Below are 57671 nucleotides of genomic sequence, written 5' to 3'. Positions count from 1 at the left end.
AACTCGGGCAAGTCGCGTCGGTGATCGGTTCACCATGCGCGTCACCGGTCCGCGAGAGTTCGAAGGTGCGATCATTGAGGGTCATGTGTCACAGGTTGAACGCAGCGGAAGGCTGACGGGAAGGTCGGTCCTGACGTTGGACTTTGACAACATTCGACTGCGCGACGGTCGCAACTATCAGTTCGGAGGGATTGTTGAAGAAGTGCGTGAAACTGACGGCGATATCGTGCGCGTCGACACTGAAGGAACAGTCCGCGATGACAACCAGACGTCGCGAACCACCACCCGTACGGCGATCGGCACGGCGGTTGGTGCCATCATCGGCGCCATTGCCGGTGGTGGTAAGGGCGCGGCGATCGGCGCCATCATCGGCGCCGGCGGCGGAGCCGGTTCCGTTTACGTCGAAGGCCGAAACGATCTCGAGCTTCACCCTGGAACCGAGATTACGCTGCGAGCTGGAGCACCAAACACACCACCTCGGTAACTAACTACTGATTGTTTTAAGAAGGCGAGATCGAGCGATCGGTCTCGCCTCTTTTTTTATGGGGCTAGTTCTTTTCGGAGCTCGCGCTGCGTGTCTTCACGAAGCTGCTGTCTCGCGCGTTCATTCTCGAGACCAAGCGGGATATTTTTGCGGCCCTCGTCCAAACGCTGAAGCATGAAATTCGTTTCGTCCCAACTGGCACCGCGACTCGCCGCCGCTTCAATCATCTGCAAACGCGCTTCGGCTTCCGCGCGTCGTGCCGAACCTTCCTGCTTTAGTTGTTCCAGCCGGGCGCGATCGCGATTCAACTCTTCCATCAGCACTTTCGTGTCAGGCGAATTGAGATAGCGTGCGCGACTAAGGCGCCGCTCAACCAGTAACAACTCACGACGCGCATTTGACGCCAGACGGGTGGCGTTAAGTCGCAACGCAATCGTCTCGCGATACGCGTCGGCCAGAAGTGGCTGTTGCTCCTCCATCGATTTCAACGCGCGCTTTTCGTTCTTCGTCAGCTCAGAACGGAACCAGTCAACCTCATCCGCCGTGATGCCGTTCGACGCTAATCTTTCGCGAACGGTGTTGGCCCAATTGCGACGAAAGAAGAGCAGCGTGACCGCGACCACTACGGCGATAAGAAACGAGACGGGTAGCGAGGCGATGGCCAGCAACCATAGTGGTGCGCCGCCAAACAGCAGCGCAATGACTGAGAGTACGACGGGCGGCACCAGCGTAATCGACATCAGCGCCAGCCACGGTGCCGCATTCCACCTACGCTGGGCGCGGCGGTCGGCTTGGGTTAGTTTCCCTGTTTGTTCTATAAGTTCCATCGGCCAGTAGTTGTAAAATCATACCCTGCCTGACATTTCAGGCCAACGAACCGCGTTTTGGTTGAATCAGACCCTTGTAATATGATTCCTGCCCGTTAACATACGATTCAAACGCATGCCCCGGTTTCCAAAAGTGTTCGCCCCACTGCTGCTGGTTCTGCTGCTGGCAGCGCAGCTGTCCGTCGGGCAGGGCGGTTCGCGCCGGTCCCGTGGCGCTCCACGTCCGGTCACGATTCCGGTAACCATTAAAGTTAATAAGCCGGAAACCGAAATCCGTGTCGTAGATCTGATGGTCCGCGAAGACGGCGAGGTGCAGAGCCTGCTTTCCATCCGCCGGCCGGCCGACAATCCGGTGACGATAGCGGTGTTATTACAGGACGATTTGGTGTCGTCGATTGCCAACGAAGCGCGGGGCGTCGCTAATTTTATCCGCGACCTACCCGCCGGATCACGCGTCATGGTTGGCTACATTCGCAGCGGCAGCTTGCAAGTGCGACGCAGGTTCACCACCGATCTGGATCGGGCGGCGGCAAGTGTGCGACCGCCTCTTAGCAGTGCGAGTGCCAGCCCTTTCAATCCCTACGTTGAGATTATCGAGGCCCTGCGCCGGTTTGATTCACAGCCGCTCGGGCGCCGGGCAATACTGGTAGTCTCCGACGGCCTGGATGTTTCGCGTGGGCTCGACAGCTCTTCTCCCTCCCAGAGCATCGATCTGGCCCGCGCGATCCGCGAAGCCCAACGCCGCAGCGTCGCTATTTACTCAATCTTTGCTCCGCCCGCGGTGTCGGGTAACCGGCTCCTCGTCGGCAATGGACAGAGCTCCTTACAAAAACTCTCTGATGAGACAGGCGGTCGGGCTTTTTTTCAGGGCACAGCAGCCCCCGTCAGCTTTCAACCATTCTTGAGAGAGATTTCTTCAACGCTCGACCGCCAGATTGCGTTGACGTATCTGTCAACGCATCCGAATAAAGGATTTCATCGCCTGGAAGTGAAGCCACTCGACCGTGACGTAGAGGTTCGTCATCCCGCCGGCTATGCGCGTTGAGGGTTACTGAGTTGTGGCAGGCAGTAGAGAGCCGCGACGATCCGTAGCGATCGCCGTCCCGTCCCCAATCTTCCCAATCATTCCGTGGAAATGAATGTCGGTGCCGGATAACACCAGAACTACGTCACCCGCGTGGTAGCGAGGATCATCCAGATTGAATCGAATCACGGTGGCCTGTCCATTTTCCTGTTCGACGGTTTCGAATTCGAAAGTCTCGGCGTCTGCGACAAATGTTTGCGAATGAGTAGCTGTTCTTTGAGGTTCTGACATTTAATCTCCTGTGGGATTTTCGTGGTGGGGCGGCTAGTGGGACTTGAACCCACGACCTCCTGATCCACAATCAGGCGTTCTAACCAACTGAACTATAGCCGCCACAAATAATCGGGCTTAAAATTGAATCAACTCTTGTTTACAACACTCGAGTGGTTTCGACAAGCGAGCGTCGATATCTTTACAAATGGTGCTCCCGGCAGGACTCGAACCTGCGGCCCTCTGCTTAGAAGGCAGATGCTCTATCCGCTGAGCTACGGGAGCCCAGGTTGCGTCGAGATGTTAGCACGCACCGTTATTCGCGAAAACTGACTGAACAAAACAAGAGGCCGCCCACCTGGGGCAGCCTCGGTTCGAATTGATTTGCGGGATTTCGGTTAAGCTGCGCGCGTAATCTCCGCCGCCTCAGCGTACACACGTCGTCCGTTGAGCGCGTCGTCGATAATCTCTCGCACCGCAGAAATATCCGGATTCACATCCATCCGATCGCAGGCGGCGAGATGTCGCAGGATACCCTCAGTTGCAATCTCCAACACCGTGCCGGCAAGCTTTGAAAAGCGCCGTGCCTGAATGTGATCGAGTCTCTGAAGCCGCTCAGCCAGCGGCAGGCCCTTGTCAAGATTCACGATTGAATATTCTCTCTTTCTAAACAGCCAAATATCAGCGTGTTGATTTGTATAACTATAGATGCCGTCGAAACTTCGCAGGATGCAAAGTCCTTGCGGTTTCGCTTAGTTTGCACAGTAAGAACCCAGTCGAACCCAAAAAGAGGGGCCACAGAACGCCTAAAACTGTGACTTTGAAACCCGAAACTATAGCATGGGTGGTCGTCTACGAAAAGATCTTTCTACGCGGGAATTGTAAATTCTTTGTCACGGACCGAGGAAGGCCGAATTAAGCAAAAACGGGGGATTCTGAGGCCGCGCTAAAGAAAACACCGGCGAAGCGCCCGCTCGGGACACTTACGCCGGTGCAACTATTGCTCGCCGTGGAACTGAAAATCGGCGAAACGCGCTTATTTCTTCGGAAGGACTGAATCCTTCATCGCCTTGCCAACGCGGAATTTCAGCGTGGTTTTTGCGGGAATCTGAATCGTCTCGCCGGTGGCCGGGTTGCGGCCTTCACGGGCTTTTCGCTCTGAGCGAACGAGCTTTCCGAACCCGGGGAGAACGAACTCGCCGTTCGACTTAACTTCACTCGTTGCAAGATTTGAGATTTCTTCGAACAATTCCTTCACCTGAGCCCGCTTCATACCAAACCGCTCAGCAAAGTGATTGATCACATCGGACTGGGTCATGCGTTTCTTGCCAGTTGCCGTGGTCGCCATTTGTGGTTTCCCACCTCCAAAACTTCAGCAAAATTGAAAAACTGCCTGCAAGATATACCACAGACCGTCGATAAAGTCTGCAAAAAAGCGGAAATTTCCGGCCTTTTTTGCAGGGCAAGTTGTGGAAAAGAGGGGCCGGTGCAGCGGGCCCGAAACCGTACGAGGGTTCTCTAATGTGTTGGTCGGGGCGAGAGGATTCGAACCTCCGACCTCTCGGTCCCAAACCGAGCGCACTACCAGGCTGTGCTACGCCCCGTCTTACTCGGCAAACGCTTGTCCAGAATTGTGTAACGGACCCGTCATTCTAGCCAGCGGCAGAAGTAGCGGTCAAGGAAGCGAGGAAATGATGGGCTTTCGCTAACGCGCGGCCGCGATGGCTGATTCCGTTCTTGATGACGGCCGGCAACTCGCCAAATGTTTGCGCGAAACTCTCAGGGACGAAAACCGGATCGTAGCCGAAGCCCCCGGATCCGCGCGGCGCTTCAGCGATGCGCCCCTCGCACGTTCCTTCAGTTGTATAGAGCATCTCCAGTTTGTCCGACGCAATCGCAAGCGCGCAAACAAATCGTGCGGTTCGGGCATCGCCGTTTGCGGTTTTCAGCGCAGTCAACAAAGCGTTCATACGCTCTGCGTAAGAAGCCTGGTCACCAAGATAGCGCGCGGAGTGAACTCCAGGCGCGCCACCAAGCGCATCAACCACTAAGCCTGAATCGTCCGCGAGCGAAAGCATTCCAGCTTGTCGAGCGTAGCCGAAAGCTTTGAGCGCGGCATTTTCAGCGAAAGTGGATCCGGTTTCAGCGACTTCTTCAATGTTTGGAAAATCCGTGAGGCTAAGCAGCGTTATCGGTAAGTCGGCAAGTAACGCACGAATCTCTCGCAGCTTGCCGGCGTTCCCCGTAGCCACCAAAAGTTCTGTAGGCTTCAACGAAGACTCTCCGGCGCGAACGCTGTAAAAAGCGACCCTAACAATCCGAACGACGATCGCGACGACCACTCAATCGCATCACCTTTCATCATGGTTACGCTGACGGAGTATGGCAACGATGCGGCGCCTTGCTGAATGACAGCTGCGTTTGTCGAAAATGCCGAACGCTCCCGGGATGAGAACAGTTCGACGAATGAAATGGAGAGCGGTCCGTCCGGACTGAAGGTAAGCGAAACGACAGGGAGTGACACATCAATTCTCGAACGCGCGCGCGTAAAAGAGCCCATGGTCAGAATCGATTGCCCGCGCCCTTTTGCCTCGAGACAACGTCGCACGGCATCTGCGGGACCCGTCAGAAAGTACTCGCCGGCAAATGCGAAACTCCAGCCGTCGGAACCGACCAATAACTCTACGTCATCGAAGTTATCGGTTTTCAGCTGACGCCCTAAACGCTGTTCCGCGAGCTTGCGCAGCGCCAGCTTGTCGAAGGTTTGCGCAATTAACACGGCAGGCATGCCGGCATCGAGCCGAACTAGCTGGAGACGCGGGCCGATCGCGGGGAAGAAACTATCCGGCTCGCTGATGCCATACGGCTCAAGCAGCGCTTTCAGTAGCGGTCGTGAAGCGACCGCCGTCAGGACATCCGAACGCGACGATACGACCGCATTCAATTCCCGCCAGAAACTGGCTGGGTTGCGTAGCTGATATGACGTCACGGAAGTCGCCTCGGCGGGAATAAAGGAAAAGTTCAGCTTGTCACCGGGCGGTTCCGGTGTCAGATCTGGAGAGAGTCGCTGACTGACACCTTGTGCAAGCACGACTCGGCATTGATCTTCAGCGCCGGATTGATCGAGGTGTGACCGCCACGCGAACCCTTCCACCAGGTTACCGAAAGCATTCGAGACTAGCGGCGCGATCGCCGCGGCATCCGCCGCATTTCCGGCACGGGCGAACGCCCACGCTTGGAGCACCGCCTTGATCCCTGCCTTCGGCACGAAGCCAAACAACTGCGCGTCCGAGCTACGCAGTTGCTCTTTCATTGTTTGAAGCTGCTGGTTGGTCGCCAGTGATGGCCGACTGCCGCGGCGAACCTCAATGCACCGCAACACGACCGACTCGTCGTTGCCCACAATTGCAACGGTATCGACAACCGCGAGGATAAGTTGCCGAGTGTTGTCCGGCGACTTCCACTCTATCAGCTCAACGCCGTCAATCTGTTTGCGCGTGACGCTGGTTTCTCCAAACGAACGTTGCGCAAACTGACCAACGTGTTTCTCCACCACCGCCTTCATCCGGCCCGGGGATGTGTGCGTTTCAATGACTAAGGCCGCGAGCGGTTTAATTGTGAGCGTGTTGGCACTTTCAGTCGCCTGTGCCTGAGTGAAAAAAAGCCCGAACTGCGACCTGGCAAGCAGCACCGCCTCTGCCGATCCAATTCCCGTCCAGCGCGCGACTTTGATCGACCAACCGTAAGGAATTAGTTGTGACGGCGCTCCTAAAGGCGGCGCTAATACTCGCCAAGCCTCGGTTCCCGCGATCCCGTTCGCCACGCCAACGAGATCGTTGACCTCGATGAAAGCGAGCGATTCGGCGGGAACATAAGCGCTCATGTCGGCTCTTGGCGTGCGGTTCCAAACGAGCCAAGCCAAGCCCAACGCTACTAAAACCAACAGCAATATCAGCGCTTTTCGGTATCGTTTTAGCAAGCGCGCATCGTAACCTCTCCACCCCGCGCCGACAACCGACGCGCCCCCATTCACCCTGCCCGGAGCCCCGTTATATTATGAATGGTTAAACATGGCAAAATGCTGTTGACAATGTTTCGACCCGTATTGTAGTCTCCCTATGGCGGTTGAGCGCCGAGTCTTTCGACTGTGTTGCTCTGATCTTTCACCTCCGCCAACTCTCGCGGGAACACCCGCCAAACCGAGCGCCCCGCCTTCGCACAGCGAAGCCTCAAAAAAACAAAGTATTTGCCGAAACAACCAATGAAGAAAGCAAGCTATTCCTGCCGAATCCGATTAGTGCGCGCACGCTTGTCGCGCGCCCGTCGCGCACGCCTCCGCTTGCGGCGTCAACGCCTTTTGACAGTCAAACTCGTAAGGAGTCACGCATGATGTTCAAACGTGGAAAGAAAAGCATGGTGGGCGTTGACATCGGCTCAAGCTCGGTGAAAGCCGTTGAGCTGCAAGGTAGAGGAAACGACCTCCAACTGTTGAGCCTGGGTTTCGAGGCGCTGGAGTCCGACTCAGTCGTCGACGGACAAATCATGGAGTTGAACGCCGTCTCGAACGCCATCAGCAGCATCTTCAACGAGCACAAGATCAAGACCACGCAGGTTGCGGCGGGCGTCAACGGTCACTCAGTCATCGTGAAGAATATTGTGCTGCCGCAGATGAGCGATGGCGAACTTCAGGAATCGTTCGCGTGGCATGCCGAAGAACATATTCCCTTCGATATTTCGGACGTCAATCTTGACTATCACGTCATGGATCGATCAGGCGATGCGATTCACGTGCTGATGGCCGCGTGCAAACGCGACAAGGTGGCGAACTTGAAGCAAACGATTCAACTCGCCGGCAAGCAGCCGACGGTTATCGATGTCGATGCGTTCGCGCTTCAGAATTGCTACGAACTAAATTACGACCCGCAGCCGGGACAGGTAGTAGCGTTGCTGAACATTGGCGCTTCGACGACCAATATCAACATTCTGAGTGGCGCTCGCTCGGTATTTACCCGTGACGCGACGTTCGGGGGTAATCAGTACACTTCCCTGCTCCAGAAAGAATTGGGCCTCACGTTCGATCAAGCTGAAAGCGTGAAGCGGGGTATGCCTTTACCTGAAGGCTCTGAAGTCCGCGACGTTGGCCCAATCATGGACACGGTCTCGGACATTCTGGCCCTCGAAATTCAGAAGACAATGGACTTTTATCGCGCGACGGTCGAAGACGGCGAGTCGGCGGTTCAGAAGATTCTTGTTTCGGGCGGCGGTTCGAAGCTGACCGGCCTGGCGGAGTTTCTCGCGCGACGGTTTGAAGTCTCCGTCGAGATGTTCGACCCGTTCCGCAAAATTAAAGTTGATGCTCGCGGTTTCGATCCCGACTACATGCGCGAGATTGTTCCGGAAATGGCCATTGCAGTCGGCCTGGCGCTGAGAGGAGTTGACGCGCGGTGATCAAAGTTAACCTTTTAGATTCGATTACAGATCGTTCCGTGGGCGTAGCCTTTGTCGAAGACAAGGTATCGAACGCGCGCACACAGACGTTTCTGGTGGCATTAACCGTGATGGCGTTGCTGATACTAGGTGTCGGCTATGACTATGTGAGCACGAACCGCAAGCATCAGGACGCGGTGCAGGAGCTCGATCGTCAGACTCGCATCAACAACCAGATGAACGCGGTGAAGAAAGAGCAAGGCGAACTCGAAAAGAAAATCGCCGACATCAATCTTCGCGTGCAGGCGATTCAGACACTGCGCGCCTCGCAGCAAGGTCCCAGCACCGTGCTCGAAGAAATCAAACTCCGCTTTGACGGCGTTCCCGGGCTCTATCTAAAGAGCGTCGAACAAAAAGAGAACGAGATCGTCATCAAGGGTTTGTCTCCGAACGAAGCCGCGGTGACGCGCTTTGGTCAAAGCATGGAATTCTCGTCCGGCCTGTTCAGCAACCTGAACATTGAAACAGTCCGGGAGGCCCTGACCGTGAAGAATGAAGGTAGCAGTTCTTCCACCACATCGGCGGCAGCGGCCGATGCCACGTTGCCGGCGCCCGAAGTCGTGGCTTTCACGATTAAGGCCACCTACGGCAGCAACAATAAGAAAGAGCAGAGTTCTACCCCTGCGCCCAACGCCAACGGCCAAGTCGCCAAGAAGTAACGCACTGCCGAGGAACCAAACATGAAAATCGGAAGCATAAACAACATTCCCTGGTACGCCAGACTCGGCATTTTCGTCGCGCTTGCGATCGGTCTCTACGCCGGATTCTGGTACTTCATGACCCGCGGCAAGCGCCAGGAAACGAAAGAACTGACCGGAAAAATTGAAGTGCTGAAGAAGCAGAACGTCGAAGCGCAGATTGCTTCGCAGCGCTTGAGCGAGTTCCGCACTCAGTACAAGAACAAGCAGCAGGAGCTGGATGAGTTGCGGGCGTTATTGCCGGAACAGCGCGAGCTAACGAACGTGCTGCAGGGCATTCAGGACCGCGCGAAATCCTCGAGCCTGCAAGTTCGCAAGTTCACGCCGAAAGAAGATGTGCAGCAGGATTTCTACAGCGGCAAGAAGATCGACGTGGCCGTGCAGAGCTCGTTCTCTGGCTTGCGCCAGTTCTTTGATCAGATGGCGAAGTATCAACGCATCGTCTCGATCACCAATTTCGAAATTAAGCAGGTAGACAAGCAGATGGCTAACAAGACAGTTGAAGCCCGCTTTGATCTGACTGCCTACTATGTCTCGAGCGAGAAACTTCAAAAGCAGGCGCCGCCGCCACCGCCGAAAGGCACGCAGCCCGCGCCGCCGGCCCCCGGAAAATAACCACAGTTCAACTGATTAGGAACAACAGAAATGAACTACGAACGCATAATCAGACTGAGTGTAGCCCTCGTCATCGCGGCCACGACAATCACTGCTTCGGCCGTGCTGGTCAGCGCACAGGAAGCTGCTAAACCTGAAGCGCCTGTGAAACAGGCAAGGAAGGGCGGCCGCGATCCCTTTAAGCGATACGAGCCCCCGGTGAAGCTGGTTAAGGCCGCGACGAAACTCGAGGCGCCGCCGATTCAAGTTCGCATCGAGCGTTATCGCGCGCAGAAATTGGCTGCCGCGACCGCGCATGTGCCGCCGCCAAAGCCGACGACGGCGCTGCTTATCAGCGAGATGCAAGTTACCGGAATCTTTCGCACGCCGCGCGGTTGGGCGGCGATGATCGAAGCCACTCCCATCAAACTCTCCTACGTAATCTATCCCGGCGAGGCCTTCTTTGACGGCCAGCTGGTCGCGATTGAAGAAGGCAGCCTCACCTTTCGACGAGAAGTCGTTTGGCTCGATGGTCGTCGTGAAAAGAGCACCGAAGTAAAACAGCTGCGCAAGCCGAGTCCGGTCGAAGACATGACCGCTAAAGCAGCTCCCGCCAACGCACCGGCAGCCGAGGCCCCCAAGACCGAGGCACCCAAGTCCGCCGCGCCGGAAAAGCAGTAACAGAGTTCCGGCAGTCACCCCGACTGTCGTAATCCGTCGAATGATTAAGCCGTCCTGGCCAATGGTTCGATATTGACAACTAAATGACTGAGCTACCGCTTTAGTGCGGCGCGTTCGGATGTTCGTACAGGCATTTCGAACCAATGTGTAGCGGCAAGCGAAGTCGAATCCCTGAGGAGGGAATAATGCCTAAGCAGTCTCTGAAACTTAAAGTCGCGAAAGCATGCGCCATCGCGTGCATCGTTGGAATGTCGGGTAACACGTTCGTCGTGGCCGGCAAATCGATCGCTATCAAAAGCGAAACCGCTGCGGTCGCGCGGACTAATTTCAGTCCCGAGCCGCAGCCGACGCCGCCCGCAGATTCTCCTGCGGCGCAGAATCAGACGAGGCAGTCCGAAGAAGGAAAGCGCTACGGTTCTCCGGGCTTCCTGGGCGAGCCGATCAATCTGAACGTCGTCAACGCGGACATTCGCGACATCCTGAACTACATCACTGAGCAGTATGGCATCAACTTTGTCATCGACAGCTCAGTCGGCGCCGTGCCCGTGACGGTGAACGTGCAAGACGTGCCGTGGAACTTCGCGCTCGATGCTTTGCTGCGAGCGAACCGCCTTGGTGTCGAAGTTAATGGCAACATCCTGCGCGTGGCGACCTCCGACATACTCGCGAAGGAAGCCGAAGTTCAGAAGATCATCAGTGACGCGCGGCTCGACAATTCGCCTCTGGTCACAGAATTCGTGCGTTTGAACTATGCGCGCGCCTCGGGCACGTTGGCCCAGGCAGCCGGTTCGACCGCGGCCTACGCCGGTGGCACCACGAGTATGAGTTTCAGTGGCGGCCAGGGCGGCGACTCGACCGGCGGCAGCGGCGATCAAGGCTTACTGCCGATCATCAAACGCCGTCTCTCCCGTCGTGGCGCAGTCGAAGTCGACGGCCGCAGCAATACTCTGATCATTACGGACGTTAAAGAAAATATTGAAGCCGTGCGCCAGCTCGTCGCGATTCTCGACCAGCCGGAACCGCAGGTTGAAATTGAAACGCGTGTGGTCATTGCGCAGCGCAACTTCAGCCGTGACCTCGGCGCGCAAATGTCGTTGACGGTCGCCAATCCGCTCAGCGGCGCAGTTGGCTCGTTCAGCACCCTGCCCCAGCCCAGCCTGGGCGGCGGTAACTCTGGCCAGCAGGACGGCGTCGCGCCCCGCGTGCAGGATCCGATTCGCGATGCAACATCGAGATTCCTCGGTCCCTTCCAGCCGAACGGAAACCTTGGTGGCGCCAGCCCGAACACGGTGATTGGCTTGACCACCGGCATGTTCGGGACAGCCCAAATTGGTCTTTTGATTAGCGCCGCCGAAAACCGCGGTGAGGCTAAAACTGTCGCAACGCCGCGCGTGACTGCTCTGAACAACCGTCCGGCGCAGATCGAAAGCGGCACCCAAATTCCGGTGCAGACGACACAGGCGACTGGCGGCGGCACGACCGTGACGACCACCTTCGTATCGGTGCCGTTGCGTCTGTCAATCACTCCGCAAATTACCGATGCCGGCACAGTTGTGTTGCGCGTCACCATTGAAAACAACACGCTCAACCCGGCGATTGCGGTGGGCGGTGTTCCGGGTATCGACACCCAGCGCATGCAGTCCGAAGTGCTCGTGCCCGACGGCGGCACCACCGTCATGGGTGGCGTGCTCGCCGACATCGACAGCACCAGCCGACACCGCACTCCGGGCGCGGCTTCTATTCCGATTCTCGGCAACCTCTTCAAGCGCAAGGCCGTGATCAAGAGCTCGCTCGAGATTCTCTTCTTCATCACTCCGAAGATTTATCGGCCTGACTACTTTGGTCGTCCGACGACGAACACCCCGACGCAAGACCGTGGTCCGCGCACGACAACCGTGCCGCAGCCTGTGCCGCTTGGCAATCCGGGTACGAACACCCCGACGCCGACCGAGTTGCAGCAACCAAAGCCTCCCGCGGCGAACCCTTCGGGAATTCCGCCGTCGGGACCGGCGCTTTCGAACAGCCCGGCTCGGCCAAGCGAACAGAAGTAGTGGGTTATCCAGTAGCCAGCGAGACAGCCATGAACTTTGAAGCTGTTTAAAGCTGCCATTTCGCCGGTGGTCGAAGCGCAAGCATAGACCACCGGAATTTTTTCAAGTAGATTCACTAAACTGCCAAACGCGATGTTCAAAGAAGCCCTTCAAACGATCGTGGAAAAGACCGATGGCAGCCTCGGCGCGTTAATCATGGGCGCCGATGGTTTGTCGGTCGAGAAGTTTTTCACGGAAGAAGGTAACGCCGCGAACCTTGATGTCGCGGCCGCTGAGTTCACTTCCCTGGTGCGCAACGCGATGAAATCGGGGAACGATCTCGGTCTCGGCGAGCTTCACGAGATGGTAGTCGCCCTTGGCAAAGTCACATTCCTGATGCGCCTCTTCAATCGTGAATATTTCGTCTGTCTCGCGATGAAGGCCGAAGGCAATCTTGGCCGCGCCCGCTATGAATTGCGGAAGGCCGAATTACAACTAGCTACAGAGTTCGCTCTCTAACTAACCCACCCGCCCGGATTTTCTCCTTGGAGGTGATTCAATGAAGATCACTCGCCTTTTGCTCACCAGCTGCGCGTTCATCCTGGTTGCGACTGCCGCCGTCGCGACGACACTTCACGTGAAAGTCACTGAAGTTCAATCTGGCAACACCATGATCGTGAGCAACACGAGCCGAGCTTTGAAGATCCGCCTCAAGGGGATTGCGCCGCCCGAAGCCGGACAGCCGTTCAGTGACGCCGCGCGTGACCACCTGAAGATGCTGGTGCTGGATAAAGCGGTGGAGCTCGATTACACGAATCTTTCGGATGGCTATTTTCAAGCGAAGATTTCGATCAATGGAATCGACGTCGGATCGCAGATGCTGCGTGACGGCGTCGCCTGGTACGATCCCAAAGCTCACGGCCTGACCGGCGCTGACCGCGAGTTGTACGCGGCGTGTGAAAAAGCTGCCCGCGATGAGAAGCGCGGGCTGTGGAGCGATGCGGCCGCGGTTGCACCCTGGGACTTCCTCCAGGCGAAGAAGAACGAAATCGCGAAACAAGAAGAGGTGGCGCGAAAGTCCAAGCGGTTAAACTTTACGGCCCATCAGGAAAAAGAGGCGCGGAAAGCCGCGACGACGCGAGTGCTTTCCAATAGGCACTTCGGTCGCGGAGATGTACGGCCGGGCGACATCGCCGGCAACCCGACGATCAGACTTCTGGACCCGAAGGCAGAGCCAGGAGCCTGGATACCCTACCGCTCCGATTCTCCGCGATTCTCGATCCGTGTGCCCTGGAACAGTTACGCGTTCGAGTTTCCGCTGCTCACCGACGAACTGAAAATTGTGAACCTTAACTATGTGGTTGGGATGCACGACGGCGCGATCTACACGCTCACGTGGCTCAAAGGTTCGAGCCTTGTGCATGCTCCTGACAAAACGGTGGCTGACGCGGTGATGGATGAATGGGTGAAAGGCATCAACCACTACTTTGAGAGTGAACGGCTGCCTTACACCGCCAAGTACAGTTCCGGCCGAAATATTAAGATTGGCACCTATTCAGGAAAACAATATTCGATATCGGCGGACGCGTTCATGACCGGTTATGCGCGCATTATCTCGCGACGCGTAGGCGATCAGCACGAGGTATTCGCGCTGGGCGTGTTCAGTCGTACCGGCGATGAGTCGGCATTCGATTTCCTGAACTCACTGAAGTTATTGGACCAACAGAAGTAGTCTGACTGTCGAAGTTCCAGCGAAGCGGCTCCTGGATTCCGGGAGCCGCTTTTTGTTTGCCGCTTGCCTCGAAATGCGGCAGCCGTTATAACCACGACGTGACCGCAACGCTGAAGATTGAGCCAGTAGTTTTGGAAGGCAAGCATGTGCGACTCGAGCCGTTGACGCTGGCGCATGCCGAAGATCTCACACGCGCGGCTGCGGACGGAGAACTTTGGGACAGCAACGTCACGATAATTCCGAAACCCGACGGCATGAAGGCATATATTGAAGCCGCCCTGAAGGGGTTCGCCCTCGGCTTCGAGCTGCCGTTTGCCATCGCCCGCAAGGCAGAGTCGGGGACTCAGGTCGTGGGCACGACCCGCTTCTATGAGATTTCTTCCGACGATCGAAAAGCGGCCATCGGCTATACCTGGCTAGCCAAAAGCGCGCAACGCACACCCGTAAATACGGAAGCCAAGCTGCTGCTGCTCACGCACGCATTTGAAACGTGGAAATGTGTCCGGGTTGAACTGATTACCGACGTTCTTAACGATCAATCGCGCGCGGCGATTCTGCGTCTGGGCGCCAAACAGGAAGGCATTCATCGCAAGCACCTGATTCTGCCCAGCGGACGCGTCCGCGACTCAGTCTTTTTCAGCATCATCGACACAGAATGGTCCGAGGTTAAGGCAAGTCTGCTCAATCGACTTCGTCCATCCTCGCCATAGACCATCGGCTTCCGAGACGCATGTTCAGGCGAATTCTCTGTGCTGTCCTAAGTCTTGCCTTGCGCATTTACTTTCGGCGCGTCGAAGTCGTCGGCCTTGAAAACGTCCCCGCTGACAAGCCCGTTATCTTTGTCTTAAATCATCCTAACGCGCTGGTGGATCCGGTTTTCCTTCTGTGCCTGACGCCAAGACGGGTCTCATTTCTCGCGAAGGCGCCTCTGTTCCGGATGCCCGTGATTGGTTCTCTCGTGCGGGCGCTCGATTCTCTGCCGGCGTATCGGCAACAAGACGCTGGTGAAGACGTGACGCGAAATCGCGAGACGTTCGAGGCCGCGTGGAAGCTCCTCTCGCGCGGTGGAACTATTGGTATTTGTCCTGAAGGGGTTTCCCACAACGAGCCGCGATTGAAACCATTGAAGACGGGCGCCGCACGGATCGCCCTCGGCGCAGCCTCTAGCGGTGCTCGACTGGATGTGAAGATTGTGCCGGTGGGATTGTATTACACGGAAAAAACGACGTTTCGCAGCTCCGCGCTGTTGCGCTTTGGCGAACCAATTGACGTCGAACCGGTTGAGTTGCAACCCGACGGTGCGCCGCCACGCGAAGCAGTCCATGCGCTGCGCAAACAAATCGAAGAGGCTTTGCGCGACGTGATTCTGCACGCTGAACACGACGAAGCGCTGGCGTTGGTCGATCGCGTCGAACAAATTTTTTCGGCCGACGAGTTGAGCGAGCACGACGAGGAGCAAAGCCTGGCAAGGTCGCTTCAGTTGCGGCAACGTCTGCTCGAAGGCTATGGCATTCTCCGAACCCACTCGCCAAAACGGATCGCCGCAATCGACATGCGCGTCAATCGTTTGCACTCAGAGCTGCAGCAGGCCGGCATCGATCCTTTCGATCTGTCGTTGCCGGACTCAGCGGCCCAGACAATCACCTGGCTGATTGCGCAGCTGGCAATATCTGTGTTGCTGTCGCCATTCGCGATTGTTGGTGCGTTGCTGCACTACCCGGCGTATCGGCTGGCCGGTTATCTGGCACGTACCCTTTCACGCGGCGAACAGGACGTCGTCTCCACTTTCAAGATCGTTGCAGCGCTGCTGTTCTTTCCCCTGACGTGGATCGTAACGGCCGGTGTTACCTGGATATATCTGGGTTTGTTTGCGGCATTGGGAGCGCTGGTTACGGTTCCTGTTTGCGGCTATGTGGCTATTCGCTTCGCAGAGGAACTCGATCGATTAAGCGGCGGTTTTCAGGCCTTAATGCTTTTCCTGCTTCGCCGTCGATGGTTCCTGAGGTTGATTGCTCAGCGCGCGGCCATTCGAAAAGAAATCCTGGCCCTTCGTGACGAAACAATTCCCACAAAGGCTTAATTAACGTTTCTTAGCTGCTTTCTTCGCGCGTTTCGGGGTGGCTTTAGCGCGACTTGTCTTGGAACGTACCCGACGGCCGGCGCGCCCTTCACGCTTCACCAGTCCAGCCTTTTCCAAGTAGTCGTAGCTGCCGCGCACAACGTTCCGGGCGACTCCAAGCGAGTCGGCGAGCATGCGTTCGCTGGGAAGCATATTTCCAACCGCGACCGCCCCGTTGCCGATGAGGTTAGTGAGTTGATTCGCGATTTGTCGCGTCATTGATTCGACACTCTTTCGGTTGACACGAATTTTGAGAGTCACGTCCGTCTCCTCCTGTAGTGTTTAATGTGGGGCGCGTATTCTAGAGAGTAGTTCAGGGAGTGTCAACGCATCTTATTCACACCTCGCTTCAGCGAGGTGGAGGTCTCTCGGGAGCGAAAACAAGATAGCCGTTTCAACGGCTTGCCAATATGAAACCGTTGAAACGGTTTCGTCCATCGCGCTTTCGGAGTTCACCTCGCTGCAGCGAGGCGTGAATGAGAATTGTTCTTCGTCAACGCTTCAGCGCGTTGTATTTCCGCAGAACTTCGAGCGTGCGATTGATAGGCAACGCCTGCACTGTCCGGCCCCGGCCAGTAGTCGTCGCGGCGCGAAACATCGAGTTGTAGATTGCTTCTTCTGTCGCCTCGATCACCGCCAGAAACAACGGCGACATCGCTTCGTTGGCTAATTGTGCGGCGGTTGGTTTCATCCGCACGTTAGGAAGGTTGCGAATGCGAAGCTCAGGCGCGGTGGAGAACGCAATCGCATAATCGCCGCTCCCGTTTGTCCCCGCGGCGCCGGTGCGCCCCAGACCCAGCATCGATCGTGCCGCCAGCCGATTCAGATTTCGATGATCGATCGGCGCGTCGGTGGCGATCACGATAATTATTGAACCGTCCGCAGTGTTTGCCTGGTTCACTTGCGCGGCGGTTTTCTCCAACTCATCTTTCAGATAATACTTCCCGAGTTCGCGACCGACCGGCGCGCCGTTTATCGTTAGAATTCCGCCGAAATTCGACTGTACCAGCACGCCGACGGTATAACCGCCAAGGGCCTGCGGAAGCTTTCGCGAAGCCGTTCCAATGCCGCCTTTCCATCCGAAGGCAACCGTTCCCGTACCCGCGCCGACCGCGCCTTCTTCAACCGGACCGTCGCGCGCCTCCTTGATCGCCGCGAACACATCGTCGCGATTGATATGCCGCCCGCGAATGTCGTTCAGGTAGCCGTCGTTAGTCTCACCAACCAAAGGATTGATCGATTGAACGTCCTCGTTGCCCGGAAGCGCGAGCATGTAATCAATGACTGCGTCTGCTGTCCGCGGCACACTCAGAGTTGACGTCAGCATGATCGGTGTCTCGATCTCACCCAGTTCGTTCACTTGCGTCGAGCCCGCGAGTTTGCCAAACGCGTTGCCGATGAACACGGCTCCGGGAACCTTCTCACGAAACAGATTCCCGCCGTGCGGCAGAATCGCGGTCACCCCGGTCCGCACATTGTCGCCGCGAACAATAGTCGAATGACCGACGACAACTCCATTGACATCGGTGATGGCGTTTAGCGGACCCGGCGATAGCACACCGACGACAATGCCCGCTTCACGCGCGCGCGGGCGCCGATCGTCTTGGGCATCTGTCTGGTTACTTACAAAGGCGAGAACGAGAACGAAAAAAGTCAGGGACGCAAGAACGATTCTGAAGCGGCGCATCTCAGACTTCAATTCCACGCGAGCACGGCGAGGACCGCAGGGATGAGGAGCCAGAGCAGTCCCTTAACGAGGAAGAACATGAAGCCCCAGAAGCCGAGGCGCTTTACCCAGGTTTTAAGCTTTGCGGAATTCACTGCGAACTCAAAAAGATATTGTCATTGTTTACGGCCGTACGCGCGCCCGGACTGAGCAGCGAACGCACAAAGATGTACATCGCCCAGCACTCGATTGCAAATGGCGGGAAGCCCAGATATCCAAGTACCGGCATTTCGAAGATTTTGATATCGCCAAAGTAAGGGACGGTGTACGTCCATTTCGATAGCGCCCAGTAGTTGAAAAACTCCCAGAGGAACCCGCAAACAACGCCGGCCAGGAGGAGCGAGCACAATCTTCGCCAATCGCCGCGCGCCAGGTCTCCCGTGATTGATGGCCAGCCGCGCCACGCGTTGATCGGATCAAGCAGCAGAATAAATGAAAGCCAGATAACCGGAGCCAGCCAGACCGATGGATAAATCAAAGGCCAGAGGGTCCCAACCACGCCCAGGACTACCCAAACAATCATCAGCGGTCTCGTGTTTAATTTGACCACCCGGCCCTTTGAAAAACGCTTGAAGATGGTGAGCCGAAACAGTTCCGCCGTTAAAAACTGTAATGGAAAGATCGTAGCGAACGCCCAATCGTAACCAACGCGACGGACATAAGGATTGGGTTCGAGGTTGTGATAATGCCACCACAGTTCCCAGTCCGAGTTCCAAAAGCGCGGCGCATTATAGAACTCGCATAGCCACCAACCGCCGATAGAAATAACCGCAAGGATAAGCAACTCCTGACGATCATTCAGCAGCAGCGATCGGCCCTTAATCTTGTAAAGCAGCGCATCAACGAAAAGGATGTAACCGGTCCAGACAATCGGGGTGAACCAGTGTCCGACCAGACGATTGCCGGAAAACAGCAGGACCTCGGCCGCGGCAATCACAAACAGTCCGAGGTAGCCATGCAGCGCAAACCGTCCGGCGCGCGAAGTTCCTCTGCTGACAGTTTCCATGTTCGTAGGTATTATGTGGCGGCGCTTTTCGCGCGGCAATCGTAAACTACCGGCACGCGGCAACCAAGAAAGGGACAGACAATGAAAATCATTGCGCGGACAACTCCGTTTGCTTTGACGGCGGCGATTCTATTCTCGGCGTGTGTGAAAGGCCCGGAGTCAACCAACACTGGCGGCGGCGCCAAATCCGGCGGCCCGGTGCGCATCGGCTTCTCGATGGACACTCTGAAGGAAGAACGGTGGCAGCGCGACAAGGCCCTGGTTGAGCAGCGCTGCAAAGAAGTTGGGGCGCAATGTGAAGTTCAAGTTGCCAACGGCGTCGATGCCGACCAAATCAAGCAGTGCGAAAACTTCCTGACGAAGGGCGTGGACGTTCTGATCGTCGCGCCACACAACGGCCAAATCGCCGCGTCCATCGTCGAAGCGGCCCATAAGCAAGGCGTCCCGGTAATCAGTTACGATCGGCTGATTCGCAATTCAGACGTGGATCTGTACGTCTCGCATCAGGTCGTGAAGATCGGGCAGATGCAGGCGCAGTACGCCCTCGACCACGCGCCGAAAGGCAACTACGTTTTGATTGGCGGATCGCAAACAGACAACAACGCGCTGCTTCTGATTGAAGGCCAGATGCAAGTGTTGAAACCGGCGGTCGATAGCGGGCAGATCAAGATTGTGACCCAGCAATACGCGCGCGAATGGTTGGCGAGTGAAGCTCTGCGCATCGCGGAAGACGCACTGACTAAAAACAACAACGACATTCAGGCAATCGTGGCTTCGAACGACGGTACGGCAGGCGGCGCTGTCTCGGCTCTGCCGCCGCAGCTTGTCGGCAAAGTCCTGGTGACGGGTCAGGACGCAGCGCTCGATGCGGTGCAACGCGTCGTTGAAGGCAAACAGACGATGACGATCTACAAACCAATTCAGCCGCTTGCTTTCGCCGCTGTTGATGCAGCCGTCAAGCTGGCGCGGGGCGAGAAAGTCGATGCCAAAGACAAGATCAACAACGGAAAGATTGACGTGCCTGCCCTTCTCTTCGAGCCGATGGTGTTGGACAAGAACAACGTGATGCAGACCGTGATTAAAGACGGCTATCACAAACTTGAGGACGTTTATAAGAACGTGCCGAAGGATCAATGGCCGAAGCAATAAGACAGTTTCGAGTTCCGGGTTTCAAGTTTCGAGTTAAAGCTATTCCACCTCAACTCAAGGAAAATCCCACATGGCTACATTCAAGAGGTTCGAAGAAATCGAGGCTTGGCGAAAGGCACGAGAACTCACAAAGCGAATCTACAAAATCCCCCGCACCACTTCGTTGTCCAGAGACTTTGGATTGAATGATCAAATCCGGCGCGCATCAGTCTCGATCATGTCAAATATCGCGGAGGGATACGACAGGAGCGGAACCGGAGAGTTCATTCAGTTCCTTGCCGCCGCAAAAGGATCTGCAGCCGAGGTCAAAAGTCAGCTTTACGTTGCCCTCGATCAAAGCCACATCGACCAAGCTACGTTCGTTGAGTTAACGAGTCTAGCTGCCGAAACTGGCAACATGATTGGCGACCTGATCAACTATTTGCGCCGATCAGGTCTTAAAGGCACAAAGTACAAGACCGCATCAGCACAATAGTTCCGCATGTTAGAAGAACTCGAAACTCGAAACTCGAAACTCGAAACTGTTTTACGCATGCGCTCGATCACAAAAACCTTCCCGGGTGTCAGAGCCCTGGACGGCGTTAGTTTCGATTTGGCTGCCGGCGAAATTCATGCACTCGTAGGTGAAAACGGCGCCGGCAAATCGACGCTGATCAAAATTCTCGCAGGCGTGTATCCGCATCCGGAGTACGGTGGTGAAATTGTTCTTGATGGAGCGGAGCGGCGTTTTGCCAACGTGCGCGAATCGGAACAGGCCGGAATCGCGGTCATCTATCAGGAAATGTCTCTGGTCCGGGATCTCAGCGTCGCGGAAAATATTTTCCTCGGCCGCGCCCCTCGCCGCTTTGGCGTGATCAACTGGGAAGACCTTTACAGCCGCGCGCAAAAACTCCTGGACGAACTACACCTTGCGCTCGATCCACGCACGCCGGTTATCAATCTCGGTATCGGCCAACAACAGCTCGTGGAAATAGCGAAAGCCCTTTCGCAGGACGCGCGCATTCTAATTCTTGATGAACCAACCGCCGCACTGACCGACACAGAAGTCGAGACCCTGTTCGGAATTCTGAAGCGTCTGCGGGCGCGCGGCGTAGCGATGATCTACATCTCGCACAAACTCGACGAGGTTTTTCGCATCAGCGACCGGATTACCGTGCTACGTGATGGCCAGACGATCGAGACGAATGCCACGTCTAATCTGACCGAACCGCGCGTTATCGCGCAGATGGTCGGTCGCTCCGTCGATCAGATCTTTCCGGAAGCTACGCACGAACGCGGCGAAGTGGTGTTCGAAGTGCGCAATGTCACGGTTGAAGACCCTTCCGTTCCCGGCAAGCGTTTGGTTAACGGCGTCAGCTTTGGCGTTCGCAAAGGCGAGGTACTCGGCATCGGCGGCCTAATGGGTTCGGGTCGTAGCGAATTGCTGATGGCAATATTTGGAGCGCACGCGGGCCGCAAGTCCGCCGACGTGTTCGTCCAGGGAAAGCGAGTTCAGATCAACAGTCCGTGCGATGCGATTGAGCGCGGCATCGGTTTCGTCACGGAAGATCGCAAGCGATATGGATTGGTCCTCGATCAAACTATCCTCAGAAATATGACACTGGCCGGTCTGGATAGGCTTTCGGGCCGATTTTTTACCGACGAAGATGCCGAAGCCGCGGCGGGCGAGCGCGCGGCCGGCGATCTGCGAATCAAAGCGAGCTCAATTTTTACGATCGCCGGCACGCTGTCCGGCGGCAATCAACAGAAAGTCGTACTGGCGAAATGGCTGCTGACAAATCCGCGCGTATTGTTTCTCGACGAGCCGACCCGCGGCATTGATGTCGGGGCCAAACAGGAAATCTACGCTCAGATTAACCGGCTGGCTGAGAGTGGACTGGCGATCGTTTTGGTTTCATCTGAGCTGCCTGAAGTGCTGGGGCTTTCAGATCGACTAATCGTTCTGCACGAAGGGCGCGTGACGGGCGAGTTCACCCGCAAAGAGGCTACGCCCGAAGCCGTGATGTCGTGCGCGACGGGACACGTGCGATTAGCGGCGTAGGACGAGATCAACAAGGAATGTTTAGAGGCGGGCTACTGCCCGCCATGTTCTGTTCTCCGCAATTGGCGGGCAGTAGCCCGCCTCTAAACGATGAATCAATTGGGGTCTACAGGCCGTCTTAAACTTCGCACGTCAGCATTGCGCGCTTACACAATGCTGCTCGCGCTGATTGTTATCTGGCTTTTCTTTCAGTGGGCCACAATCAGCGAAACTCATCCTTACGGACTCTTCCTGGGCGCGATTAATTTTTCGAAGCTACTGCAACAGACCGCCGTGACCGGGGTTTTGGCCGTCGGTATGCTGATGGTCATCGTCAGCGGCAACATCGACTTGTCCGTAGGCGCGGTCGTGGGATTAGCGGGGGGCATTGCGGCGATGACGCAAGACTGGGGGCTTCTGCCTTGTCTTACGGCGGCCATTGTAGTGGGGTTGTTGATTGGGGCGCTGCAGGGAGCACTGGTCGCGTACATTAATATTCCGGCGTTCATCGTAACGCTCGGCGGATTGCAAGCGTGGCGGGGCTTGATTCTGAAGTTTACGCAAGGCGCAACTGTTCCGGTCGAGCTCCCTGTCTTTAGATCTTTAGGACGCGACTTTATCGACCCGCGCATTGGCTTTGGGCTCGCGGCCGTCGGTATTGCCACAATTATTTGGACGAACCTGCGGCGCACTCGCGCCCGGCGCCGGCACGGACTGCAAGCGATGAGCGTGGCGGCGGTGGCGATACGGATCATTATTCCCTCGATTGCAGTCGTCGCGTTCGTCTTTCTGATGAACAAAGCCGGCGGCATCCCGATTCCGGTGATCTTCCTTCTGGCCGTCGCACTCGCCGGAGCATTTCTCACCACCAACACGACCTTTGGCCGCTACTTGTACGCGATTGGCGGCAACCCTGACGCCGCGCGGCTTTCGGGAATCAATTTAAAGCGTTACGTGCTCGCAGCGTTTTGCGTGATGGGCGCGCTCGCAGGACTGGCTTCGATTCTGCACACCGCGCGCGTCGGCAGCGCTTCGCCCGACGCCGGCACGTTGATGGAACTCGACGCGATCGCTTCGTGCGTCATCGGGGGAACGAGTTTGATGGGCGGCCGCGGGACCGTGTTTGGCGCCGTGCTTGGCGCTTTGATTCTCGCCAGCCTCGATAATGGCATGTCGCTTCTGAACGTTGAGAACTGGGCACAGTATGTAGTCAAAGGCGGCGTGCTGGTGGCCGCGGTCGGGTTCGACATGTTCGGCCGAAGAAAAGGTTAAGTTCGCGCGCCGGCTTTTCTTTCTTTGCTAATCTTTGCGTCTTTGCGACTTAGCGTGAGAACGGTTCACGCAAAGGCGCCAAGACGCAAGGGAACGCAAAGCGTCCGTCCAGAGACTATTCCGTCAAGTGACTCAGCCCTTAACAACCGAACTCGTTTGCGCCGTCGACCTGGGCGGCACGAATCTGCGCGCGGCGAATATCGATTCCAGCGGTCGCCTTCACGAACGGTTTAAATCTCAAACTCCCGATTCTGATAAAGCTGAAGACATCGTAAATGCGATTGTCGCTGCGGTTGAGACTTGTGAACTTGAGGCCGCAAAGGGTGCCGCACGCATTGAGACTGTTTCCGTGGCCGTTCCGGGTTCGGTGCACGCGCAAACCCGCGCGATAGTAAATGCGCCCAACGTCCCCGCAATTGTTGACTTCGGATTGGCTGAGGCGCTGGAAACGAAACTTCAGCGTCCAGTCCTCATTGAAAATGATGCCAATGCCGCGGCTCTGGGCGAGATGTGGCAGGGAGCTGCGCGTGGCTGTCACACCATCGTCTGTTTGACGCTGGGGACCGGAGTCGGCAGCGGAATCATACTCAATGGAGAATTGTGGCGCGGCGTTGACGGTACAGCGGGAGAAATTGGTCACACCAGCGTCGATCCGTTTGGCGGAGTGAAGTGCGAGTGCGAAAACACCGGTTGTCTGGAAGTTTGCGCATCGGCAACGGCAATTGTGCGCGTGACGAGAGAGGCTCTTTCAAAACATCAGGCCTCTCGATTGAATTCGGTTGCCCTCCTCGACTTAACGGCTCGCGACGTCGCGGACGCTGCAGTTTTGGGCGATGAACTCGCTCTCGAAATATTTCGCCGAGTGGGAACCTATCTCGGCATCGCGGCGGCGAACATCGTCAACACTTTGAATCCGGAGATGATTGTCATCGGTGGAGGCGTCTCAGCCGCGTTCGACTTGTTTGCTCAAACCGCTCGAGAAGAAATGGCCCGGCGCGCGTTTCCGGTTCCGGCGCAACGCTGCCGAATTGTGCGCGGTGAATGTGGCGATGATGCGGGCCTGCTGGGCGCGGCTTGGCTGGCACTTGCGAGGGTATAGGGGGTTGGGTGTAGGGTTTAGAAGGCCTGCGGCATTTAATTTAAGGTTCTGCTCAACTGTTAATGGACATTCCAAACCCGACACCCAACCCCCTAACCCCAACACCCTACCTAATTATTCACGGACACTTCTACCAACCACCGCGCGAAAACCCGTGGACCGGCGTCATCGAAGCCCAACCGAGCGCCGAGCCTTTCCCTGATTGGAACGAGCGCATTCAAGCCGAATGCTATCAACCGAATTCCTCCGCGATAATTTCAGATCCGGTGACCGGAGACTCGCGCACAATCAACAACTACGAGGGCATCAGTTTCAACTTTGGTCCGACCTTACTCAGTTGGCTCGAGCAGAATCACCTGGAAACCTACAACCGAATTATTGACGCGGATCGCGCAAGTGTTTTGACTCGACAAGGCCACGGTAACGCGATCGCGCAAGCTTACGGTCATGCGATTTTGCCTCTGTGCACTGAGCGCGACCTGCGCACGCAAATTCGTTGGGGTCTCGCCGATTTTCGTCATCGGTTTGGGCGGGAAGCAGAAGCGATGTGGCTGCCCGAGACGGCGTGCAACGACGGCGTGCTCGATGCGCTCATCGATGAAGGTTTGCGCTACGTCATTCTCGCGCCTCATCAAGCTGCTCGCGTAAAAACCGCGAGCGACAGCAATGAAATCAGTACCGGGAGCGGAATCCCTCTCCCTCTGGGAGAGGGCAGGGTGAGGGTTCTCGCCGAAGTCGAGAATAGCGACCGGGCCAGTATTGACCGCACAGGGAGCAGCGACCGGGAAGAAAACTCAACTAATGACTGGCATTCAGTCGCCGCAGAGACCCTGGACACAAGCATCCCTTACCGCTACAGACACACGGACGACGCCGGCGCGACAATCGCCGTCTTCTTCTACCATGGGCCTCTTTCGCGGGCGATTGCGTTTGAAGGTTTGCTGCGCTCGAGCGGCGCACTCGTCGGTTCATTCGCGCGAGCAGCGCGCGGAAACGGATTACTAAATCTTGCCACCGACGGCGAGACTTACGGACATCACTTTAAGTTCGGCGATCTGTGTCTGGCGCATGCACTCACCGTCGAAGCTCCGGCGCGCGGTTTTAAACTAACGAACTATGGCGAGTATCTCGATCAGCATCCGCCCCGCCACGATGTGGAGATCAACAACGGGTCGGACGGCCAGGGCACCTCTTGGAGTTGTCAGCACGGCGTAGGGCGTTGGATTCGTGATTGTGGGTGCGTAACCGGAGGCGAGCCGGGGTGGAATCAGAAGTGGCGAACGGCTCTGCGGGATGCGCTCGACTTTCTGCGGGACGAAAACATTTCGCACTTCGAAGCAACGCGCGGTGACCTGTTCACGTTTCCGTGGCTGGCGCGCGATGCGAGCATCTCGCTTATTCTCAATCCGCATGAGTCACGCGAACAGTTTTTGTTTGAACACGCTGGTCGATGGTTATCTGCCGATGAAGGATCACGGGCGCTCGCGTATCTCGAACTGCAGCGAATGCTGTTGTTGATGTACACAAGCTGCGGATGGTTCTTCAATGACATCTTCGGAATCGAAACAATTCAAATCCTAAGGTACGCCGGGCGGGCGATTGATTTGATGAAGCAATTGAATCTGCCATCCGCGCGGGAACGGTTTCTGGAGATTCTTTCGGAAGCGAAGAGCAACCGGCGAGAGCTCGGCACGGGCGCGGACATCTTCCGGCGATTTGTTGAACCGGCGCGCCCGCAATCCTCAGGCGAACTCCGCCAAGAGGCCGTCTTGACGTGATCGTCGAGCCACAATCGTGGGCGAGCGCTCAACGAGCCAGCGAAGCTGGGGGCAGAGAGGAGCCGGGTGGAGTCCCGATGTGTCGGGAGAACCCCGGGGATCACCGGTTAGTTTTGATCCTCAGCCCGCTTTAGCAGGCGACAGAAAAATGGCACAGAAGAAATCAAAACAGCCGAACGAGAAAAGGCCTCTGACAAAACGGCGCGCTAACCCTAACGCGGGGGAGGGCTCCACCTCTTCACCGAAAAAGACTTCCAAAAAAACCACAAAGACAAACGCAAACGAATTCCCACCAATTCTTGGCGATCTCGACCTCCACCTTTTCGGCGAAGGCAAGCACTATCGGATTTACGAAAAGCTGGGCGCGCATGTCATGTCACACGGCGGCAAGCGCGGCGTAGCGTTCGCTGTCTGGGCCCCCGCTGCGGACCGGGTCAGTCTTGTCGGCAACTTCAACTCCTGGGACGTGACGAAACACCCGATGCGGCGCTTGGGAACGTCAGGAGTTTGGGAGCTCTTTATCCCGGATTTGCGCGCAGGGGAACTCTATAAATATGCCATCAACACCGCGGGCCAGGAGTTCTTTAAAGCCGATCCGTACGCCTTCATGATGGAAGTGCCGCCGGACACTTCGTCGGTTGTTTTCACCTCAAGCTACAAATTCCGTGACCACGCCTGGATTGCGAAACGCACCAAACGAGAGGCCTGGCGCGAATCGTTGTCGATCTATGAAGTCCATCTGGGCTCGTGGCGGCGGGTAGCTGAAGAAGATAACCGGCCAATGACCTATCGCGAATTGGCGCCAGTACTCGCGGACTATGCGATCCAAAACGGCTTCACGCACGTCGAGTTTCTGCCGCTGAAAGAACATCCGTACGGCCCGTCCTGGGGTTACCAGGTCAGCGCGTTCTACGCTCCGTCATCACGCTATGGCACACCGGACGACTTTCGTTTCCTCGTCGATCATCTTCACAAAGCTGGTGTCGGCGTAATCATGGATTGGGTGCCCGCACATTTTCCGAAAGACGCATTTGCGCTGGGCCGCTTTGACGGCACTGCCCTGTACGAACATCTTGATCCGCGCAAGGGCGAGCATCCAGACTGGGGCACTTACATCTTCAACTACGGCCGCCATGAAGTGCGCAACTTTCTAATTGCGAATGCGCTGTACTGGCTGCGCGAATTTCATCTCGATGGATTGCGTGTCGATGCGGTCGCTTCGATGCTCTACCTCGATTACAGCCGCAAAGAAGGCGAGTGGGTGCCGAACGAGTTCGGCGGGCGCGAAAATCTCGAAGCGATCTCTCTGCTGAAGGAGTTGAACGAGGTCACGCACCGCGAATGTCCCGGCACTCTCATGATCGCGGAAGAATCAACCGCCTGGCCGCAGGTCACGGCCGCGGTCTACAACGGCGGACTCGGCTTTGATTTCAAGTGGAACATGGGCTGGATGCACGACACGCTTAAATACTTTCAGACCGATCCGCTGTTTCGCGGCGGCAATCACAACGCGCTGACGTTCGGTTTGCTGTACGCGTGGAGCGAAAACTTCATTCTGCCCTTCTCTCACGATGAAGTGGTGCATATGAAAGGCGCTCTGCTGAACAAGATGCCGGGCGAAGAATGGCAGAAGTTTGCGAACCTGCGCGCGCTGTACGGATACATGTGGGCGCACCCGGGAAAAAAACTTCTGTTCATGGGCGGCGAGTTCGGGCAATGGCGCGAGTGGACCGAAGAAGAGAGTCTGGATTGGCACCTCCTGGAACAACCCATCCACAAAGGTGTTCAGTTATTGATCGAGGATTTGAACCAACTCTACGCAAAGCACCCGGCGTTGTCTGAAGCTGACAGCGACCCATCGGGCTTCAGTTGGATCGAAGTTGATAACGCCGCTGAGAACATCGTCGCCTTTAGCCGCACCGCGCCTTCGACTGGAAAAGAGATCATCTGCGTCTGCAACTTTTCGCCGGTAATTCGGGAAGATCACCGCATCGGGCTCCCGCGGAAGGGAACCTACAAGCAGCTACTCAACACTGATAACGAGAAGTACTGCGGCGGGGGCTTCGGCGTGGTGAAGAGTATGCGCGCAGAGAAGACGCCCTGGCATGGGATGGAATATTCAGCGGCGATCACGCTGCCGCCGCTGGCAACGTTGTGGTTTGAATCGCCGAAGAGGGGCGCTAGTTAATATAGTTAACCACGCGCCACTCGCTGCGAACGGTAAAGCCGTTTTCGTCAATGGCCCAGATTCGCCAGCGATGAGGTTGTTGCCCCGCGCCAAAGACCGCGCGGGACCTGATCGTTAAGCCGTGGGCATCAACCGGTGCGACGAGGTTAAAACCCCGACCAGCCCACAGAGTTTTTGTTTGTCCGGGACGGGGCGGGTTTGTGAACTGGGCTTCAACTAAATACAGCGTCGATCCGGTGCTTGCCCGTGACCATTCAAGCAGGGGTCGTTCCTCCATCGGCCAACGTCGGAAGGCCGCGTTATGAGCTGGAGCGATGAGGGTGGGAGGTTCTAACTGTGATTCAGCATCCCCTGCAGTTTTCAGAACAAACCGCTGTTGCTGCAGGTTCCGGATCATTATTGGATAGATGCTCAACGAAAGCACCCTCCAATCGGCTTGGGTATTGGCCAGCACCGTCAGTAAAGTCGCATAACCCAACCGCTGCTCGTTTTCGAAAAGGGTCACAGTATTAACAAACGCGAGCCGGTGGTTTCCCCATCCGCTGCAAACTTTGACCTTCGAAATCACACTGGTGGGGTTTTTGAATGGTTCTGATTCGTCGCGATTATCTCCCAGAGCATCCAGCGTACTTAGATCGTGTTGAAAGTAAGCGGCCGCAGCTGTCCTGGCAGTTTCCTCGACATTGGTTTTGAGCTCACCCGTCCATGGCCCAGTATTGCCGTAAGCCGGCTCGCAATCCGGTTCCATCATCGCCAGCGACTTAGCCTTGGCGAAATTTCGCGACCCCTTCAAAAGGAATTGCCAGCCAGGAGTGGTCGCAAGAGATCGGAAAGCTTCCGAGACTTCAAGCAGGGACATTCGCACCTTTGGATCTCGGCCAATTCCGTCAAAGCGCCCCAGCTGCGTGGTGATGCCGTAAATCAATCCAATATTGTCGATAACGAGAACATCAGGCTCGTCATTAGTAGCGACCGCATTGGTTAACAGACCGTAGAACTCTCTCGCCGGCATCGATCGAATTTCGATGCGGCTATTAAGTTCCATCGCTTTGCGGCTGAGGTCTTCAGGCATTCGAACATCGGGCACCTCACCTCTATGCGGTGAACCTACTTTCCAAACACGAATTACCTGCTCGGTAGTCTTTTGCGCCGCGTCGGCCGCAGTTGGGTACAAAACCAACCCGGCTAGTGGGCACAAAAGAGCTAGTCCGATTCTCCGCACGGGAAAGATGAGGCACGGATTTTTTAGAATGCGGGCAAAGGACTTATGGAGATACATTTTCGCCTCCACGTGCCAGGATTTGGCAAAGCTTAGTCGCGCCCGTTAGAGAATGCAATCATTTTGGTCACAACTCCGAAAGTCGAAAACTAGGCGTGTGCGCGCAAACACTCGAAAAGTTGATTCCGGGATCTAAGGATGTGAATTGTATGAACCTAAAGCGGCGACGTGCGGCTAAAGCTGCGTTCCACCGGTAATGACTAGCTGAACTCCACCAGTTGAGTCCAACGCTACCAGATCCGCTCGCTTCCCTTCCTCAATCGAGCCGCAATCGCGATAGATACCCAGCAGCCGCGCGGGATTCGATGAAGCCATGCGAGTGACGTCGCATTCCGACGCACCGAGCGACAGCATCATCTTCACCGCATCCAGCATCGTGATCACTGAGCCCGCGATGCTTCCGCGTGCGTTGCTGGTGCGGCCGTTCGCGACAGTGATCTTTTCGCCCCAGATTTCGTAATCGCCATCACCCCCGCCGGTGGCGGCGATGGCGTCGCTGATTAGGGCCAGACGCGAAGGCGTCATGCAGCGCAGGAGCACCTTCAGCATGATTGGATCCAGATGCACGCCGTCAGCGATCACATCGAGGCTTACGTCGTCATTAAGCAGTCCCCAGCCAATCGGTCCGGGCGCGCGATGATGAAGCGGCGACATCGCATTCATGAAGTGCGTCATGTGCTGCGCGCCGGCGGCTTTCGCATTGTCGAGGACATCCGGCGTGGCGCGCGTGTGGCCAATAGAAACAATCCAGCCGCGTCGTCGCAATTCACGAATCAGTTCGATGCCGCCTTCAATTTCCGGCGCGACGGTCGTGAAGTGAATCGCATTGTCGTGCTCGATTGTCGGCAGCGAGTCGAGATCGGCAGAAGTCTTGAAGGTGCGAAAGTGTTCGCGATGCAGCGCGCCGCATTGCTCGCTGTTAACGAACGGACCTTCGTAGTGGACGCCAAGCACGCGTGCCGCACAAGTGTTTAGAGTACCAACTTTAGTTGGTTGTTCTGCGGCGAGATCGGCCGACTGAAGTCGGGACTCTGACGCCTGCCGACTCATCAACTCGCTGATCGCCGCGACCGCGCGATCGTATTCTTCGTCCGCTGCAGGCACCAGCGTCGGCAGCCACCCGGTGACTCCTTTGCGCGCGAGCAACTCACTTACACGTTTTAAATCGCCGGCGGTCGCACTGTTCACATCGACGCCGACTGCGCCGTGAATATGAATGTCGATGAAACCTGGAAACAGCGTCGCGCCGTTGAGGTCGATTATCGAATCGGCCTTAACGGATGCGGCCGAAGTGTCCTCGATCACGCGAGCAATTTGTCCGTCTTCTATGAGGAGACTGCCTGATCCAAGAATTCGTTCGGAAAGAACTAGGCGGGCGTTGCGAAGTAGCGTGAGCACGGAAGGCGATTCGATTAATTGCTGTTACGGTCTTTGGCTGATTCGTACTTCGACTAGTTTACGAGTGCTTCGATTCGCCGGTCGATTTCAGTCTTTCGTCTGGGACGAACCTTGATTGGAGCCGGCAGGGAATTTTTTTGCCGAGCCCTTACTCGTCTGAGCAGCGCCCGGAGACGCATTTCAGTTTTAGCCCACCTTTTGTCAGCTCGACTGCGCTGGAAGTTGACCGCTTATTCTGCTCCACAATGAAGTCCCTCGCTCGCTGCATCTCTTCATTCGTCATGGAAAGAAAAAACCTCTCGGCCCAAACTGGACGGCATTGTAACACCGAACCGGAGAGGCGGCGGAAAGGTTCCACATAGCAATTTTTATTGCCTGCAATTATTGACATGCTCGCCCTCTGCAGCTATTTTGCCCGCAGTTTTTAGCCCACATGAACAAGAGTCTCAACTTCATCACGCTCGCGATTTTCGCGCCGGTGTTAATCATCGTCGGCATCGCTGGTTTCCTGGTTCCGCCTGAGCAGAGTCTGACAAGCGGCGCGCCGGCCTACAACGTCTTTCATCTGATCTTTGGGGCAATCGGTTTGCTGATTGTTTGGACGAGGAACGAATTGGCGCTCTCGTCTTTCAATTTCGGGTTTGGCTTGATTGACCTGTATCAGGCATTGGCCAGCACACTGCACCTGCCGCCCGAGAATTATTTTCTCTGGACGAAGGTTGATGATATTTTGCACGTCTTGATCGGCCTCGCACTCGTCATTATCGGAGTGTACGGATTGGTAAAGCTCAACAGCGCGCGGAAGGAGAAACAAACATGAGCGCACCGGCCCCCGCCATTCGCGAAAACTCACAACTCGATCTGAAAACGTTGCGCCGGCTGAAATACGACGAGCTTGAGCGACTCTATCGCGCCGCCAAGCCGCCGAGCGCTCTTTCGGATCTTAACGGCGACGCGGTGGGCGCGATGCTCGCGTGGCGTACTCCGCGCACGGGCCCGCTGGCCTGGTTGTTGAAAACGTTTGGTGAGTCGTCGATCTTTGCCTGGAAAGGAAAATCTTTTCAGAGTCTCAGTGCCGACGCCGGTGAAGGAATCAATCGCGTTACTTTTTTTGGCAAACGGCGCTGGTTCCCTTTCGGGACGCGCTTTGAGGCGTCGTTCTTAGACGGCGAACCGGCATTTCTTCTGGACTATGCTCGTCCCGGCAACCCGCCACTGATCAAATCGATCGTCGATGAAGTCCGCGAAGTCGCCCCAAAACTTTACCTGGGGCCTGCGGCATTAAAAGTTAGCGGGCGGCCCCGACCAATTCTCTTCTTTGCGGTCTCTCTTCAGTGAGACAAAGGTAACTGGTTCAATCCTGATTAGACGGAACGGCGGGCGCAAAGGCCGCACGGCGAACCTGTTCGAGATAATCGCCGGCGGGATTTAGCGGGCCCGTCCGGATAGTAAAATCGTACGAGAACAGGATTATTCCATCGGCTCGCAGCTGGCGCGCGACACCAATTTTCTCAACAGTAGATTCCACCGGTATGCGATAGGCTCCAATTCCCGCCCAGACGCGCCGCCCGGCGCCATGGGCGGTGGAAGTAGCCACCTCAATCTGTTTCCGGAAGACGGCCGTATCAGTTGAGTAGGCCATCGGGCACGCGACGTCGAGAATTCCCATCTGCAGCCAGCGCCGCCAATCCTGAAACCGCCGGGTGTAAGCGTTTTCATCGTTGGCGAAGACCGCTGCGGACACAATCATCTGGGGCCGCCGCTTCTTGACCTCACCGTAAATGCGCTGCACAAGCTGTGTGATCTGTGCGCGTTGAAAATCGGCAAATCGATCCGGGTGAGCCTCGGTCGCCGCCAAAGGATTTTCTTTTAAAGATTTCGCCAGCCAGCGCCGTTCCGAATCCGGAATGTTTGGCTTGAGCCACGTCCAGAATTTTTCGAGAGACGTGCGGCTGTAATCAAAGTCCGGACTAGCTAGTCGGACGTAGTCGAAATGTAAACCATCGACGGCGTATTGCTCGAGCACATCCATCCAGATTTTGTAGATGTGCTCGCGCACTTTGGGATTGGCCGGTCCGGTATATATCCCTTCGAGTTCGGCGCGATTCGCTTTGGACCATTCAACTATTCGCTGACGGTAACGTGGCTCTTTTGGCGATAGCCGGTAGAGTTCCGCAGCCACCGGCTTGGGCACAGCGAGCCATTCGGGATGCCTGTTATAGACATGTTCCGCTTGGGTTGGCAGCGTATCAAGATTGGCCAGCAGACTAGTGTTGAGCCAGGCATGTACTTTCAAACCACGCCGGCGAGCTTCCAATAAAGTTGTAGCGAGCGGATCAAAAGAAGCCGGTTGATCCTTCAGCTCGATCGCTCTTGGTTCATGACGGGAACGGTAGTATGCATCGCCGCGGCCGCGTACTTGCACGATCAGGGTATTGAACCCTGCGGCACTGGCGTTCTCAACCATTTGCCGAATTTTTTCCGGTGACGTGAGCGTCGTCCGCACTACCCACAGCGCGCGCACTTCATTTGCGGACGCCACCGGTGGACTGGCAGCCGTGGAAGTTCCTGCAGGTATGAAAATCGATAGAAAGAAGATCAGGCCGAGCCCGATTACCAGCGATGATACGACGTGTGCTTGATGCTTCAAATCGAGAACCCAAAAGAAAGGCGGAAGCATCGCTCCCGCCTTTGGACGCCAACCTTGTGCGAATCAGTAAATGTATTTCAACGAGACCGAGACATTGCGTGGCAGGTACAGCGTGGCTCCTCCCGTAATCGCCCCGAAATTAGCGGACGTGATGTTGTTGCTCGGGAAACCAAACTGCACGTGATTGAAAGCGTTGAAGAGGTCGGCCCGCACCGTCAGACTATGATCCTCTTTCCAGGGCATGCGAAAGACCTTCATGATTCCAAAGTCAACATTTTGCACTCCGTCGAGATAGAACGTATTCCGGCCTACCACAGAGCTGATCGGATCGCCGGGTAACAGCGTGCGAAATGCTGCCCTCGGCAAAGCTTGCAACGCTGTGTTTGGATTGCTGACGCTGTTGCCCAAAATCGAAGGGTCGAGCAGGGCTGGTCGTGGTTCGCCAAACCCATCGAAATTCAGGTCGACGGCCGTAGTAATTACGGAAAAGGGTGTGCCATGTATCAGCTTAACCACAGTCGACAACTGCCAGCCGCCAAACGCCTGTCCCAACACTCCTTTTTCACCTTTAAAGAAAGGCAATCGATAAGTGCCGAAAAACGTGAAGCGATGCGGCGTGTGAAAGCGCGAGAGGCCGCGGGCGGTGCGCGCATCATTCCCATTTTGATTCGAGTCGCCCGTACCGACGAACGTCGCCTCAGAGGTCGTGTCGAGGGACTTTGACCAGGTATAAGCAGCCGAGAAATTCAGGTCATGACTCAGTCGTTTCGTCCACTCCACCTGGAGGCCATGATAATAACTCCACGCGGCATTGCTGGTGGCCAGATTCGTCGTGTAGAAACCGTTCGGTCGCCGCTCGTTAGCGCGCGTCACGCGGTAGCTGTATTCGAACGCGCCTATCGGAACCGCTACTGGACATTGCGCAGTCACTGCTACGCCATTCAGACCTGTTCCCGCACAGATGAAATCCGCAGCCGGGCGAATGACCTGACCGCGCACGTCCGTCCGCCGCGGATCGCCCACCGGCAGAGCAGTGCCGTAGAGCGCAGTTGGGGAATTGAATGGATGGTTTGGCACGAGCACTCCGCTCGTCGAGTGCGAGGGCAGATTATCAAGCGAGTACTTGAGCAGCCCGATCCCCCGGTTCCCGGTGTAGCTAACTCGCAGTGAGGAAGTGAAAGGCATTTGTCGCTCGATACTGAGGTTCCACTGCTGGGTATAGGGCATCTCGAGTCCCGGATCGATAATCGATAACGTGGCTCTGGATGTTAGGGGCGCGCCCGGGGTAAAGACGAAACCGTTCGTGGGGTCAGTTAATCTGGTCGGTGCGAAATCGCCGGTGGCCGCACCCGTGCGGTTGTAGAAGAACGCGTTCGGCGGATTGAACCGCACCGTCGCTCCGGATTGCGAGAACACTGACTGAAAGATTCGGCCGTGATAAATCCCAAAGCCACCCCGGATCGATGAGTCGCCTGGTGCGCCGAACAAGGTTTGGAATATTCCGCTCTCAAACTGAGGACTCCAGGCAAAGCCGAAGCGCGGCTCCCAGTTATTGTCGTCGGCGTCAATGCCATAATCGAGGCGGCCGGCAATCTCCTGGGGTTCCGACACGTACTCGTAACGGAGTCCGAGGTTAAGCGTAAGATTGCTGCGCACCTTCCAATTGTCCTCTGCGTAAAAGTTCGACTCGTTAATTCGATTTTCAAGGAAGAAAGGTCCATACCCTTTCTGGAACTGGGCCACACAGCCATTAATGAGCGCCTGGAACCCGCTGGCATAGAGATTAGTGGTGCCGTTACAGGTGCGATTAAATTGCCAGAAGCCCCGGGAGTTACTGTCCGCAAGGTCGTCGAGTTTCTGGCGGCGGATGTCGGTACCTGCTTTGAAGAAGTGCTTGTTTCCAAACAGCGTGGTGATGTTGTAGACGAACTGATTGTCAGTTTGATATCGCTGGATCGGAAACTGGCCGGCATTGCCGATGATCGTTGCTCCGATGCTGACCGGGTTTTCAAAACGCACGATGGGCGTGTCGTTTCCTGCGGTAATATTCACCAGCGTGGTTCGCAGGCCCAATCCGTAACGGAATTCGCCTACGGTGGTGTTTGAAAACAGGTGGGTCCAGGTCAAGCCAAAATTCTGCTGCTTGTTGTTTTGGTCGGCGCGCTCGCCCAGAATGATGTCGTCAGCGTCAAACCTTTGCCGCGTATACTGCCAGCGAGCAGATAGGTTGTCTGATTGAAACGGATTCCAATCGAGGCGTCCTGAGTAATCGCGAGCGGGAAAATCAAAAGGCTGCTGGCCAACAAAAGTACGGTTGCTCCTGGGATCGTTCGGAACCAGGCTGGCGGGAATGCGGTCGATAATCGATTGTATGAAGGCCCGGTTCGCCGGTGTGTCGTTAGCCGGAGTGACCGTAAACCAATTCGCGGGATTCCTCTCCGCCGCCAAAAACACGTCGCGAGTGTAAGTGTTGGCCCCGGTTTCCTCTTTATGATCCAGATTAACGAAGCCAAAAAGTTTGTTCCTGAAGATGGGGAAACCAGAGGTAAACCCAAACTGATTGCGGCGGTTGACCGGTTTTTTTCCATGCGCCAGGAAACTCTTTGCATTCAATGCGCTGTCGTTGTGAAACCAATAGACGTCGCCGTGAATGTTATTGGTGCCTGACTTGGTTTGCACCAGGACTACTGCGCCGTAACCCCGGCCAAACTCTGCCGTGAAGTTATTCGTGATCACCTGAAATTCTTTAATGGTCGAGAGTGCCGCTCCCTGCCGGTTTTGATTCTCGGACGAATCGTCGTTGTTTACGCCATTGATTTGAAACGTCGCGCCGCGCGTCCCGGTGCCATTGAAGTTAATCGACGAACCAGACGACGCAGTTGGATTGTTTTGTCCCGACGTTGGGTTCTCCTGAAAGCCGGTAAAGGTTTCAGCCAGAGTTAGAAAGTTACTCTGATTGAAAACCGGTTTGTCCTGAATTTCCTGGCTCGTCAGGGTGCCTTTAATTTCGGCGTTAGTGCTGTTGATCGTAGTGCTGTCGGAAGTAGTCACCACATTTTCCGTGATACTCGCCGGACTCAGGCGAAAATCAACCACTCGTGTTTGATTTAAGCTAACTTCGACATTCTCCTTAATGACTTTGGCGAACCCCTGATGGTTCGCCACGATGTGATAACGACCCAGTGGCACGAATGACGCGACGTAGAACCCGTCACTATTTGTTGTCAACGTTCTTTCCTGCCCCGTCTCAATGTTGCGAATGACCACCTCGGCATTGGTCACAACCGCTCCATTGGGGTCAGTGACAGTCCCCTGCACAGTTCCCGTGACCGTTTGCGCTTCGGCGATCGATCCACAGCAGAAACAAACAGTAAGCGCGATCAGAAGATTGCGCAGAATTCCTGAGTGACGTTTCATGATTCAGGCTCCTAGGAAAGTGTGTTCACTGTGCTTGACAGTGAGTTCGACATTTTACAAACGCCTTTTATTCTATTTGGAGCTACAATAAAAACTAAAAGAACTTATCAGACGGATAAATACGCGTGATGAGGCACACGATCCGTGTCACGGTCCTCACATGTGAGGTTTCGCTTCAAACAATGAAGCTCGTTTGATGAGGACTCTATGGGAGCGGTTTCGACAGGACCGTCGAAATCAACTCATTTAGACCGGCGTCTGAGTTGTTGTGGAAATTCTTATAGAGGGTCGTCAACTGGCCAAGTATCTTGTTGCGCGCTTCCTGTTGCTCGGGTTTCGTACTGAGGGCGACCGCGCGCGCATAAGCGTCTATCGTCTGGTTCACCAGACTCGAGAGGCGCTGCAACATCGCTGTCTGCTCGGGAGACGACGCTTTCCCGCCAAACTTTTGATTGTATTCATTCGAGAGTTGCGCGAACTCCCCTTTCAGGATTGCGACGCCCAGACGATGGTATGCCATCGGATCCGTGCGGAAAGGGCTGTCTGATCTGACGGCCTTCGCGAACGCAGCCGCTGCTTCAACCGGCTTCTCGTCTTTCACAAAGGTGCCGTAGGCAAAATTGAGAAAGCCACGGGCGACTTCCATTGTTTTGAAAGGATCCGCCTTCGTTACTTTGCCTCCCTCGAGCAACGCGATTGCGCGGCGCGCGTAATCCGCCGACTCCGCATTGAGGCTTGAGTCTCCAGTTAGAGAGTTGTCGTAACCTGCCTCAGTCAAAATTGCCAGGGCGAAAAAGTATTCGGGGTCAGACTTAATCAGTGGTCGACCAAGCTCGAACGTCTTAACGTAGGTCTTCGCGTCGTATGCAGCATAAAGCTGGCCTTGATTCATCGCCCGCTCGTACTCAGTAACCCAGCGACGAACTTCTTTCGTTTCGGGATCAGACCCGCCACCCCAGCGACGCAGATAGTCCTTGGCGATTGGATACGCGAATCGCTGTTGCTCCGGATTAGGATTCCGCTTGTAGTCGGTGAACCGCGCGTAGAGATCTTCCTTTTCGTTTTCCAGATGCCGCGAGGCCATCGTCGGGTTAACCGGACTGATGGGCGGAGCGTTGGGATTGGCTGTAGTGGGGGTGGGCGGCTGAGCTGCAATCGGGGCCGAGCACAGAACCAGCGCCCCTATGCTCAGCAGCAAATTTCGGTAACCTAACATGGCGTAATAATAACAAAGAATGTGGCCATTGATGAGACCCAATGGCGATCATCTTTCCCGGCAGAACTTAGATTCCATCGTTATACCAGGGTTGCCCTGCCAGCGTTAGTTTCCGATTACCGACCGTGCTACGGCCAATAGATCGGCACTACGCAGAGAGGCCCGGGAAACTTCTTAACAGAATTCCAATACCACTATCCGCAATCCCGGTGGAAAAAAAGTGCCCGCAGCCTTTATCAGGTGCGGGCACTGCCTTAACCATGGAAATGGGATTAGAAGGAGAGCTTCGCCCCCAACTGAATCGTGCGCGGATCGCGCACGGTAATTACATTTCCGTAGGCCGCGTTCGTAATGTTCGTTTGGATGGCCCGGAAGTTCGTGTGATTGAAAACATTGAACGCCTCGCCACGCAACTGCAGACTGACGCGTTCCCCAAAATTAAATCTCTTGAACACTGAGAAATCCACACGCTGGGTCGGCGGACCATCAATAGTGCCTCGTCCTGTATTGCTCACCACGTTAGGCACCGTACCGGAGGTGGGATTCGGTTGGAAACACCCGGTGTTGAACCACTGCAAGAACGTATTGGGTGCACCAGCGTTCGGATCGCAAAGTGTGTTCGGCCGATTACCGGCAATTAGCGCGGGGATATTACCCAGGCCGGCCGGGTCAATATTCGCTCCTAGTGCTGTAAACGGCAGTCCGGTTTGCAGCGACACGATGCCAGACACCTCCCAGCCGCCGAGAACTTTGCCTGCGAAATCGTTCCGCTTGCTGAAGAATGGAATCTCATAGATGTAATTAGCGGTGAAGACATGACGGCGGTCCAGGGTGGCGCGACCTCGATCCGCGCGAATGTCGTAAGAATTCATTGGCGCCGTACTGCGGTCTGTTTGATTGTCGGTGAGATTCTTTGCCCAGGTGTACGCCACGTTAACTTGAGAGGCGCCCGTAAACCGGCGTTGACCCATTACCTGCAGGCTGTGATAGTTCGAGTTGAACTGCGGCGTGATCATTGTGATCGATCGATAGCCCCGGTACGGCCGGATTTGATCCAGAATCGCCGAATTAGCACCGCCGGTTCCGCCAAAATAGGACCCGGGGGCCTGGCAAGGAACCAGCGTCGCTCCCGGCGTTTGTAACGTCTGAGTGCCACTGGCGCATTGTCGAGTTAAAGCGACGCCAGGGGGAACCTCGTTCAATTCATACGCGCCAATCAGGTGTGTTCCCTTTGAGCCGAAGTAGCCGACGCTCAACATGGTCTTGTCGTCGAGCATGTGCTGGCCCTCGAGTGACCAATGCTGCATATACGGATCTTTCCAATCCGGTTCCATTGCGCGCACGGATAGGGCTGTCGCCACGGCCCCTGCCGTCACAGTCACCCCACTTGGAACTGGCTGATCCAGACGCGGCGTAGTCGCTAGGGTTCCGGTTCCGCCGGGGACCGCAGCGATCGAGAAAGTCTCCTGGTACGGCGGATTTCCTCCAATTATTTGGAGCGCCCAGCCGTTTAAGATTTGATCGTAGTAGATACCATAACCGGTGCGAATTGAGGTGCGGCCTTTACCAAAAGGATCCCACGCAAGGCCAAATCGCGGAGCAAAATTCGCCTTAGGCGCCTCAACGATATACTTGCCAAACGGCGAAGCCGCCGGCGTGCAGTTATTCGCCGCCGCCTGCACATTCTGCGCATTCACAATCATGCCGTTGCAGAAGTTTCCAGTGCCGACCACGCGGTTGCCGGCGCCGGTTACCTGCGGCGCATTGGCGGGGTTGTATAACTCCGGGACAAAATTCGATAAGCGCCCATTGCGGTCATACGGGTGCCCGAAGTAAGCGTGGCGAACGCCGTAGTACACGGTCAGATTGCGACGAGCACGCCATTCATCCTGCGCATAACTTTCGACCGTGAACTGACGAAAATCAGCCACGTAGTCAAACCGCGCTTGGGTAAAGCTGACATTATTTCCCATTAGGAAATTCGCGAATGACTGGAAGTTAGCGCGGCGGGTGGCGTTAGGTTCCTGAGCGGCGGCAGTTCCAGGCACGACTGTACCGTGGACGATGCTATTCGGCACCGTATTGAGAAACGCGCTAAATCCGCCCGCGTTGTTGCCGGCCAGATTGTTCTCGTTCTTGCGGTAGTACGAATACATTCCGCCGAACTTCATGGTATGCGTCCCCCGGGTCCAGGTAACATCTCCACTGAAGTTGTGCTTGTAGGAAAAGTTGTCGTAGTCACCGAACGTCACCAAATTACTAAAGCCGTTGCCGGTGATCGTGGGAACAAAGTCCTTGGTCCTCGCATAAGCCAGAGGCGGGGTAATCGGCGAATTGTCCAACGCCAGGGTGCCGACGGTCTCACTCAGGATTGCCCCGTAGCCATAATTCCAACGGCCAACAACCGCCAAGCTCGGGTTGACGACCCAAGTCGCTTGTAAGGTATGAGTCTTTCCAGGTGAATTGGTAGAACTGGTCGAGACTCCCGGCAAACCTGAACCGGATGAAAAGAGTGAGTTCGCATCGACCGTGGGGATGTAGTCACGTTCAAAGCGGTAGTAAAGCGACCAATCGTCATTGAATGCGTGGTCAAGCCGGAGAATCTCCTGCCGGAAATCCGCGATTCCGCTCGCCGGAAACGTCAGCACGCGCGTAACCGGATCGGAGGGTGGAGGCAATCGGTTATAAACAAAGCCTAGATACTGTTGCGCGATGGGATTGATCGCGACACGAGAAGAGAGAGGCTGGCCCGCCGGGAGCACTTCCAAACACGTGGCCGTGGCAGTCGTGGGAATGTTTGCCCGAATACAGATGTCCATGGGAAAGATTCCCTGCCGCATGTTCAAATCGGGCACGCTTCCACTCAAGCTGGGATAGCGACGATCCTTGCGTTGTTCCTCCGAGAAGAAGAAGAAGGTTCTCGACAGTCTCTTTACCGCGTCACCGCCTTCACCAAATAACGGGAGGTAAACCGGCCCGCTGAGAGTGCCGCCAAAGTTGTTGTAACGGAACGGCGCACGCTTGGCTTTGCCATTCGACTCACGCCCGAAAGCCGGGTTGGTAGCTCGGTTCGAGATGAAATCATTTGCGTTCAGTATGTCGTTGCGAACGAACTCATACAACGAGCCATGAAACTCGCGGCCACCTCCACGGGTGACGACATTAATCTGGCCGCCGCCGCTGCGACCGGACTCAGCCGGAAACAGACTGCGTTGGACCTTGAATTCAGCAATCGAGTCCACACTGGGATAAGCCTGAATGGTGATGTTCGATCCGCGATCGGTGACGTCAGACCCATCGACCGTATATGTATTCTGCGCACTGCGGGCTCCGTTGACCGAAATGTTCATCGTGTTTGCCTGACCAGCAGGGTTCGTCGTTCCCACATAAACCTGATCGGCGAGATCGTTCGAAACGCCAGGCGCCAGCGTGATCAATTGCACCCAGTTGCGATTATTAAGCGCGAGTTGAGTCGCCTGATCGCCGCTGATCACGGTTCCGACGGTCGCCGTAGTCAGTTCGACGGCGACTGGATTCGCTTCAATCGTAACTACTTCGGAAATGTCACCCGCATCCAATGTCGCGTCGAGAGTGCGACGAACACCAACGTTAACCTCAACGTTGCTTTGAATTTGTTTTTTGAAGCCCTTGGCCTCAAAGGACACGTCATAGCTGGTGGCCGGCAAATCGCCAACGGTGTATTGACCCTGATCGTCGGATTGTACGGTGCGAACCGCGAGTTGAGTTCCACGGTTAGTAACAGTGACCGTAGCCCCCGGAACCGATGCGCCGGCGGCGTCTTTTACCGTGCCCACAATTCCGCCCGTTATTTCCTGGGCATTCGCCCCCTGGCTCAGACCTAAAACTAGAATGACTGCTACCAGCGCGATTCGCAGAAATTTGACGTAGTCTCTCATTAGGGGATCCTCTCGATTCGGTTTTGATTTGCGGTTGATGGTTCGTCCTCGGAAATGCGAACTCATTGGCGGAAATTCACAAAAAATTTAGGCAACTCGCGGGCCGCCGCGCCAACCAGGCAACGAACGTTCGCGAACCGCGAATCCGCCTTGTCAGTATCATGAACTGACGGTCCCGGTCTACCTCTGATTGTTAATGTTCAGGTTTCGACAGGCGGTAAGATCGCCGCGGTGCCTGCCGGTAACCAACTTAGGGTCAGCATTTTATGCGACCTGTTCACCACATCAAAGCTAAAAGTACTTATCAGACGGATAAACATTAATAATGAAGCGTGCAAGGCCGGCCGCGAACCCGCCGAGTCGGAGCCTTTCGAGCTTCGTTGAATCCACACCGACGCCGATGTAAGCCTTCGAAATAATGGATGACTCTTCACGATTTTGGATCGGCCAACGAACCCGGCATCAACCCGGGCATGCTTGTCTCTCCAAAATCATTCCTGTTGACGCCAGCGCGAGACGGGGGGTATATAGGGCGAGTTAATAGAAACTGTTGCAGAGGCCTCACACGTCACGAGTTCCGCTCATGAAAAGGAATTATTTTGTCGCCGCTTTTTTCGTCAGCGTGCTGCTCATATCGTTATTAGCTCTTCCAGCCAAAGGCCAGTTACCTGGCACCGGAAACACTATTACCGGATTCGTTTTTGATCCCCACCGACGCGCTGTGGCCCAAGTCCACGTTGAACTACTAAACGACGTGAATGGCGTCCTCCAACGCATCAGAACCGACGTATCCGGACGATTTATTTTTAGGGGAGTTTCGCAGGGAAGGTTTCAGGTGCGGGTTTTGCCGCTGGGCACCGTTTACGAAGAGCAAACCCAAGAGGTAGACACAACCGGCAGACTAGGCAGGGACACTATACAAATTGATTTTTACCTTCGTTTGAGAAAATCAGCCGTCGCTTCTTCTGCCGCCGTAATTTTCGCGCAAGAGGTTCCCGACGAAGCAAAAGTCATTTATCAAAGAGCTGTTGCTGATCTTGATCGTGGTCGGATGGAAGACGGGATCGCGGGACTGGAGAACTCGCTCAAAATTTTTCCGGAATACTACTTAGCATTAGAGCGGTTGGGGTTGATGCATCTAACGCAACAAAAATACGAGCACGCCGTGGCAGTTTTCAATAAAGCCGTCGTAGTTAATCCGCGCAGTTTTAATGCATGGTATGGATTGAGTGTTTCACATTATGAGTTAAAACAATCGGAGTCGGCGGTCGAAGCAGCGCAAAAGGCGGTTAGCCTCAACTCAAACTCAGCGGATGCGTTACTTGCGCTCGGTGTTTCACTGCGACAAGCGAAAAGATATGTCGAGGCAGAGAAACCGTTAAAACAAGCGGACAAGATTACGAAAGGGCTCTCTCCCGATGTTCATTGGAATCTGGCCCTGCTATACGGGAAAAACCTCAACCGTTTCCATGACGCCGCGAACGAGCTGGAACTGTATTTGAAGACTACTCCAGATACTTCGCAAGCTGAACTCATCAAGAAACTGATTAAACAGTATCGTGAAAGTCCGCCCGCCAAGTGACGTCCTAATTCTTAATGGCTTCGCACAAAAACAAACTCGCCTGAATCGCTTCAGGCGAGTTTGCGAGTCCAGCTTTGAGATCCTTCTAGAAGAGGAACCTCACTCCGAATCTCAGCGTCCGCGGTGACTGGTACAGGAACGGCAGCCCGTACCGGATGTCGCTTCTGTCTGGTTGCGACGCTACGCGAGCCTGCATCTGGTTCAACAGGGTCCCGCCGGTGATGCCGTTAGCATAAGCGACCTGGCTTAATCCGAGGGCCGCGGCGTTAACCGGAGCGGTGCTTGGATTCACCGTGGTGTAGATGCCCGTAACCGTAGCTTGATCGAAGAGATTCAGCACGTTGAGATCGAAAGCCATGGTCAACCGATTCTCCGAACCAAATCTATAACGGTGAGTGATATTAAAGTCCGTCTGCGAATAGACCGGACTACGACCCAAATCACCGCGACCCAGGAATATTTGCGGCGTCACGGTCGAGGCGCCATAGATAGTCGTGGTTTGAGGCTGGCCTGAAGTGACGGTTTGAAAGCCTGCTATTTCAGTTGAATGTGTTTTCCTGCCCCTCCAATCAAAGATGTAGGCGCCGTAGATGTTGAAGACATGAGGCCGGTCGGTCTGAAGCCGCCCGTTGTCTTTCTCACCGCGTGCGGTGAATCCGATAAACGGCAAGTCAAACGCGCGACTTACGCCCGGTGAAAGACGCCCGTTAACCAGGTGCGGCTCATCCGAACTAGCCAGTCCTGAGTAGTTACCGTACAACCGGCTGTAAGTGTAGTTCGCATTGAAATACCAGTTGTCCTTCAAAGGTCGGTCGACGACAAATTCCACCCCGTCGTAACGGCGCTGCGGTCTTGTCGACTTGAGATATCCAAGCGTATTGAGCGTTTGCAGGTGCAGGCCCGCGCCAGGGTTGCCGATAATGTACGCCTCGCTGCCGGCCGCATTAACAATACCCGCGTCTTCCACGGCTTCATCGACATTCTTATACGTGTAACGCGCTCGCAAAATGTAGAGTCGGCGGAACTGCCGTTCTGCGCCAATCGTGAACTCCGTCTGCCGGAACGGCTTTAAGTTAGGATCTACGGCCCCGCCATTTAGTGCAGAGGCATTCGGATCGTTGGCGTTGACCCTTAAGTTCTTTTGACATCTGCTGCGCGCACCCGCAGTGATAAAACCGGTCGTCGGACAAACGCTCGGTCCGGTGAAACCGTTGAGGATGTTCCCAATGTTAAAGCTGGTTGACGTATCACCGGGGAAGAGCTCGAAATAATCTTCGAGGAAAATATCGCCGCCGAACAACCCGCGGGGCAGCTCGAATTTCACCCGGTCGAAGAACCGGCCGTAGCTGGCGAAAAGTTTCGTGTTGCCGTCGCCGGTAAGATCGTAGGCGAAGCCAAGTCGCGGAGCGATCTTATCGCCCCAGCCAAAATTGATTGCGCTTGGAAACGAGTTGAACGAGGGTAGATTCTCTTTCTCAAAACGGACACCGATGTTCACCGTCAAGCGCCGATGTGGCTGGTACTTATCCTGAATGAAGATGCTCTGGCTGAGGTTTGACCCAGTGCCATTGGTTCCGGTACGTCTAAATGAAGCAGATCCGACGTTCCCGGGCGTTGACGTTACATTTCCACCGATCAACGTGGCAATGTCGGTTCCATAGTTGAACGAGATTCGTCCGACGGTGGAATTACCCGACTGCACATCGTTAAGAATAGTGAATCGCTGATACCCGCCCCTCAATTCATGTTGTCCGCCGGCGCTAAATATGAAAGCCACGGAAGATTCAAACGATTTTCGCAGCGAGACATCCTTTCGGGTAATTGTATTTGCCCCGGTTGTCGTGCACGGGAAAGCGGCGTTTGGAGTTCCGCAACTAAAGATCTGAACCACCTCGGGAACAAAGTAATTGCCGTTCTTCTCGTTAAGGAATCCGCGACTATAACGAGCGTCGAATACGAGCTTGCTGGTCGCAGTGTATACACCAGCCAATGTCATCAGGTTCGAGCTCTGGCGCCCGCCTTGAAGATCGGTATATTGATTTCCCCTCAAGGTGCCAATGCTGCCCCCAAAGTTGGCGGTCGGAACATTTTGAAAACCAAAACCTGAAGAGGCGACATTCGTGAAACTGGTGGTCGGAACACTCCCCTCATCAATAACCGGGTTCCAGAGGTACGTGCCGGTGACCCTCAATTTATTGATCGGATTCGCATCAATCCGCCCGAATGCGTATTCGTATTTCCTCGTGCGCCGGTAGTGTTCGGTGGTGATGAATGTTCTTTGCGCCGCGGGAAGGTTTGTGAAGTAAGGCGTGTCGACTGTGGTCTCAAAAATCTGCGGCGTGTAGCTTGCGAAAAACCATACGCGGTCCTTCATGATCGGTCCGCTAAAGCTAGCCGAGGGAAATACGTTTGTTCCTCCCTGCTTAGCGGGGTTGAAATACTCAGCGGTCTGTACGAAGTTATTGGTGGAAACCGCACCTGAAGTGAACCGGGTCAGGAGCGGGCGTGGCTTGCCACCGAATTTCGGTACTTCGAACTGGAGACCGACTTCGCCGTGAAACTCATTACCGCCTCCACGAGTAACCACACTAACTACGCCACCCGTCGCGCCGCCGTACAGCGCATCGAATCCGCTCGACTTAACCTGAACTTCCTGAACCAGCGAAGTGGGAACATTGTAAGTCTCATTCAGCGTCCCGGTCCGATAATTGGTGACTTCCTGACCATCGATGACAAAAACGTTTTCGCCCCCGGAAGCGCCATCCACTGAAAAACCACCTGTGCGGCTTTCAGGACGCGTCCCGGGTACGGTTTTTAGCAGGCCGGTAAAACCGGAACCCTTAGGTATTAACTCAATCTTCTGAGCGCTAATAGTGGTCTGAATAGCGTTGTTGCTGGTATCGACTGCCACCGTGTCCGAAGCAACAATATTGACGGTACTCACAGTACTGCCGGTAGTCACCGTAATAATCAGTTGAGTGGCCTGGCCGATGGCGACGGTCACGTTTTCGTATCTTGCTTCGCCAAATCCGCTGGTCGGAGTTGTCACCACGTCATACATTCCCGGCGGAACCTGCAAGACGCGGAAAGTCCCCTCGTCATTGGATTGAAGTGTGCGATTGAAACCGCCACTAACACCTGTGGTTGTCGTGCCGCTGGCCGCAGCTTTCGCGTTCGTAACTGTCACGGTAACGTTAGGCACCACCGCGCCATTCGGGTCCTTAACAGTACCCTCAATACTGCCAGTGGTTTCTTGTGCGAAAACAAGCGAGAAGGTTGACAACACGATTACGACTAGAACGAACGCTCTTGCCGGATTCAGCTTATGCATGTCTGGACTCCTTATTGAATTTGACGGAGAGATAGGAATCAAAGGCTCAAGGTCAGAGGGCTCAAGCCCGACCCTTCCTAATCACGACAGGACTCAAAAACGACAGAAGCGTTAGACCTTGCCGACTTTAGATCCTGCTTTTTTCATTGGTGCGCGTCCCAGGAACCTGGACGCGCGGTGACCCCACAAAACGCCGCCATTATACGTAGTTCGGCAAATAAGAAAACCTAAACATTCTTATTGGCTGAATAACTCTCGCTAATGGCAAGGGCTGCGATTTCTATCGCGTGGCTGTCGAGACAAAGCAAACCGGCGAGTCCCCTTGGGAGTCTCGCCGGTTTCGTTTTGCTGAACTGAGTTGCGAAAGGGTTAAGCCGCGGCTGCGGTCGAATCGCAACTGGCCGGCTTGATGAAGGCGCTTTGCACGCCGGTCAGGAAGTCCCACAAAGCTTTTGACGCTTCGCCTGCCGTCGAGATAACTGCTTCACGAGCGGCATCGGATTCACACGCCTCGCTGAGAACTTTCAATTCAGTCTCGCGATGCCATTCATCAGCCGTCTCGTGAACCGTGAAGAAAGAAACTGCCCGGCTGTCTTCGATCCCGTAGAACTGCTTGAGTCCTGAGCGCTTTGTCTGCGCGACTTCCGGAATCTGGGACTCATAAGCGTAAAGAGCCGCCACGCCGCGACGGTAATCTTCACTTTGCGTCAAGGCCTTTAATCGCTTGACCGAGTCAACAGTGGACGGCAGAAGTTCCGCATTCTTCACCTCGTCGCGCGTCAAACCTAATCCCTCGGCGAACCGCAACCACAGTTCAGGGTGATTGTTCTCGCCGCGCTCTTCCTCGATCAGATTCTCGAGCAGCATCTGCCTGACCGCGACGTCATCGCAATGCGAATGAGTCGCGCTCACGTAAGTCGGAAACGCTTTGACGTGCGCATAGTACTGCTTCGCGTATTCCCTCAGCACTTCAACGTCAAGCTCGCCTGCGCTCCATAGCTGGTAGAACGGATGCTTCAGCATCGCATAGCGCTCAACAGAATCCTGTAGTTCCGTCTGAAATTCACTGACTTGAGTCATGTTTTCCTCCACTGAATGTTTGCTACTTCCAATTGCACGAATAATTCACGCCGCGTGATTTGGCAATTTCGGTGAACCTATCTTCATACCGTTTGGCGTACTGTTCAACCATGCGTTTTATCTTATTGAAGAGGCGGCACTGAAAACCTTCGTTGGCCATGCGATCGCGCAGGTAAAGCATCGCGTTGGCCTCGCCCCAGTACTCGCGGTCTTCCCAAATCTCAACCGGGTTGCCACCCATCTGTTGCGCCATTGCCACCAGCCGCGGATCGTTCACATTGTGGCCGTTGCTCAGGAAGAGCTTGTTGTAAAGCGGCACGAGCTTTAGCTGGAGTTTGTAGACATCCTCGGGCGTGTCGGCGATTTTCATCACATGGCCAAACTCGTGGGCGATTTTAGCCGCGGCGAGGACGTTGCGACTGATCATCTGATTCTGCTCGTACGGCTCGAGCGCGTTCATCACCGGATAATAGACCGAACTGGGATAGCCCTCGTCGATCCGGCTGCCAAGAAAAATAGTCGCTTCAACCAACTCGCCGTTGTCATTCCACTTGTAGTTGCCGGTGCCGGCGCCATACTTGTTCTTCGGCGAAACGGTGATCGTAAGCGTCAGGTGCGGATGCTTCGCGTAAAGCCCCCACTGCACGCGCGCGATTTCGGCCGCGAGAAATTCGCTTTTCCACTTGGCGTAACGTTTCTTATACCGCAGGTCGATCGATTCCTTCAGGTTCGGCCCCGACAACTGATCGCTCGCAAACGCCCGGGAGACTTCGGCTGACGCCGGTGCGGCACACCGCGCTGCTATCGGTGCGCTGCCCGACGAAGACCCGCCCAGACAAATCAGCGTCGCAGTCGCCATCAAGAAAAACGCGACAAGCCGAATTCTCATTGAAACGTCCTCCTGGTCAGATCGAGCGGAAAGTTCTCCGACTGGTAAATCGATGCGGAAGGATAAGTCACCAGGGTTATTCGTACAAGAGCACGCGCGCTCTCGCCAGCTTGAACTGGTCCAGAGGTGTCGCCCACGAGCGGATGATTGAATCGGGGGGATCGCCCCGCTTCACTCTTTCGAAGATGTCGCCATTCGCCAGCAGCCGGTTGAATTTGTCGATTTGCCAGTCTGACGGGTGCAAATGACGCAGCGCGGCCGCGAGTTCAATGCCCATTGACACGGACTGAAGCCGGGTTCGATCGGTGGCGATGATGTTGATGCCGCCGCACTCCTGATCTTTGTGCACCGAAGACTTGGGCGTGAAGCGGACGGGCACGAACCTTACGCCCGCAATCTGCCGCGCGTTGAGATAATTCGCGAGCGGCTGTCCGTCGAGCCACGGCGCTCCCAGCACTTCGAAGGGCGTGTCAGTTCCCCGCCCCACGGAGACATTCGTCGTTTCCAGCAGGCCGACGCCGGGATACAAAGTCGCCTGGGTCAGGCTGCGCATGTTTGGCGAGGGATTGACCCACGTCAGGTTCGTCGAATCGAACCACATCGTACGCCGCCAATTTTCCATCTTGATCACCCGCACGTCTGCGCCGATCTTTCGCTGTTCATTGAAGAGGCGCGCGAGTTCGCCAACTGTCATTCCGTGACGCACCGGAAGGGCGTGATACACCACAAATGAAAACTTGTCGCTGTCAGCGATTGGCCCCTCGACGTCCAGACCATTGATGGGATTAGCGCGATCGAGAACGTAGACCGGCAACTTCACTTTGGCCGCTTCTTCCATCGCGTAGCCAAGTGTCGAAATGTAAGTGTAGAAACGCGCCCCGACATCCTGAATGTCGAAAACGAGCGCGTCGAGATCTTTCAAGTGCTCTGGTTTCGGCCGTCGTGACTCGCCATACAGAGAATAAATCGGCAGGCCTGTCTGCTCGTCTTTCCCGTCGGAAATCTTGTTTTCATCCAACAGGCCGCGAATGCCATGCTCAGGAGAAAACAGCGCGACGAGCTTAACGCCCGGTGCTTTGAACAGAACATCAATTGTCGAACGGCCCGCGCGATTTCGACCGGTGTGGTTTGTAATCAAACCGATTTTCATTCCGGATAGTTGCTTGAAGCCGTCCCGCTCCAACACATCGATGCCCGTGAGTACCTGAGCGTCCGGCACTATCGCAGGCGCGGGCCGAGGGGTGTTCAAGCGCGCGAGACTCGTCAGCAATTCAGCTGACGCGTCGCCGGCTTGCGCGCGCGCTTTGGCGACTGTGGCGTCGGTTATCGCGCCGGCAACGATCGATGCGACGCGTCCACGCAGCGAAGCCACGTCCCCCTTGCCGTCAGGATGCACTCGGTTGCTGAGAAAGACGACGAACGTGTCACTCGCGGGGTCGATCCACAGCGACGTTCCCGTGAATCCGGTATGACCGAACGAGCCGAGCGGAAACAGGTCGCCCTTGTTGACTGAGAATGAACTCGCAAAATCCCAACCCAAGCCGCGCGCTGCACCGGTTTCACTGACTGCGTGCGGGCGAGTCATCGTGGCAACAGCCATCGGGCTCAGAATTCGCACGCCGCGATAACTGCCGCCATTGAGGATCATCTGACAGTAAATCGCGAGATCGTCGGCAGTCGAAAAGAGTCCCGCGTGGCCCGCAACGCCCGCCATGCGAAATGAAGTCGGATCGTGAACCTGGCCGCGCAACCACTTCTCGCCTTCGGTGCCTGCGTCCGCGCCGCTGTCGCCGAGATAGTTCATTTGGCCGCGACGTTTTTCGGTGGGCGCGATGCGCGAACTCGTGGAAGGATTGAAACCCGTGTCTCGCATCCCCAACGGAACGAAAATATTTCGCCGCGCAAACTCATCCAGAGTTTGTCCACTGACGCGCCGGACAACTTCGCCCAGCGCGATGTAGCCGATGTCGCTGTAAACGAAACGTGTGCCGGGTGTACTGCGCAACGGCTCGCGCTGAAGTCGCTTCATCGCTTCGTCGTACCCCGTCCAACGCTCGCGCAGATCGAAATCAGGTTGAAAGCCGCTCACGTGTGTCAGCAGTTGCGCGATCGTGATAGCGTCGCGGCCTCCGCCTCTCATTTCCGGAATGAACTTAACGGCCGGGTCGCTCAGACGCACTTCGCCGCGCTCAACGAGAATCATGATGCTGGTCGCAGTGGCGACGACTTTCGTGAGACTCGCGAGATCGAACATCGTGTCCGTCGTCATCGCTTCGCGTTGCGGCTCGACGGCACGCGAACCGTACGCTTTACGCCAAACGACGCGTCCGCGATGGCTTGCCACTACAACAGCTCCGGGCAGTTCTTTATTTTTGATTGATTCCGCGACGACCGCGTCGATTCGCGCCAAACGATCGGTGGCGACACCTGCGACGGCAGGTCCGCTGGGAGGCTGGGCTGAGATCGAGCGCGCCAGCAGCAACGCCAGCGCGATGGCCAGTTTCGAATGTCGAGCGATCATTATTGAGACTGAGCGGAATTAGCCTTCAACTGGATTCCAGCGCCGAGAGGATACAGACCCGGAAGCGAAATCGGCAAACGGCCGCTAATGTTGTTCTTCCCAAGCAATGCTTCAGCAGTGGCCTTCTGCAAGCTCGGCATATCGCCGTAGACGACGAGATACGTTTGCAGTTTCGGGAAATTCATCAGCAGGTATGGATTGCCAAAGCTGATCCCCACCAGGGGCTTGCGCCGATCGATCAAGGTATTCAGTGCTTTCGCGCCGGGCTCGGGTAGCGCCACGCTGCGCGCCTGGCCTGAGCGTACGCGGCCATACATCGAAACAAGCACAACGTCTGCGCGCCCCGCCGCATCCACGGCTTTCTTAACTTCGGATTCCGACGACCGATCGTCGAGGACGATCGTCTCAAGCTTGACCCCGCCACGACTCATGGTTCCGTTGAACGTCTGAGTGATCCAAAGACGATCGTCGCCGTTTGTGATAGCAAGATTGAGGACCTTCGAAGCCGGCGTCAGTTTCAGCGGCAGTAGTCCCGCATCATTACGCACCAGGGTTACCGCATGTCGCGCAATTTCCTCGGCGAGCAAGCCCGCCGGTCTTGCAGAAACGATCCGGTCTATTTCGTCGATCGGCGTAATTCGCTGTTTCACCAACCCGAGGTCGTACTTGGCGGCGAGAATCTTGCGCGCGGATTTTTCAATACGTTGCTCAGTTAAGCGGCCATTCTTCACCGCCGCAATTACCCCGCGAAAAGCAGCGTCGGCATCGGCGGGCTTCAAAAGTTGATCGGCGCCGGCCTCGAGCGCGCGCACGGACGCTTCTTCCTGGGTGAAGTACAGCGTTAGACCGCTCATGCTCATCGCGTCGGTCACGATCAAACCATCGAATTGAAGATCGTCGCGGAGTATCGCATTGATCTTCGGCGAAAGAGTTGTCGGCATCGTGCCTTTTTCAATCACGATTTCGCCGGCTTCGTCCGTATCGATAGGTCCGACTTTCCGGTCACGCGGCAAAGGTGTGATCACGGTCGGATCGATTTTCGGCAAAGCGATGTGGCCATCCATCACCGAACCCACACCGGCGTTAACAGCCGCGCGGAAGGGCACGAGTTCGACGCTGTTCAGCCGCTCGCGTGTCACGTCAATTTCAGGCAGTCCGCGATGCGAATCGACCGCGGTATCACCGTGTCCGGGAAAATGCTTAGCGGTCGCGATCACACCCGCATTCTGCACGCCTTCAACAAAGGCAGCGACGAATCGCCCGACGGCAGCGGGATCTTCGCCGTACGACCGGACGTTGATTACCGGGTTCGCCGCGTTGTTATTAACGTCCGCGACCGGCGCGTAGACGTGGTAGACCCCGAGCGCACGTGCTTCCCTCGCGGTCACATCGCCCGCTCGCCGCGCGTATTCAGGATTTCCCGTCGCCGCGGTGGCCATCGCCCAGGGGAAATTTATGGTGTCGTCGAACCGCATGCCTGCGCCGGCTTCAAGATCCGCGGAAATTAAGAGCGGATACTTCGCAAGTTCCTGCATCCGATTCACCAGGACCACCGATTCGTAAACCGGCCCGCGAAACAGGATGATTCCGCCGACGTGGTTATCAACAATTTGATGACGCAGCGCATTAAAAGCTGCGCTGTCCTGATTCAGAAACGTGGCGTTAACGCCGACTGAAATCAACTGTCCAACCTTCTGCTCGAGCGACATCTGCTTGAGTTGTTTGTCGGCCCACTTCAGCGCGTCCTTCGATGGCCGTCGCGTGTAAGGCTTGACCGGCGTCTTGTCCGCGGCCGGCGTTGCCGCAACGTCGCGCGTAACGGAAACAGACTCTGCAAAACTTCGTGGCAGCGGTACCAGCAGGAAAGCAACGATAAGGAAAATCGCAAGTCGTCCCGGCTTGGTTGGTAATCGTTTCAATTTGATCATGAAGAGCGAATCCTATTCTGAAATTTCTTCCAGCCCCTCGGTGGGCGAAACCGCGAGCTGCTGGCTGCGACTCGCGGGCGCGGCTGCAAATGCGAAACTTGCCAGCCAGGCTGCGACCAGCGTAATGAGACTGCCGATAAAGACATACCACGTCCACGCGATGCCCGTCGCGAACCGGATGTAGATCATGGCGGCCATGCTCGTTACCATGCCGATAAGCGCGGGTGGTTCGCTGACGCGTTTCAGGAACACGCCGACGAGAAACACACCCAACACCGGCCCATTGATGAGCGATGCCACTGACAGCGCTTGATCCAGCGCCGATCGATTTTGATTACGCACCAGCAACGCTACGCCAATTTGGACAACTCCCCAGAGCAGCGTCAGCCAGTGCGAGACTTTCAAATAATGCGTGTCGCTGAGTTTTTGTCGAAACGGCCGGTAAAGATCGTTAACCGTCGTGGCGGCGATCGAGTTCAACGAAGATGACATAGCGGCCGCGAAGATTGCCGCCACGACCAGCCCCGACAATCCGGTCGGCAAGTGGCGCGTGATGAAGTCCGGGAAAACTCGATCGCCGCCGGTGAACGGATACGCGGTCGAGGCTGCGGTGGCGTAACCGGGATCGGTGTGTGGATGATAAAAAGCAAACAGCAGCACGCCGATGAAAAGAAATCCGATGAACTGGGCGAGCACGATCGCCCCGCTGGTGAGCAGCGCCGTCGCCGCGCGCCGCGGCCGATCAGTGCAGAGATAGCGCTGCACGAGATACTGATCGGTCCCATGGGTACTCATCGTCAGAAAACATCCACCGATTAAGCCCGCCCAGAACGTGAAGGTCTTCGTCATGTCGAATGAAAAATCGAACAGCGAAAACTTGTTGAATTGCGAGCCGAGCGCGAGCGCCCCGGACAATCCCCCTTCGATCGATTGCGTGAGAATGATTGCCGCGGCCAGCGCGCCCACGATGTAAATTCCCAGTTGCACGACCTCGACCCAGATGACCGCTTCCATCCCACCGAAATAGGTGAAGACAATCATCGCCACGCCGATCAGAATTATGGATGCGACCACAATCGTTTCTGCGTTAGCCGTCGGTTGAAATGACGTGTAGACGGCGGCGAGGACGATCGCCGTCAACAACAGACGAATCCCGTCGGCGATGTTTCGCATCACCACAAACAGCGACGCCGCCAGCATCTTGATCTTTCCGCCGAACCGTCGATCGAGCAGTTGATAAACCGTCATCAGCTCGCCGCGAAAGTACGAAGGGATAAAAAGGATCGCGATCACGATGCGACCCAACATGTAGCCGAAAACTAGTTGCAGAAACTGGTAGTTGCCACCGCGCGAGAAGGCGATGCCCGGAACCGAGATGAAGGTGATCGTGGAAGTTTCGGTAGCGACGATCGAGAACGCTACCGCCCACCAGGGCACGGATCGATCGCCGAGAAAATAATCGCGAGTCGTCTTCTGTTTGCGTCCAAACCACGCCCCAAACAGGACGATACCGATTAGGTAGCCAAAGATGATTGCGAGATCGAGAGCTTTCATGCTCGGTTCGGCAGATATTGTCGGAACCGCCTGTCACCGGGGTCCCCGCGCGAGCATCTCGCGTGGGGTGGCCGTTAGCGGGCGGTTAAATCTAATCGCAGGTAGCGTTCACCAGCAACGATCAACCGCCCGCTACCGCAGGCGGTTCTGACCCCGCTTCAGAACTAATCAATTCGAGTGCGCGGGCAATCACTCCGTCAGCGGCTTCGAGAGCGTCCTTCGCACGAAGCTGACTGGACTGCGATTTGGCCATGACGATCGCCACCGGCAAATCGCCTTCGGCCGCATCGAGAACTTTACTGGCTGACGCTGCGTCAATGCCGGCTTCAGCCGTCAGGATTCTCACCGCACGCGCACGTAGCTTTGCGTTCCGCGTCTGTACATTCGTCATGCGATTGCCCGTGACGTAGCCGAGTCGCACTAGCGTCGCGGTGGAAAGCATGTTCAAGACCATCTTTTGCGCCGTGCCGGCTTTCAAGCGCGTCGAGCCGGCCACAACTTCAGGTCCGACGACCGGTACGATCGTGATCTCCGCGGCATTTGTAATAGCCGAATCCGGGACACAGGTTATCGCCGCAGTGAATGCTCCAATTTCCCGCGCGTACTCAACCGCGCCGACAGTGTAAGGCGTCCGGCCCGAAGCTGCTATTCCGACTAACGCGTCGTCTTTGGTAAAGCCGCGCGTTTGTAAATCACGCGCGCCCGCTTCGGCGTCATCTTCGGAAGCTTCGACGGCGCGATAGCACGCTTCGAATCCGCCGGCGATGATGGCTTGCACCAGTTCTGGCGAGACACCGAACGTCGGCGGGCATTCGGCTGCATCCAGCACACCCAAACGGCCTGACGTCCCGGTTCCGATGTAAAACAAACGTCCGCCGCTTCGCATTCGCTCGACGATTCTGTCCACCGTTTCGGCTATCTGGGGCAAAGCGGCGTTTACGGCAGATGCCACGCGCGCGTCCTCTGCGTTCATCACTTCAACGATGTCCAGTGATGAAAGCGAACTAAGATTCGCGGTGCGCGGATTTTCCTGTTCAGTGATCGGAACTGTCGCGGAGCTGTCGGAGGGCATCGGTGAAAGTGTCAGGTTTCAAGTTCCAGGTTTCAAGTTAGAGAGCGCGGATGTCAGTACCATCCCCGTGAGCGGATGGGTCTAAAGTCAACGTCGTTGAGTTACTGACCCACCCGCTGACGCAGGTGGTACCGACCTCATGGCCCAACTTGGAACTTGAAACTGTCTGGCCTATCCGGCCAGAGCGTATTCGTCGCGCAGGTGCGCGTGCGCGATGCGCGCAGCGGCCATCACCGGCGGAAATAGGGGCTGCGCCAGGTAAGCGCGTTTGGCAACGGTCTTGATTTGTTGTTGCATGGCGCTGAGCAACAAATCACCCGCGCCATAAACTCCGCCCACGCACGCGACGCGAAACTCTTCTTTTTCCATTCGCAGTTTCTTGATCACAGCAATCGCGGCTGCGGCCAGTTCCCTGCCGGCCTCTTCAAGAATTTCGAGCGCCACAGCATCGCCGGACCGCGCCGTGCGCACGACTTCGCGCGCAAAGCCCGCCAGACGATCGTTGGTCATCGTCGGCGAATAGATTGCAGTCGATAAGTCGTCAGCATTTTCCACTCTGAAATATTTTAAGGCTGCGTTTGTCACCGCGGTGGCCGGACCGCGTCCGTCGGCGCCGTGCGCAACCGCCTGCAAAGCCTTGCGCGCTATCCACGAAGCGCCGCCTTCATCGCCGACTATCGGACCCCAGCCTCCGGCACATGTTTTCTTGCCTTGCCGGTTTCGGCCACAACAGATTGATCCCGTGCCGGCGATGACTACTAATCCCGGTTCGCCGTCGGTCGCTCCATACAAAGCGATTTCGCCATCAGGCAGCAGCTCGATGGATCGAATTTCCTTCAGGCACTCATTCAACTTTTCGAGCGTGCATTGATGGATATCTTTGCGTCGCACGCCGGCTAATCCAATCGTCGCGTTCGAGATATCGTCGCGATGAACAGCCGCCTCAGCGCAGGCGCGATCGATTGCCTCGCGCACATTACTCACCGCTTTCGAAATGCCGACGCGCAGAGGATTCGACGGCCCGGACTCACCCTGGCCCAGCACGCGCTGCTTCTCGTCCATGATCACGGCGCGAGTTCCCGTGCCACCACCATCGACGCCCACAACAAGGCCTTTGGCGCGCTGTGCTCGTGGAATTACGGCGGGCAGAGATTTTCGGACGTTAAGCTCAAGCAGGGTGCTGCTCATTTCCTGTGATTTTAGATGCGCAAGTTGCCATCATGGAAACTAAAAGATTTTATTCGTGTAATAATCAGGCGTGATACAGTAAAGGACATGGAAATCCGACAATTGAGGGCCTTTGTGGCCATCGCCGAGACCGGCACTTTCACCGCCGCGGCTGAACGGGTGCACGTCACCCAGGCCGCGATCAGCATGCAAATACGTCAACTGGAACGCGAGACGGGGGTGAGACTTTTCATCCGCGCGCCGCGCAAAGTGATCCTGACTGAAGCGGGCGAGAAGCTGCTCGATCGCGCCCAGACCATCTTGCGCGAGCACGACGCCGCGCTGCAGGAGATGGCGGCGCTCACTGGCGCTGAGAAAGGCCGTCTGCGCGTTGGTAGCGCGTCGGCAATGGTGAGCGGAGATCCACTGCCACATATTCTTAAGCGATTGAAAGACGATCATCCGGCCGTGGAGGCCTCTGTCGTT

General features: G+C 55.9%; 45 protein-coding genes and 3 tRNA genes (2 of these 48 only partly in view). 22 read left to right on the top strand and 26 right to left on the bottom strand.

Features of this window, described 5'->3' with window-relative positions:
* Window positions 1-484 carry the final stretch of a YMGG-like glycine zipper-containing protein gene (locus VFX97_14745; GenBank protein HEX5704455.1) on the top strand. Its footprint begins 1076 nt before the window's first position, so the window shows 484 of its 1560 coding nt (coding positions 1077-1560); the start codon falls outside the window, past its left edge; the stop codon is at window positions 482-484.
* 56 nt (window positions 485-540) lie between these two features.
* On the opposite strand, the gene VFX97_14740 is transcribed toward VFX97_14745, so the two are convergent.
* Entirely contained in the window at window positions 541-1311 is a 771-nt protein-coding gene (locus VFX97_14740; protein ID HEX5704454.1) for a hypothetical protein, read from the bottom strand.
* Between the two features lie 115 nt (window positions 1312-1426).
* Here VFX97_14740 and VFX97_14735 point away from each other — a divergent pair, with 115 nt between their 5' ends.
* Window positions 1427-2356, top strand: a complete 930-nt coding sequence (locus tag VFX97_14735) for a hypothetical protein (GenBank protein ID HEX5704453.1) — start codon at window positions 1427-1429, stop codon at window positions 2354-2356.
* 3 nt (window positions 2357-2359) lie between these two features.
* Here VFX97_14735 and VFX97_14730 read toward each other — a convergent pair whose 3' ends face one another.
* The 8 genes from VFX97_14730 to VFX97_14695 form a co-directional block, all read right to left on the bottom strand.
* Entirely contained in the window at window positions 2360-2626 is a 267-nt protein-coding gene (locus VFX97_14730) for a hypothetical protein (GenBank protein ID HEX5704452.1), read from the bottom strand.
* Between the two features lie 25 nt (window positions 2627-2651).
* Window positions 2652-2728 (bottom strand) — tRNA-His (locus VFX97_14725).
* An 86-nt stretch (window positions 2729-2814) separates the two neighbouring features.
* Window positions 2815-2890 (bottom strand) — tRNA-Arg (locus VFX97_14720).
* Between the two features lie 113 nt (window positions 2891-3003).
* Entirely contained in the window at window positions 3004-3252 is a 249-nt protein-coding gene (locus VFX97_14715; protein ID HEX5704451.1) for a hypothetical protein, read from the bottom strand.
* 389 nt (window positions 3253-3641) lie between these two features.
* Window positions 3642-3953 carry an HU family DNA-binding protein gene (locus VFX97_14710; protein HEX5704450.1) on the bottom strand — a complete coding sequence of 104 codons (312 nt, stop codon included), beginning with the start codon at window positions 3951-3953 and terminating at the stop codon, window positions 3642-3644.
* A gap of 179 nt (window positions 3954-4132) precedes the next feature.
* A tRNA-Pro gene (locus VFX97_14705) sits at window positions 4133-4209 on the bottom strand.
* A 48-nt stretch (window positions 4210-4257) separates the two neighbouring features.
* Window positions 4258-4878: an RdgB/HAM1 family non-canonical purine NTP pyrophosphatase gene (rdgB, locus tag VFX97_14700; GenBank protein ID HEX5704449.1), complete on the bottom strand. Its 621-nt coding sequence runs from the start codon at window positions 4876-4878 to the stop codon at window positions 4258-4260.
* Window positions 4875-6488, bottom strand: a complete 1614-nt coding sequence (locus tag VFX97_14695; protein HEX5704448.1) for a hypothetical protein — start codon at window positions 6486-6488, stop codon at window positions 4875-4877. Before VFX97_14695 ends, rdgB begins: the two co-directional genes overlap by 4 nt.
* Window positions 6489-6991: 503 nt before the next feature.
* Here VFX97_14695 and pilM point away from each other — a divergent pair.
* The 9 genes from pilM (at window position 6992) to VFX97_14650 (ending at window position 15907) form a co-directional block, all read left to right on the top strand.
* Window positions 6992-8053 carry a type IV pilus assembly protein PilM gene (gene pilM / locus VFX97_14690; protein HEX5704447.1) on the top strand — a complete coding sequence of 354 codons (1062 nt, stop codon included), beginning with the start codon at window positions 6992-6994 and terminating at the stop codon, window positions 8051-8053.
* Window positions 8050-8751, top strand: coding sequence for a PilN domain-containing protein (locus tag VFX97_14685; GenBank protein ID HEX5704446.1), 702 nt, complete (start codon window positions 8050-8052; stop codon window positions 8749-8751). The genes pilM and VFX97_14685 overlap by 4 nt, the downstream gene beginning before the upstream one ends.
* Before the next feature lie 21 nt (window positions 8752-8772).
* Window positions 8773-9405 carry a type 4a pilus biogenesis protein PilO gene (pilO, locus tag VFX97_14680; protein ID HEX5704445.1) on the top strand — a complete coding sequence of 211 codons (633 nt, stop codon included), beginning with the start codon at window positions 8773-8775 and terminating at the stop codon, window positions 9403-9405.
* A gap of 30 nt (window positions 9406-9435) precedes the next feature.
* Window positions 9436-10065, top strand: a complete 630-nt coding sequence (locus VFX97_14675; protein HEX5704444.1) for a hypothetical protein — start codon at window positions 9436-9438, stop codon at window positions 10063-10065.
* Between the two features lie 185 nt (window positions 10066-10250).
* The gene (gene pilQ, locus VFX97_14670; GenBank protein HEX5704443.1) at window positions 10251-12116 is read left to right on the top strand and encodes a type IV pilus secretin PilQ; all 1866 of its coding nucleotides are present in this window, start codon (window positions 10251-10253) and stop codon (window positions 12114-12116) included.
* A 132-nt stretch (window positions 12117-12248) separates the two neighbouring features.
* Window positions 12249-12614: a hypothetical protein gene (locus tag VFX97_14665; GenBank protein ID HEX5704442.1), complete on the top strand. Its 366-nt coding sequence runs from the start codon at window positions 12249-12251 to the stop codon at window positions 12612-12614.
* Between the two features lie 40 nt (window positions 12615-12654).
* Window positions 12655-13827 carry a thermonuclease family protein gene (locus VFX97_14660; GenBank protein HEX5704441.1) on the top strand — a complete coding sequence of 391 codons (1173 nt, stop codon included), beginning with the start codon at window positions 12655-12657 and terminating at the stop codon, window positions 13825-13827.
* Between the two features lie 56 nt (window positions 13828-13883).
* Complete coding sequence (locus tag VFX97_14655; GenBank protein HEX5704440.1) at window positions 13884-14537, top strand: GNAT family protein; 654 nt, start codon at window positions 13884-13886, stop codon at window positions 14535-14537.
* A gap of 20 nt (window positions 14538-14557) precedes the next feature.
* Complete coding sequence (locus VFX97_14650) at window positions 14558-15907, top strand: lysophospholipid acyltransferase family protein (GenBank protein ID HEX5704439.1); 1350 nt, start codon at window positions 14558-14560, stop codon at window positions 15905-15907.
* Here VFX97_14650 and VFX97_14645 read toward each other — a convergent pair whose 3' ends face one another.
* The 3 genes from VFX97_14645 to VFX97_14635 all read right to left on the bottom strand — a co-directional run bounded on the left by VFX97_14645 (window position 15908) and on the right by VFX97_14635 (window position 18678).
* A complete protein-coding gene (locus VFX97_14645) occupies window positions 15908-16207 on the bottom strand; it encodes a winged helix-turn-helix domain-containing protein (protein ID HEX5704438.1) in 300 nt (99 codons plus the stop codon).
* Between the two features lie 232 nt (window positions 16208-16439).
* Entirely contained in the window at window positions 16440-17633 is a 1194-nt protein-coding gene (locus tag VFX97_14640) for a P1 family peptidase (protein HEX5704437.1), read from the bottom strand.
* A gap of 130 nt (window positions 17634-17763) precedes the next feature.
* Window positions 17764-18678, bottom strand: a complete 915-nt coding sequence (locus VFX97_14635) for a hypothetical protein (GenBank protein ID HEX5704436.1) — start codon at window positions 18676-18678, stop codon at window positions 17764-17766.
* Between the two features lie 81 nt (window positions 18679-18759).
* Between VFX97_14635 and VFX97_14630 the strand changes: the two genes are divergently transcribed.
* The 7 genes from VFX97_14630 to glgB all read left to right on the top strand — a co-directional run bounded on the left by VFX97_14630 (window position 18760) and on the right by glgB (window position 28184).
* Window positions 18760-19827 carry a substrate-binding domain-containing protein gene (locus VFX97_14630; GenBank protein HEX5704435.1) on the top strand — a complete coding sequence of 356 codons (1068 nt, stop codon included), beginning with the start codon at window positions 18760-18762 and terminating at the stop codon, window positions 19825-19827.
* A gap of 70 nt (window positions 19828-19897) precedes the next feature.
* Window positions 19898-20302 (top strand): four helix bundle protein, encoded by a 405-nt coding sequence (locus VFX97_14625; protein HEX5704434.1) that lies wholly within the window; start codon window positions 19898-19900, stop codon window positions 20300-20302.
* A 6-nt stretch (window positions 20303-20308) separates the two neighbouring features.
* Window positions 20309-21868, top strand: coding sequence for a xylose ABC transporter ATP-binding protein (locus VFX97_14620; GenBank protein HEX5704433.1), 1560 nt, complete (start codon window positions 20309-20311; stop codon window positions 21866-21868).
* A gap of 90 nt (window positions 21869-21958) precedes the next feature.
* On the top strand, window positions 21959-23119 hold the full coding sequence (locus tag VFX97_14615; GenBank protein HEX5704432.1) for a hypothetical protein: 1161 nt from the start codon (window positions 21959-21961) through the stop codon (window positions 23117-23119).
* 127 nt (window positions 23120-23246) lie between these two features.
* Window positions 23247-24218: an ROK family protein gene (locus tag VFX97_14610; GenBank protein HEX5704431.1), complete on the top strand. Its 972-nt coding sequence runs from the start codon at window positions 23247-23249 to the stop codon at window positions 24216-24218.
* 62 nt (window positions 24219-24280) lie between these two features.
* Window positions 24281-25996 (top strand): DUF3536 domain-containing protein, encoded by a 1716-nt coding sequence (locus VFX97_14605; GenBank protein ID HEX5704430.1) that lies wholly within the window; start codon window positions 24281-24283, stop codon window positions 25994-25996.
* Between the two features lie 148 nt (window positions 25997-26144).
* A complete protein-coding gene (gene glgB / locus VFX97_14600; GenBank protein ID HEX5704429.1) occupies window positions 26145-28184 on the top strand; it encodes a 1,4-alpha-glucan branching protein GlgB in 2040 nt (679 codons plus the stop codon).
* Here glgB and VFX97_14595 read toward each other — a convergent pair.
* Window positions 28177-29256: a hypothetical protein gene (locus VFX97_14595; protein HEX5704428.1), complete on the bottom strand. Its 1080-nt coding sequence runs from the start codon at window positions 29254-29256 to the stop codon at window positions 28177-28179. The two genes, glgB and VFX97_14595, sit on opposite strands and share 8 nt — an antisense overlap.
* A gap of 381 nt (window positions 29257-29637) precedes the next feature.
* Window positions 29638-30861 carry an N-acetylglucosamine-6-phosphate deacetylase gene (nagA, locus tag VFX97_14590; protein ID HEX5704427.1) on the bottom strand — a complete coding sequence of 408 codons (1224 nt, stop codon included), beginning with the start codon at window positions 30859-30861 and terminating at the stop codon, window positions 29638-29640.
* 433 nt (window positions 30862-31294) lie between these two features.
* Here nagA and VFX97_14585 point away from each other — a divergent pair, with 433 nt between their 5' ends.
* Entirely contained in the window at window positions 31295-31681 is a 387-nt protein-coding gene (locus tag VFX97_14585) for a hypothetical protein (protein HEX5704426.1), read from the top strand.
* On the top strand, window positions 31678-32199 hold the full coding sequence (locus tag VFX97_14580; GenBank protein ID HEX5704425.1) for a hypothetical protein: 522 nt from the start codon (window positions 31678-31680) through the stop codon (window positions 32197-32199). Before VFX97_14585 ends, VFX97_14580 begins: the two co-directional genes overlap by 4 nt.
* Before the next feature lie 16 nt (window positions 32200-32215).
* Here the strand turns inward: VFX97_14580 and VFX97_14575 are convergent, their stop codons facing one another.
* The 4 genes from VFX97_14575 to VFX97_14560 form a co-directional block, all read right to left on the bottom strand.
* On the bottom strand, window positions 32216-33511 hold the full coding sequence (locus VFX97_14575; GenBank protein ID HEX5704424.1) for a family 10 glycosylhydrolase: 1296 nt from the start codon (window positions 33509-33511) through the stop codon (window positions 32216-32218).
* Window positions 33512-33574: 63 nt separating this feature from the next.
* Window positions 33575-36928 carry a TonB-dependent receptor gene (locus VFX97_14570; protein ID HEX5704423.1) on the bottom strand — a complete coding sequence of 1118 codons (3354 nt, stop codon included), beginning with the start codon at window positions 36926-36928 and terminating at the stop codon, window positions 33575-33577.
* A gap of 205 nt (window positions 36929-37133) precedes the next feature.
* Window positions 37134-38186: a hypothetical protein gene (locus VFX97_14565; protein ID HEX5704422.1), complete on the bottom strand. Its 1053-nt coding sequence runs from the start codon at window positions 38184-38186 to the stop codon at window positions 37134-37136.
* Window positions 38187-38416: 230 nt separating this feature from the next.
* Window positions 38417-42061, bottom strand: a complete 3645-nt coding sequence (locus VFX97_14560; GenBank protein HEX5704421.1) for a carboxypeptidase-like regulatory domain-containing protein — start codon at window positions 42059-42061, stop codon at window positions 38417-38419.
* A gap of 583 nt (window positions 42062-42644) precedes the next feature.
* Here VFX97_14560 and VFX97_14555 point away from each other — a divergent pair.
* Window positions 42645-43643 (top strand): tetratricopeptide repeat protein, encoded by a 999-nt coding sequence (locus VFX97_14555; protein ID HEX5704420.1) that lies wholly within the window; start codon window positions 42645-42647, stop codon window positions 43641-43643.
* Window positions 43644-43728: 85 nt separating this feature from the next.
* On the opposite strand, the gene VFX97_14550 is transcribed toward VFX97_14555, so the two are convergent.
* The 8 genes from VFX97_14550 to VFX97_14515 all read right to left on the bottom strand — a co-directional run bounded on the left by VFX97_14550 (window position 43729) and on the right by VFX97_14515 (window position 57206).
* Window positions 43729-46974: a TonB-dependent receptor gene (locus tag VFX97_14550; GenBank protein HEX5704419.1), complete on the bottom strand. Its 3246-nt coding sequence runs from the start codon at window positions 46972-46974 to the stop codon at window positions 43729-43731.
* Window positions 46975-47343: 369 nt separating this feature from the next.
* On the bottom strand, window positions 47344-48054 hold the full coding sequence (locus VFX97_14545; protein HEX5704418.1) for a CADD family putative folate metabolism protein: 711 nt from the start codon (window positions 48052-48054) through the stop codon (window positions 47344-47346).
* Window positions 48055-48076: 22 nt separating this feature from the next.
* Complete coding sequence (locus VFX97_14540) at window positions 48077-48943, bottom strand: hypothetical protein (GenBank protein HEX5704417.1); 867 nt, start codon at window positions 48941-48943, stop codon at window positions 48077-48079.
* A gap of 76 nt (window positions 48944-49019) precedes the next feature.
* Window positions 49020-51464 carry an exo-beta-N-acetylmuramidase NamZ domain-containing protein gene (locus VFX97_14535; GenBank protein HEX5704416.1) on the bottom strand — a complete coding sequence of 815 codons (2445 nt, stop codon included), beginning with the start codon at window positions 51462-51464 and terminating at the stop codon, window positions 49020-49022.
* On the bottom strand, window positions 51464-53392 hold the full coding sequence (locus VFX97_14530) for a glycoside hydrolase family 3 N-terminal domain-containing protein (protein HEX5704415.1): 1929 nt from the start codon (window positions 53390-53392) through the stop codon (window positions 51464-51466). The genes VFX97_14535 and VFX97_14530 overlap by 1 nt, the downstream gene beginning before the upstream one ends.
* 12 nt (window positions 53393-53404) lie before the next feature.
* Window positions 53405-54946 carry a sodium:solute symporter gene (locus VFX97_14525; GenBank protein HEX5704414.1) on the bottom strand — a complete coding sequence of 514 codons (1542 nt, stop codon included), beginning with the start codon at window positions 54944-54946 and terminating at the stop codon, window positions 53405-53407.
* A gap of 121 nt (window positions 54947-55067) precedes the next feature.
* Window positions 55068-56018 (bottom strand): N-acetylmuramic acid 6-phosphate etherase, encoded by a 951-nt coding sequence (murQ, locus tag VFX97_14520; protein HEX5704413.1) that lies wholly within the window; start codon window positions 56016-56018, stop codon window positions 55068-55070.
* Window positions 56019-56189: 171 nt separating this feature from the next.
* On the bottom strand, window positions 56190-57206 hold the full coding sequence (locus tag VFX97_14515; GenBank protein ID HEX5704412.1) for a BadF/BadG/BcrA/BcrD ATPase family protein: 1017 nt from the start codon (window positions 57204-57206) through the stop codon (window positions 56190-56192).
* A gap of 87 nt (window positions 57207-57293) precedes the next feature.
* Here VFX97_14515 and VFX97_14510 point away from each other — a divergent pair, with 87 nt between their 5' ends.
* A protein-coding gene (locus VFX97_14510; protein HEX5704411.1) for a LysR family transcriptional regulator crosses the window boundary here: on the top strand, window positions 57294-57671 show its 5' portion. 570 nt of this gene lie beyond the right edge of the window; only the first 378 of its 948 coding nucleotides appear in the window; it begins with the start codon at window positions 57294-57296; its stop codon lies off the right edge, out of view.

Source organism: Pyrinomonadaceae bacterium, from assembly GCA_036277115.1.
Classification (GTDB): domain Bacteria; phylum Acidobacteriota; class Blastocatellia; order Pyrinomonadales; family Pyrinomonadaceae; genus UBA11740.
The sequence above is the reverse complement of the archived record's forward strand: the minus strand, read 5'-3'. Positions and strand labels throughout refer to the sequence as shown.

Excerpts from the sequence above, each read along its gene's own strand:
- VFX97_14740 (HEX5704454.1), bottom strand. The coding sequence starts at position 1,311 with ATGGAACTTATAGAACAAACAGGGAAACTAACCCAAGCCGACCGCCGC.
- VFX97_14735 (HEX5704453.1), top strand. The coding sequence starts at position 1,427 with ATGCCCCGGTTTCCAAAAGTGTTCGCCCCACTGCTGCTGGTTCTGCTG.
- VFX97_14730 (HEX5704452.1), bottom strand. The coding sequence starts at position 2,626 with ATGTCAGAACCTCAAAGAACAGCTACTCATTCGCAAACATTTGTCGCA.
- VFX97_14710 (HEX5704450.1), bottom strand. The coding sequence starts at position 3,953 with ATGGCGACCACGGCAACTGGCAAGAAACGCATGACCCAGTCCGATGTG.
- VFX97_14695 (HEX5704448.1), bottom strand. The coding sequence starts at position 6,488 with ATGAGCGCTTATGTTCCCGCCGAATCGCTCGCTTTCATCGAGGTCAAC.
- pilM (HEX5704447.1), top strand. The coding sequence starts at position 6,992 with ATGATGTTCAAACGTGGAAAGAAAAGCATGGTGGGCGTTGACATCGGC.
- pilO (HEX5704445.1), top strand. The coding sequence starts at position 8,773 with ATGAAAATCGGAAGCATAAACAACATTCCCTGGTACGCCAGACTCGGC.
- VFX97_14675 (HEX5704444.1), top strand. The coding sequence starts at position 9,436 with ATGAACTACGAACGCATAATCAGACTGAGTGTAGCCCTCGTCATCGCG.
- pilQ (HEX5704443.1), top strand. The coding sequence starts at position 10,251 with ATGCCTAAGCAGTCTCTGAAACTTAAAGTCGCGAAAGCATGCGCCATC.
- VFX97_14665 (HEX5704442.1), top strand. The coding sequence starts at position 12,249 with ATGTTCAAAGAAGCCCTTCAAACGATCGTGGAAAAGACCGATGGCAGC.
- VFX97_14660 (HEX5704441.1), top strand. The coding sequence starts at position 12,655 with ATGAAGATCACTCGCCTTTTGCTCACCAGCTGCGCGTTCATCCTGGTT.
- VFX97_14650 (HEX5704439.1), top strand. The coding sequence starts at position 14,558 with ATGTTCAGGCGAATTCTCTGTGCTGTCCTAAGTCTTGCCTTGCGCATT.
- VFX97_14640 (HEX5704437.1), bottom strand. The coding sequence starts at position 17,633 with ATGCGCCGCTTCAGAATCGTTCTTGCGTCCCTGACTTTTTTCGTTCTC.
- VFX97_14635 (HEX5704436.1), bottom strand. The coding sequence starts at position 18,678 with ATGGAAACTGTCAGCAGAGGAACTTCGCGCGCCGGACGGTTTGCGCTG.
- VFX97_14630 (HEX5704435.1), top strand. The coding sequence starts at position 18,760 with ATGAAAATCATTGCGCGGACAACTCCGTTTGCTTTGACGGCGGCGATT.
- VFX97_14625 (HEX5704434.1), top strand. The coding sequence starts at position 19,898 with ATGGCTACATTCAAGAGGTTCGAAGAAATCGAGGCTTGGCGAAAGGCA.
- VFX97_14620 (HEX5704433.1), top strand. The coding sequence starts at position 20,309 with ATGTTAGAAGAACTCGAAACTCGAAACTCGAAACTCGAAACTGTTTTA.
- VFX97_14615 (HEX5704432.1), top strand. The coding sequence starts at position 21,959 with ATGAATCAATTGGGGTCTACAGGCCGTCTTAAACTTCGCACGTCAGCA.
- VFX97_14605 (HEX5704430.1), top strand. The coding sequence starts at position 24,281 with ATGGACATTCCAAACCCGACACCCAACCCCCTAACCCCAACACCCTAC.
- glgB (HEX5704429.1), top strand. The coding sequence starts at position 26,145 with ATGGCACAGAAGAAATCAAAACAGCCGAACGAGAAAAGGCCTCTGACA.
- VFX97_14595 (HEX5704428.1), bottom strand. The coding sequence starts at position 29,256 with ATGCCTGAAGACCTCAGCCGCAAAGCGATGGAACTTAATAGCCGCATC.
- VFX97_14585 (HEX5704426.1), top strand. The coding sequence starts at position 31,295 with ATGAACAAGAGTCTCAACTTCATCACGCTCGCGATTTTCGCGCCGGTG.
- VFX97_14580 (HEX5704425.1), top strand. The coding sequence starts at position 31,678 with ATGAGCGCACCGGCCCCCGCCATTCGCGAAAACTCACAACTCGATCTG.
- VFX97_14570 (HEX5704423.1), bottom strand. The coding sequence starts at position 36,928 with ATGAAACGTCACTCAGGAATTCTGCGCAATCTTCTGATCGCGCTTACT.
- VFX97_14560 (HEX5704421.1), bottom strand. The coding sequence starts at position 42,061 with ATGAGAGACTACGTCAAATTTCTGCGAATCGCGCTGGTAGCAGTCATT.
- VFX97_14555 (HEX5704420.1), top strand. The coding sequence starts at position 42,645 with ATGAAAAGGAATTATTTTGTCGCCGCTTTTTTCGTCAGCGTGCTGCTC.
- VFX97_14550 (HEX5704419.1), bottom strand. The coding sequence starts at position 46,974 with ATGCATAAGCTGAATCCGGCAAGAGCGTTCGTTCTAGTCGTAATCGTG.
- VFX97_14545 (HEX5704418.1), bottom strand. The coding sequence starts at position 48,054 with ATGACTCAAGTCAGTGAATTTCAGACGGAACTACAGGATTCTGTTGAG.
- VFX97_14540 (HEX5704417.1), bottom strand. The coding sequence starts at position 48,943 with ATGAGAATTCGGCTTGTCGCGTTTTTCTTGATGGCGACTGCGACGCTG.
- VFX97_14535 (HEX5704416.1), bottom strand. The coding sequence starts at position 51,464 with ATGATCGCTCGACATTCGAAACTGGCCATCGCGCTGGCGTTGCTGCTG.
- VFX97_14530 (HEX5704415.1), bottom strand. The coding sequence starts at position 53,392 with ATGATCAAATTGAAACGATTACCAACCAAGCCGGGACGACTTGCGATT.
- VFX97_14525 (HEX5704414.1), bottom strand. The coding sequence starts at position 54,946 with ATGAAAGCTCTCGATCTCGCAATCATCTTTGGCTACCTAATCGGTATC.
- murQ (HEX5704413.1), bottom strand. The coding sequence starts at position 56,018 with ATGCCCTCCGACAGCTCCGCGACAGTTCCGATCACTGAACAGGAAAAT.
- VFX97_14515 (HEX5704412.1), bottom strand. The coding sequence starts at position 57,206 with ATGAGCAGCACCCTGCTTGAGCTTAACGTCCGAAAATCTCTGCCCGCC.